This is a genomic window from Vibrio sp. Vb1026 (assembly GCF_033338745.1).
GTDB lineage: Bacteria > Pseudomonadota > Gammaproteobacteria > Enterobacterales > Vibrionaceae > Vibrio > Vibrio alginolyticus.
Genome location: NZ_JAWOTH010000009.1, coordinates 115,344 through 173,014 on the forward strand (window position 1 = coordinate 115,344; position 57,671 = coordinate 173,014).

General features: G+C 42.5%; 56 protein-coding genes and 1 pseudogene (1 of these 57 only partly in view). 28 read left to right on the forward strand and 29 right to left on the reverse strand.

Annotated elements, in window-relative coordinates; genetic code table 11:
• On the reverse strand, positions 1-189 hold the start of the coding sequence (locus R7E47_RS14830) for a sensor domain-containing diguanylate cyclase (RefSeq protein WP_025998618.1). Its footprint begins 1,050 nt before the window's first position; only the first 189 of its 1,239 coding nucleotides appear in the window; the start codon lies at positions 187-189; the stop codon falls past the left edge of the window.
• A 253-nt stretch (positions 190-442) separates the two neighbouring features.
• On the opposite strand from R7E47_RS14830, the gene R7E47_RS14835 reads away from it, so the two are divergent.
• From R7E47_RS14835 to R7E47_RS14880, 10 genes are all read left to right on the forward strand, one after another.
• On the forward strand, positions 443-811 hold the full coding sequence (locus R7E47_RS14835; protein WP_053303639.1) for a late competence development ComFB family protein: 369 nt from the start codon (positions 443-445) through the stop codon (positions 809-811).
• Between the two features lie 41 nt (positions 812-852).
• Entirely contained in the window at positions 853-1,134 is a 282-nt protein-coding gene (locus R7E47_RS14840; RefSeq protein ID WP_005376244.1) for an HlyU family transcriptional regulator, read from the forward strand.
• A 434-nt stretch (positions 1,135-1,568) separates the two neighbouring features.
• Positions 1,569-3,125, forward strand: coding sequence for a Re/Si-specific NAD(P)(+) transhydrogenase subunit alpha (locus R7E47_RS14845; RefSeq protein WP_054575447.1), 1,557 nt, complete (start codon positions 1,569-1,571; stop codon positions 3,123-3,125).
• An 8-nt stretch (positions 3,126-3,133) separates the two neighbouring features.
• Positions 3,134-4,510, forward strand: coding sequence for a Re/Si-specific NAD(P)(+) transhydrogenase subunit beta (gene pntB, locus R7E47_RS14850; RefSeq protein ID WP_005376248.1), 1,377 nt, complete (start codon positions 3,134-3,136; stop codon positions 4,508-4,510).
• A 155-nt stretch (positions 4,511-4,665) separates the two neighbouring features.
• Positions 4,666-6,120 carry a sensor histidine kinase VxrA gene (gene vxrA / locus R7E47_RS14855; RefSeq protein WP_025767766.1) on the forward strand — a complete coding sequence of 485 codons (1,455 nt, stop codon included), beginning with the start codon at positions 4,666-4,668 and terminating at the stop codon, positions 6,118-6,120.
• Positions 6,095-6,757 (forward strand): response regulator transcription factor VxrB, encoded by a 663-nt coding sequence (gene vxrB / locus R7E47_RS14860; protein ID WP_005376251.1) that lies wholly within the window; start codon positions 6,095-6,097, stop codon positions 6,755-6,757. Before vxrA ends, vxrB begins: the two co-directional genes overlap by 26 nt.
• Positions 6,758-6,763: 6 nt before the next feature.
• Positions 6,764-7,645 (forward strand): DUF2861 family protein, encoded by an 882-nt coding sequence (locus tag R7E47_RS14865; RefSeq protein ID WP_005388048.1) that lies wholly within the window; start codon positions 6,764-6,766, stop codon positions 7,643-7,645.
• A gap of 60 nt (positions 7,646-7,705) precedes the next feature.
• Positions 7,706-8,827 (forward strand): conjugal transfer protein TraF, encoded by a 1,122-nt coding sequence (locus tag R7E47_RS14870; protein WP_318084532.1) that lies wholly within the window; start codon positions 7,706-7,708, stop codon positions 8,825-8,827.
• 41 nt (positions 8,828-8,868) lie between these two features.
• Positions 8,869-9,030, forward strand: a complete 162-nt coding sequence (locus R7E47_RS14875; RefSeq protein ID WP_258474718.1) for a YoaH family protein — start codon at positions 8,869-8,871, stop codon at positions 9,028-9,030.
• A gap of 874 nt (positions 9,031-9,904) precedes the next feature.
• The gene (locus R7E47_RS14880; protein WP_172563962.1) at positions 9,905-10,294 is read left to right on the forward strand and encodes a universal stress protein; all 390 of its coding nucleotides are present in this window, start codon (positions 9,905-9,907) and stop codon (positions 10,292-10,294) included.
• 90 nt (positions 10,295-10,384) lie between these two features.
• Here the strand turns inward: R7E47_RS14880 and R7E47_RS14885 are convergent, their stop codons facing one another.
• Positions 10,385-10,597 carry a hypothetical protein gene (locus R7E47_RS14885; protein ID WP_005376260.1) on the reverse strand — a complete coding sequence of 71 codons (213 nt, stop codon included), beginning with the start codon at positions 10,595-10,597 and terminating at the stop codon, positions 10,385-10,387.
• A gap of 296 nt (positions 10,598-10,893) precedes the next feature.
• Positions 10,894-11,723, reverse strand: a pseudogene (locus tag R7E47_RS14890) (LysR family transcriptional regulator).
• An 81-nt stretch (positions 11,724-11,804) separates the two neighbouring features.
• Here R7E47_RS14890 and R7E47_RS14895 point away from each other — a divergent pair.
• The 6 genes from R7E47_RS14895 (at position 11,805) to R7E47_RS14920 (ending at position 15,831) form a co-directional block, all read left to right on the forward strand.
• Complete coding sequence (locus R7E47_RS14895) at positions 11,805-12,155, forward strand: hypothetical protein (protein WP_258670246.1); 351 nt, start codon at positions 11,805-11,807, stop codon at positions 12,153-12,155.
• Between the two features lie 248 nt (positions 12,156-12,403).
• Positions 12,404-12,637, forward strand: coding sequence for a hypothetical protein (locus R7E47_RS14900; RefSeq protein ID WP_318084536.1), 234 nt, complete (start codon positions 12,404-12,406; stop codon positions 12,635-12,637).
• An 87-nt stretch (positions 12,638-12,724) separates the two neighbouring features.
• Positions 12,725-13,093, forward strand: coding sequence for a regulator (locus R7E47_RS14905; protein WP_258483541.1), 369 nt, complete (start codon positions 12,725-12,727; stop codon positions 13,091-13,093).
• 110 nt (positions 13,094-13,203) lie between these two features.
• Positions 13,204-13,992, forward strand: a complete 789-nt coding sequence (locus R7E47_RS14910) for a hypothetical protein (RefSeq protein WP_318084540.1) — start codon at positions 13,204-13,206, stop codon at positions 13,990-13,992.
• A 3-nt stretch (positions 13,993-13,995) separates the two neighbouring features.
• Complete coding sequence (locus R7E47_RS14915) at positions 13,996-15,045, forward strand: hypothetical protein (protein ID WP_318084542.1); 1,050 nt, start codon at positions 13,996-13,998, stop codon at positions 15,043-15,045.
• 126 nt (positions 15,046-15,171) lie between these two features.
• On the forward strand, positions 15,172-15,831 hold the full coding sequence (locus R7E47_RS14920; protein ID WP_318084544.1) for a DUF2726 domain-containing protein: 660 nt from the start codon (positions 15,172-15,174) through the stop codon (positions 15,829-15,831).
• Positions 15,832-15,870: 39 nt separating this feature from the next.
• Here the strand turns inward: R7E47_RS14920 and R7E47_RS14925 are convergent, their stop codons facing one another.
• The 8 genes from R7E47_RS14925 to R7E47_RS14960 all read right to left on the reverse strand — a co-directional run bounded on the left by R7E47_RS14925 (position 15,871) and on the right by R7E47_RS14960 (position 23,631).
• Positions 15,871-17,223, reverse strand: a complete 1,353-nt coding sequence (locus tag R7E47_RS14925) for a secretin N-terminal domain-containing protein (RefSeq protein ID WP_318084546.1) — start codon at positions 17,221-17,223, stop codon at positions 15,871-15,873.
• A gap of 17 nt (positions 17,224-17,240) precedes the next feature.
• Positions 17,241-18,314 carry a zonular occludens toxin domain-containing protein gene (locus R7E47_RS14930; protein ID WP_318084573.1) on the reverse strand — a complete coding sequence of 358 codons (1,074 nt, stop codon included), beginning with the start codon at positions 18,312-18,314 and terminating at the stop codon, positions 17,241-17,243.
• Positions 18,314-18,673 (reverse strand): DUF5455 family protein, encoded by a 360-nt coding sequence (locus tag R7E47_RS14935; RefSeq protein WP_024701224.1) that lies wholly within the window; start codon positions 18,671-18,673, stop codon positions 18,314-18,316. The genes R7E47_RS14930 and R7E47_RS14935 overlap by 1 nt, the downstream gene beginning before the upstream one ends.
• On the reverse strand, positions 18,673-20,298 hold the full coding sequence (locus R7E47_RS14940; RefSeq protein ID WP_318084548.1) for a methyl-accepting chemotaxis protein: 1,626 nt from the start codon (positions 20,296-20,298) through the stop codon (positions 18,673-18,675). The genes R7E47_RS14935 and R7E47_RS14940 overlap by 1 nt, the downstream gene beginning before the upstream one ends.
• 77 nt (positions 20,299-20,375) lie before the next feature.
• On the reverse strand, positions 20,376-20,639 hold the full coding sequence (locus R7E47_RS14945; protein WP_021448020.1) for a major coat protein: 264 nt from the start codon (positions 20,637-20,639) through the stop codon (positions 20,376-20,378).
• 270 nt (positions 20,640-20,909) lie between these two features.
• A complete protein-coding gene (locus R7E47_RS14950; RefSeq protein ID WP_012841822.1) occupies positions 20,910-21,215 on the reverse strand; it encodes a hypothetical protein in 306 nt (101 codons plus the stop codon).
• An 83-nt stretch (positions 21,216-21,298) separates the two neighbouring features.
• The gene (locus R7E47_RS14955) at positions 21,299-23,329 is read right to left on the reverse strand and encodes a replication endonuclease (protein ID WP_318084550.1); all 2,031 of its coding nucleotides are present in this window, start codon (positions 23,327-23,329) and stop codon (positions 21,299-21,301) included.
• On the reverse strand, positions 23,329-23,631 hold the full coding sequence (locus R7E47_RS14960) for a hypothetical protein (RefSeq protein WP_025518896.1): 303 nt from the start codon (positions 23,629-23,631) through the stop codon (positions 23,329-23,331). The genes R7E47_RS14955 and R7E47_RS14960 overlap by 1 nt, the downstream gene beginning before the upstream one ends.
• A gap of 199 nt (positions 23,632-23,830) precedes the next feature.
• Between R7E47_RS14960 and R7E47_RS14965 the strand changes: the two genes are divergently transcribed.
• Complete coding sequence (locus tag R7E47_RS14965; RefSeq protein WP_318084551.1) at positions 23,831-24,199, forward strand: DUF3693 domain-containing protein; 369 nt, start codon at positions 23,831-23,833, stop codon at positions 24,197-24,199.
• 288 nt (positions 24,200-24,487) lie between these two features.
• On the opposite strand, the gene yciH is transcribed toward R7E47_RS14965, so the two are convergent.
• From yciH to R7E47_RS14985, 4 genes are all read right to left on the reverse strand, one after another.
• Positions 24,488-24,799, reverse strand: coding sequence for a stress response translation initiation inhibitor YciH (yciH, locus tag R7E47_RS14970; RefSeq protein WP_005376292.1), 312 nt, complete (start codon positions 24,797-24,799; stop codon positions 24,488-24,490).
• 1 nt (position 24,800) lies between these two features.
• A complete protein-coding gene (locus tag R7E47_RS14975) occupies positions 24,801-25,187 on the reverse strand; it encodes a DUF3319 domain-containing protein (protein WP_005376294.1) in 387 nt (128 codons plus the stop codon).
• Between the two features lie 146 nt (positions 25,188-25,333).
• A complete protein-coding gene (locus tag R7E47_RS14980) occupies positions 25,334-26,323 on the reverse strand; it encodes a D-alanine--D-alanine ligase (protein WP_318084553.1) in 990 nt (329 codons plus the stop codon).
• Between the two features lie 149 nt (positions 26,324-26,472).
• Positions 26,473-27,042, reverse strand: coding sequence for an SPOR domain-containing protein (locus R7E47_RS14985; protein ID WP_005390018.1), 570 nt, complete (start codon positions 27,040-27,042; stop codon positions 26,473-26,475).
• 236 nt (positions 27,043-27,278) lie between these two features.
• Here R7E47_RS14985 and R7E47_RS14990 point away from each other — a divergent pair, with 236 nt between their 5' ends.
• The gene (locus tag R7E47_RS14990) at positions 27,279-29,912 is read left to right on the forward strand and encodes a bifunctional acetate--CoA ligase family protein/GNAT family N-acetyltransferase (protein ID WP_318084555.1); all 2,634 of its coding nucleotides are present in this window, start codon (positions 27,279-27,281) and stop codon (positions 29,910-29,912) included.
• 77 nt (positions 29,913-29,989) lie between these two features.
• On the opposite strand, the gene R7E47_RS14995 is transcribed toward R7E47_RS14990, so the two are convergent.
• On the reverse strand, positions 29,990-30,877 hold the full coding sequence (locus R7E47_RS14995; RefSeq protein WP_017634152.1) for a LysR family transcriptional regulator: 888 nt from the start codon (positions 30,875-30,877) through the stop codon (positions 29,990-29,992).
• A gap of 231 nt (positions 30,878-31,108) precedes the next feature.
• On the opposite strand from R7E47_RS14995, the gene R7E47_RS15000 reads away from it, so the two are divergent.
• Positions 31,109-33,247 (forward strand): TonB-dependent hemoglobin/transferrin/lactoferrin family receptor, encoded by a 2,139-nt coding sequence (locus R7E47_RS15000; RefSeq protein WP_318084557.1) that lies wholly within the window; start codon positions 31,109-31,111, stop codon positions 33,245-33,247.
• 335 nt (positions 33,248-33,582) lie between these two features.
• Here R7E47_RS15000 and galE read toward each other — a convergent pair whose 3' ends face one another.
• Both galE and R7E47_RS15010 read right to left on the reverse strand, forming a co-directional pair.
• Positions 33,583-34,599 (reverse strand): UDP-glucose 4-epimerase GalE, encoded by a 1,017-nt coding sequence (gene galE, locus R7E47_RS15005; RefSeq protein ID WP_005376309.1) that lies wholly within the window; start codon positions 34,597-34,599, stop codon positions 33,583-33,585.
• 54 nt (positions 34,600-34,653) lie between these two features.
• Positions 34,654-36,612, reverse strand: a complete 1,959-nt coding sequence (locus R7E47_RS15010) for a diguanylate cyclase domain-containing protein (RefSeq protein WP_053307690.1) — start codon at positions 36,610-36,612, stop codon at positions 34,654-34,656.
• A gap of 319 nt (positions 36,613-36,931) precedes the next feature.
• On the opposite strand from R7E47_RS15010, the gene R7E47_RS15015 reads away from it, so the two are divergent.
• From R7E47_RS15015 to R7E47_RS15025, 3 genes are read left to right on the forward strand one after another with little or no spacing between them, the layout of a single operon-like run.
• Positions 36,932-37,687: a 5-oxoprolinase subunit PxpA gene (locus R7E47_RS15015; RefSeq protein WP_005386314.1), complete on the forward strand. Its 756-nt coding sequence runs from the start codon at positions 36,932-36,934 to the stop codon at positions 37,685-37,687.
• On the forward strand, positions 37,687-38,370 hold the full coding sequence (locus R7E47_RS15020; RefSeq protein ID WP_064354778.1) for a 5-oxoprolinase subunit B family protein: 684 nt from the start codon (positions 37,687-37,689) through the stop codon (positions 38,368-38,370). The genes R7E47_RS15015 and R7E47_RS15020 overlap by 1 nt, the downstream gene beginning before the upstream one ends.
• Entirely contained in the window at positions 38,367-39,302 is a 936-nt protein-coding gene (locus R7E47_RS15025) for a biotin-dependent carboxyltransferase family protein (RefSeq protein WP_005376316.1), read from the forward strand. Before R7E47_RS15020 ends, R7E47_RS15025 begins: the two co-directional genes overlap by 4 nt.
• A gap of 28 nt (positions 39,303-39,330) precedes the next feature.
• On the opposite strand, the gene R7E47_RS15030 is transcribed toward R7E47_RS15025, so the two are convergent.
• The 3 genes from R7E47_RS15030 to R7E47_RS15040 all read right to left on the reverse strand — a co-directional run bounded on the left by R7E47_RS15030 (position 39,331) and on the right by R7E47_RS15040 (position 44,271).
• Positions 39,331-40,770, reverse strand: a complete 1,440-nt coding sequence (locus tag R7E47_RS15030) for an FAD-dependent oxidoreductase (protein ID WP_033907074.1) — start codon at positions 40,768-40,770, stop codon at positions 39,331-39,333.
• A 352-nt stretch (positions 40,771-41,122) separates the two neighbouring features.
• The gene (locus tag R7E47_RS15035) at positions 41,123-43,579 is read right to left on the reverse strand and encodes an ABC transporter permease (RefSeq protein WP_171344614.1); all 2,457 of its coding nucleotides are present in this window, start codon (positions 43,577-43,579) and stop codon (positions 41,123-41,125) included.
• Positions 43,579-44,271: an ABC transporter ATP-binding protein gene (locus R7E47_RS15040; protein ID WP_047101137.1), complete on the reverse strand. Its 693-nt coding sequence runs from the start codon at positions 44,269-44,271 to the stop codon at positions 43,579-43,581. The genes R7E47_RS15035 and R7E47_RS15040 overlap by 1 nt, the downstream gene beginning before the upstream one ends.
• On the opposite strand from R7E47_RS15040, the gene tesA reads away from it, so the two are divergent.
• From tesA to R7E47_RS15060, 4 genes are all read left to right on the forward strand, one after another.
• Positions 44,270-44,872, forward strand: a complete 603-nt coding sequence (gene tesA, locus R7E47_RS15045) for a multifunctional acyl-CoA thioesterase I/protease I/lysophospholipase L1 (protein WP_021707539.1) — start codon at positions 44,270-44,272, stop codon at positions 44,870-44,872. The genes R7E47_RS15040 and tesA overlap by 2 nt on opposite strands.
• An 82-nt stretch (positions 44,873-44,954) precedes the next feature.
• Positions 44,955-46,154, forward strand: coding sequence for an enoyl-ACP reductase FabV (gene fabV / locus R7E47_RS15050; protein WP_021035980.1), 1,200 nt, complete (start codon positions 44,955-44,957; stop codon positions 46,152-46,154).
• Positions 46,155-46,335: 181 nt separating this feature from the next.
• Positions 46,336-48,249, forward strand: a complete 1,914-nt coding sequence (locus tag R7E47_RS15055) for a sensor domain-containing phosphodiesterase (RefSeq protein WP_017821934.1) — start codon at positions 46,336-46,338, stop codon at positions 48,247-48,249.
• Positions 48,250-48,320: 71 nt separating this feature from the next.
• Complete coding sequence (locus R7E47_RS15060; protein WP_017821933.1) at positions 48,321-49,976, forward strand: ABC-ATPase domain-containing protein; 1,656 nt, start codon at positions 48,321-48,323, stop codon at positions 49,974-49,976.
• Between the two features lie 79 nt (positions 49,977-50,055).
• Here R7E47_RS15060 and R7E47_RS15065 read toward each other — a convergent pair whose 3' ends face one another.
• Together R7E47_RS15065 and R7E47_RS15070 are read right to left on the reverse strand one after the other, a co-directional pair.
• Complete coding sequence (locus tag R7E47_RS15065; protein ID WP_005376328.1) at positions 50,056-50,676, reverse strand: DNA-J related domain-containing protein; 621 nt, start codon at positions 50,674-50,676, stop codon at positions 50,056-50,058.
• A 128-nt stretch (positions 50,677-50,804) separates the two neighbouring features.
• Positions 50,805-51,644: an isopenicillin N synthase family dioxygenase gene (locus R7E47_RS15070; protein WP_005386285.1), complete on the reverse strand. Its 840-nt coding sequence runs from the start codon at positions 51,642-51,644 to the stop codon at positions 50,805-50,807.
• A gap of 242 nt (positions 51,645-51,886) precedes the next feature.
• Between R7E47_RS15070 and R7E47_RS15075 the strand changes: the two genes are divergently transcribed.
• On the forward strand, positions 51,887-52,483 hold the full coding sequence (locus R7E47_RS15075) for a DUF2238 domain-containing protein (protein WP_017821932.1): 597 nt from the start codon (positions 51,887-51,889) through the stop codon (positions 52,481-52,483).
• Here R7E47_RS15075 and cutA read toward each other — a convergent pair.
• From cutA to R7E47_RS15100, 5 genes are all read right to left on the reverse strand, one after another.
• The gene (cutA, locus tag R7E47_RS15080) at positions 52,445-52,777 is read right to left on the reverse strand and encodes a divalent-cation tolerance protein CutA (RefSeq protein WP_017634166.1); all 333 of its coding nucleotides are present in this window, start codon (positions 52,775-52,777) and stop codon (positions 52,445-52,447) included. The two genes, R7E47_RS15075 and cutA, sit on opposite strands and share 39 nt — an antisense overlap.
• A gap of 14 nt (positions 52,778-52,791) precedes the next feature.
• A complete protein-coding gene (locus R7E47_RS15085; RefSeq protein ID WP_005376334.1) occupies positions 52,792-53,043 on the reverse strand; it encodes a hypothetical protein in 252 nt (83 codons plus the stop codon).
• Positions 53,027-54,736: an SgrR family transcriptional regulator gene (locus R7E47_RS15090; protein ID WP_017821931.1), complete on the reverse strand. Its 1,710-nt coding sequence runs from the start codon at positions 54,734-54,736 to the stop codon at positions 53,027-53,029. Before R7E47_RS15090 ends, R7E47_RS15085 begins: the two co-directional genes overlap by 17 nt.
• A gap of 79 nt (positions 54,737-54,815) precedes the next feature.
• A complete protein-coding gene (locus tag R7E47_RS15095; RefSeq protein ID WP_005376338.1) occupies positions 54,816-55,049 on the reverse strand; it encodes a DUF3389 domain-containing protein in 234 nt (77 codons plus the stop codon).
• A gap of 6 nt (positions 55,050-55,055) precedes the next feature.
• Positions 55,056-55,490 (reverse strand): hotdog fold thioesterase, encoded by a 435-nt coding sequence (locus R7E47_RS15100; RefSeq protein ID WP_005376340.1) that lies wholly within the window; start codon positions 55,488-55,490, stop codon positions 55,056-55,058.
• A gap of 201 nt (positions 55,491-55,691) precedes the next feature.
• On the opposite strand from R7E47_RS15100, the gene R7E47_RS15105 reads away from it, so the two are divergent.
• On the forward strand, positions 55,692-56,480 hold the full coding sequence (locus R7E47_RS15105) for a M48 family metallopeptidase (protein ID WP_017634168.1): 789 nt from the start codon (positions 55,692-55,694) through the stop codon (positions 56,478-56,480).
• Between the two features lie 75 nt (positions 56,481-56,555).
• Here R7E47_RS15105 and R7E47_RS15110 read toward each other — a convergent pair whose 3' ends face one another.
• Positions 56,556-57,584 carry a site-2 protease family protein gene (locus R7E47_RS15110; protein ID WP_318084575.1) on the reverse strand — a complete coding sequence of 343 codons (1,029 nt, stop codon included), beginning with the start codon at positions 57,582-57,584 and terminating at the stop codon, positions 56,556-56,558.
• Between the last annotated feature and the right edge of the window lie 87 nt (positions 57,585-57,671).

Here is a 57,671-nt window from a genome sequence, read left to right on the forward strand (position 1 = left end):
TCTGCCTTGCTTAAATGAATAACAAAGGAGTAGCGCACAACCTAATAGTATGTACGGCAAGTTTGCGGCAATGCCCCAGTTTGCCTGAGTCATCTGAATAATGCTGTCCATGCCCGAACTCACTATGCCCAGTAGCAAAAAAGGGAATAAGAATCTGAAGCCTGATGAAGTCATTGACGATGAGGACATCTATTACAAACTGCCTGAAAATAGTTGACTATATAATTGGTTAGGTAAATCGTTTTATCAATATGGATATTTATCCGTTATTGAATTTCGAACTTTGAGAACTAGCAAGAATACGTCTATTTGTTCCTTTTCCCAAGTATTTTGGAAGACATTACGGCAAAAAGAGAGAGATTGATTAAATTAAGAGCAATCAATAAGTTGTTATAAACAAGTCGTTGCTATACTCATTTCATAGGAAAAAGGAGATTTACAGATGCAGATAAGCTCAGATGTGCACAATTACATGGAAACCTTAGTAGGCCAGGTTCTCAGTTTGCCCGAATTTTTAGAACAGTATGACAACGAACAGTTAGCCGATATTGCTTGCCTTGCGCTTATCCAGCTCAAGCCTGTCTATATCCGTCATGATATTGATTTTTTGTCTTCACTTCCTGAACAAAAATTAGGCCAGTTTAAGCAAAGCGCGGATATAGCGGTGAAAAACGCCGCAGAAATGGTGAAAGAAGACAGGCGTAAGAACCGAGAGTATGATGTGCCTGTAATTTTTTCCCATACTAGTTATGATGATGACAAAGAGTTGGATTGGTATGAAAAACCGATCCTTAACGTTAATATTAAGTAAGAGTCGCTCAGTTGACTAGTGAGCTGACCCAAGGAGGAATCGTGGGATTTTTTTCGCGTTTGTTTGGTGGTAGTGAGAAAACGGTTGAAGCCAAAAATATCGAACCAGTTGAATATAAAGGTTTCCTTATTTACCCAGAGAGCCTTTCAGAGGGCGGACAATATCGCATCGCTGGTCGAATAGAAAAGCATGACAATGATGAAGTGAAAACACATCGGTTTATTCGCTCCGATTTGCTTGGCTCAGAGCAAGATGCCAATGACCTTATGTTGAAGAAATCTCAAATGTTTATTGATCAAATGGGCGATAAAATCTTCGACTAGCAATTTACTGCAATTTGATTCCAGTCATCTTAAAAAGAGCCGTTAGTGTATATGCTAGTGGCTCTTTCTTTTTAACGCTTAAATCTCTGTTAAGTCAGTATTTAATCGTTACCTGGTTAGACCTCAGTCTAGTACGGTGTTGCGTTGTTATTTTTCGTGCACAGAGCAACAATCATTCATTACTTAGCGTTATATGTAATGAAATTTAGTATTTAAATTACAAAACACTTGAAGTAATGAGACGCGTTCGATACAAACAGAATAATAACAGGGCTGTTAGTCAAGGTGTTATTGTGCAAATGGGTGTCCCCAAACATCATCTTTCGTTTGCAATTGTCTTGCGTGGTAAACAGATAGAAATAAAAAAGAATTAGAGTAGAGCGACGCTCTGTTTTGGGACTAATTTATTGATATGTATACAAGGAGTATGCGTTTTGCAAATCGGTGTACCTAAAGAGATACTCGCGGGTGAATCGCGAGTGGCTGCATCGCCGAAGTCGGTTGAGCAGTTAATAAAATTGGGATTCGATGTCGCGATTGAATCCCAAGCGGGGGTGCTAGCGAGTTTCGATGATGCCGCTTATGAAGCAGCTGGTGCGAAAATCGTTTCTAGTGAAGAAGTTTGGGCATCTGGCCTTATTTTAAAAGTTAATGCGCCAATTGTGGATGATGAGCAAGGCATTGACGAAATTGCGTTACTGCAAGATGGAGCAACACTGGTTAGCTTTATTTGGCCGGCTCAAAATGCTGAGTTGATGGAACAACTTTCAAGTAAGAACATTAACGTTCTTGCCATGGATTCCGTTCCTCGTATCTCACGTGCACAAGCCTTAGACGCGCTATCTTCGATGGCTAATATCGCTGGTTATCGTGCAGTGGTTGAGGCAGCTCATGAGTTTGGTCGTTTCTTTACAGGTCAAATTACGGCTGCCGGTAAAGTACCTCCAGCGAAAGTATTGGTTGCGGGTGCTGGCGTCGCTGGCTTGGCGGCTATCGGTGCTGCAGGTAGCTTAGGTGCCATTGTCCGTGCGTTTGACGTCCGCCCAGAAGTAAAAGAGCAAGTTGAATCGATGGGCGCTGAGTTCCTGACCGTTGACTTTCAAGAAGAGTCAGGCTCTGGGGATGGCTACGCAAAAGAAATGTCTGATGACTTCAACAAAAAAGCGGCAGAGTTATACGCAGAGCAAGCTAAAGATGTTGATATCATTATTACGACCGCGCTCATCCCTGGTAAACCTGCGCCGAAGTTGATCACCAAAGAAATGGTCGACAGCATGAAAGCGGGCAGTGTAATTGTCGACTTGGCAGCTGCTAATGGCGGTAACTGTGAATATACAGTGAAAGACCAAGTTATCATGACGGATAACGGGGTAAAAATTGTTGGTTACACTGACATGGTTGGTCGTTTGCCTACACAATCTTCTCAGCTTTACGCGACAAACCTTGTTAACCTTCTAAAACTGCTGTGTAAAGAGAAAGATGGCAACATCAATATTGATTTTGAAGATGTTGTTATCCGAGGCGTTACCGTGGTGAAAGAAGGTGAAGTTACTTGGCCAGCGCCACCAATTCAGGTTTCAGCTCAGCCGCAAGTGAAACAAGAACAGCCTGTGAAGCCAGAGCCTAAAGTAGAAGAACCTACGTCTCCAACGAAGAAAATTATTGGTGTGGCAGCGGCTGTTGGAGCCTTTGCATGGGTAGCATCGGTTGCTCCAGCAGCGTTTCTTTCTCACTTTACTGTATTTGTTCTAGCGTGTGTTGTCGGATACTACGTAGTATGGAATGTTACCCATGCACTTCATACTCCACTAATGTCAGTAACGAATGCCATCTCTGGCATTATTGTCGTTGGTGCATTACTGCAAATTGGACAAGGTAATGGCGTCGTTTCATTCCTATCTTTTATTGCCGTATTGATCGCGAGTATCAATATCTTCGGTGGTTTCACCGTCACCAAGCGTATGCTTGAAATGTTCCGCAAAGATAAATAGGAGTCACAATGTCTGCAGGATTAGTACAAGCAGCTTACATTGTTGCTGCATTATTTTTCATCATGAGTTTGGCGGGGCTTTCAAAGCAAGAGTCTGCTCGTAATGGTAACTACTACGGTATCGCTGGTATGACGATCGCGCTGATAGCGACGATCTTTAGCCCAGATGCGCAAGGTTTTGGTTGGATCATTATCGCGATGGCGATAGGTGGTGCGATCGGTATTTTCTATGCGAAGAAAGTAGAAATGACCGAGATGCCAGAACTGGTTGCGATTCTACACAGCTTTGTAGGTTTAGCTGCGGTTTTAGTTGGCTACAACAGCTACCTAGATGCGCCAGAAGCAGCAACACATGCTGAGCATGTTATCCACCTTGTAGAAGTATTCTTGGGTGTGTTCATCGGTGCCGTAACTTTCACCGGTTCAATTGTCGCATTTGGTAAGCTGCGTGGTGTGATTTCTTCGTCGCCACTTAACCTGCCTCATAAGCACAAAATGAACCTCGCAGCGGTTGTTATTTCTACGCTTCTTATGATCTACTTCGTAAAAGCAGATGGCAGCATGTTCGCTCTTATTGTGATGACTTTGATCGCGTTCGCATTCGGCTACCATTTAGTCGCTTCAATCGGTGGTGCTGATATGCCAGTTGTTGTCTCTATGTTGAACTCATACTCAGGTTGGGCAGCAGCGGCAGCAGGTTTCATGCTAGCAAATGATCTATTGATTGTAACAGGTGCTTTGGTAGGTTCATCAGGTGCGATTCTTTCTTACATCATGTGTAAAGCAATGAACCGTTCGTTTATCAGTGTTATTGCCGGTGGTTTTGGTCAAGAGATAGTGATTTCAGGTGACGAAGAGCAGGGCGAATATCGTGAAACAACGGCTGAAGAAGTTGCAGAGATGTTGAAGAACTCAAAATCAGTAATCATCACTCCAGGATATGGCATGGCAGTAGCTCAGGCACAATACCCTGTTCATGAAATTACTGATGTACTTCGTTCACAAGGTATTGAAGTTCGCTTTGGGATTCACCCAGTAGCGGGTCGTCTACCGGGGCATATGAATGTGTTACTCGCTGAAGCAAAAGTACCGTATGATATCGTTCTTGAAATGGATGAAATCAATGATGACTTTGCAGAAACCGATACCGTATTGGTTATCGGTGCTAACGATACGGTCAACCCAGCCGCACTGGAAGATCCGAACAGCCCAATCGCTGGTATGCCCGTATTGGAGGTATGGAACGCGAAAAACGTAGTGGTATTCAAGCGCTCAATGAATACTGGTTACGCAGGAGTACAGAACCCACTGTTCTTCAAAGAAAATACATCAATGCTATTTGGTGATGCGAAAGAAAGTGTTGAGTCTATTTTTAAAGCACTTTAACCATTCTTGATTTAAAACTATACAGGGTCAGCAATCGCTGGCCCTTTTTTGTTCCGTTTCAATGTTATAGTAATGCAAATCCTTCTGTTAGCAGATGTCAATTGCTTGTAGATTGATGTATAGTTTTGGCTAATGTAACAAGTGACGGTAACAGTTTGATTAAAAAGTTTTTGCTCGGTTTTGCAACTGTATTGCCGCTTTTTTCGGCACCTGCATTTTCCGATTCACTACCAGAAAGAATAGATACGTTTACAGAGCTATTTAACTATGAAGTAGCTCTTAAGTCGTACGATATTCGTATTCTGCAATCAAATTATCCTACCAAGTTACTTGCGCCAGATTCGCTTCTGCCGCAAACGTCTGACTATCCGTTAAAAGATATCCAACAGCTTTACAGCTTGGCGAATACTTGTCGTGGCAAATTACCATTAAGTCCTTTAATTACTGAGCCTTTAGTATTTACAAGGGCGATTTGTAAAGGGACGCAGCTGACACCTCGTTGGTTCTCGCGTAGTGGTCTCATTCACCCTGGTGGTGGGACGTATGCGGCACGTTATGTGGATAAGTATCCAGAACTCAAACCCAAACTATCTCAGTACATGCATATAAAAGAGCGTGATAACGAGGAAGGGGATGAGTTGCTAGAAAGCTTGAAAAACATGGATGACGACGCCATTAATGCTTTGATTGCAGGCGCGAGCATGTTTATTGAAGGTAACGAACTTTGGTTAAGACGTGGTGACCGTTACTTTGTTTTCGAGAAAGATATCTGGCAAGAGAACGTAGCGAATGCGGGTCTGTCATACGCTCTAGCGTCTCAAAGCAAAAGTTGCTTTGTTAAACGAGGTAATATTTGTTGGGATGTAGAAGATCACTCGCAAGTTTTGCGGATCAGTATGATCATACTGGTAATCGCCAATATTCTTTTGGTGATTGGTTGGGCGGTGTACCGTTGGAATAGCAAGCGAGAAGAACTACGTAGTAGAATGCTCGTGTTGCAAATTTTAACGCATGAGCTCAGAACACCGATTGCATCTCTGTCACTAACGGTTGAGGGCTTTCGTCGAGAGTTCGAGCATTTGCCTGAAAGTGTGTATGACGAATTCCGCAGATTGTGTGAAGATACGCGCCGCCTGCGTCAATTGGCAGAAGCGAGTAAAGATTATTTGCAATCTGATAACCAAATGCTTGCAACAGACTGGGTACCATCCGTTGCAGATTGGTTAGAATTTAAGATCGAAGAAGAATTTGATAGTGCCGTGCTTTTTAACATCAATGAAGATGTGGCTGCTAAAGTTAATGTGTACTGGTTAGGAACTTGTATCGATAACTTGCTTCGTAATGCGCTTAAGTACGGTGTCGCACCGGTTGAATTGGATGTCTCAACTAGTGAAGAAAAAATAGTATTCCAAGTCCGAGATGCAGGAGGCCTAACGGCTAAAGATTGGGCAAATTTGAAGAAACCGTTCGTAAGTAAGAGCGGGTTAGGACTTGGATTAACAATCGTTGAATCTATGGTAGGCCGCATGGGCGGAAAAATGTCCTTAATGGGACCACCTACAACTTTTATATTGGAGATACCTTGTGAAACAGACACTGCTTCTCGTTGAGGACGATAAAAACTTGGCTGACGGCCTGTTAGTAAGCCTGGAACAAGCAGGATATGAGTGTTTACATGTGGAGCGTATTGCAGACGTAGAGCCACAATGGAAAAAAGCTGACTTGGTAATTCTCGATCGCCAACTCCCAGATGGTGACTCTGTACAATGTCTCCCAGAATGGAAACAGATTAAAGACGTACCAGTTATCTTGTTAACGGCACTTGTTACCGTAAAAGATAAAGTTGCAGGTCTTGATTCCGGCGCGAACGACTACTTAACAAAGCCTTTTGCTGAGGCGGAGCTTTTTGCGAGAATCCGTGCACAGCTACGAGCACCGGATTCAGCAGAACAAAGCAACGCTGATAAAGTGATTACAAAAGACTTAGAGATTGACCGCTCGACTCGTGAAGTGACTTATAAAGACGAGCTAATTACGCTTACTCGAACAGAGTTTGATTTGCTGCTATTTTTGGCGTCAAACTTAGGTCGCGTGTTTACTCGTGATGAGCTACTTGACCACGTTTGGGGTTACAATCATTTCCCGACAACACGTACGGTTGATACACATGTACTACAGCTTCGTCAAAAACTGCCAGGACTGGAAATTGAAACACTTCGTGGTGTTGGCTACAAGATGAAAGCATAAGTCGTAATGAAAATACTACTCCCTGTAGTTGTCTCATTAGCGTTAGTGAAACCAGTCCATGCGATGGACTGGTTTCAAACTAACACGCCTTTAACACAGGCACATCAACACTTACTTGAAGATGATCTTGCGGGTATGTTCAACTCTCTTGTTGAACTCTGGCAAACGGAACCAAGTAAAGATTTGACTCCTCACCTCAATGATCTTCTTGGTCAGTCACTATCTAAAAACTGTGGCAAGGCTCTCACTGGTGTAACGCTGCCTGATTGGATAAGTGGTGTGAACGTTATTCGTCAGACTATTCAAAGCCCTGGGCGAGATACATTTAGATTGGTGATCAAGCTAAGAGCTACAACTGACATCGAAAATATTTCATTTAATCGATGGGTGGATGATTCTATATCCGCGGACAGTTCATTCAGCTATGAACAACAGCCGAACGGGACAGAACTTGCCAACGAGCGTAGTTACTCGAAACGCTATAACTTAACCGGTAAGCTTGAAGCTGGTTTATATCACTTAACCGTTGTTTCTACTGATAAACAAGAGTATCGAACTTGGGTAATACTTGGAGATTCAAACTCTTCTCAATATGTTCGTTGGACATCTAAAGAGAATTGGAAAGTAGAAAAGAGCGCACTTCGTAATCCCCATTGTCCATTACCGCAACTTGAAGTCGGTTTGTATGACTACATTGATGGCCAGTACGAGCAAATGTGGAAAAAGACTTACGAGTCTAACTATCCAAATTCATTGGAGCTAGCGGGTGTCCCAAACGATAGATACGTATTGGCGGTAAGTATCAATAGTCGCCGTTGGCAGGGCGATATAATTGTTGAGCAGGCTCAAACTATTAGCCGAACTTATGATCTTTCCCAGGAAGAATAGTTAAAGAAATACTACTTGTGCCGATAAAGGTTCAGGACGAACTAAAATCACAAGTGTAGTATGAAAAACAAATATAAAATTCTTGCCACTTCTGTTGCTACTATTCTTTTCGCTAATGCTGCCTCTGCTGCTACTTATGCGATAGAGGCTCGTAGTGATGCAATGGGTGGCGTTGGTACCGTATCAGCAACTTATCTAACTGCGCCTTTTTTCAACCCCGCTCTTACTGCGATTTATCGTCGAAATGACGATGCAGGCATGATCGTGCCAAGTTTTGGTGGCAGCTACGATGATCAATATGATCTAGTTGATGAGATCGAACGCATCAGCAAATTAACAGACGTCGATGAAATCAAAAAATCGATGGATGCTATCGATGGGAAAAAGACAGACTTTGATCTTGGTGGTGTCGTTGCCATTGGTATCCCCAACAAATTCTTATCTGCAACTGCATACGGTAAGCTATACACTGAATCATTCGTACAACCAAATGTTGATACCTCAGGTACTAATCCATTAGATGATAGCTATGTACAAGGTGTTTCTATTGGCGTGGCTGAAGCAGGTATTTCACTTGCTAAATACACTAATTTCATGAACCAACACCTTTCTTTTGGTGTTACTCCTAAACTTCAGCGTATATACACATACTCATACGCCACGAGTTTTCAGAATTTTGATACTAAAGACTTACGTGAAAATGAGACCGCGGAAACGATGTTTAACTTAGACGCCGGCGCACTTTGGTTCTTTGGCCCATATCGTCTCGGTATTTCAGCGAAAAATTTGATCGGAAGAGACGTTAAAACAAAATCATTCCAATATGGCAGCGATACGATAAAATCATACGAATATAGCATGCGTCCTGTATACACCGTTGGGGCAGGGATTGTTGCCGATTACTTTACGATGAGTGTTGACTACGATCTTAACGAAGAAAAACGTTTTTCATCCTTTGATGATAATACGCAAATGATTCGAGCCGGTATTGAATTTGATATTTTGCGTCAAATGGCATTACGAGCAGGGTATATGAAGAACTTAGCTCGAAGTTATGACGAAGGAACCATTACTGCTGGTATCGGGTTGTCTCCACTTAAGTTGTTCGAATTGGATATCGCAGCTCAGTACACAAACGAGAACGCTATGGGTGCATCCATTAATTTCCTTGCTACCTATTAATCGAATCGTTATAGTCAGCTCCTCAAAATGAGGAGCTTTTTATGTTTGACGATTTACCCTCTCTATCTCACCAAGAGCAACAACAAGCTGTAGAGAGAATTCAAGAATTGATGGCGAAGGGCACAAGTACTGCAGAAGCTATCAAAATTGTTGCCGAACGGATTCGATCTGAGTACGCAGAAAAACAACAGCAACAAAACTAATCAATTCATGGACAGGGCATACGCCCTGTTTTTTTTGCCTTTCTATTTTCTATTCCTCTACATTCCCAAATACCACCTGGTTACGCTGTAACTACAATTTACTATACCTATATGATTTTAATCTTGTTCAATTACCTTTAAGACTAAATAGTGAGTTGGTAAAATTTTACCTCATTATGTTAACCTTGGTTTGCATAGTACAGGTAATTAGGCGTTTTTTAAAGAACTTACAAGTTAAACTCAATTATATCAATTGTTTACCTCGGTCTTTTAATCTGCCAACCATATTGGTCGCGATTGATCTTGTAATTTAATTACAAAGCCCAAGATAGTCTCGTTCTCAGGTAGAAGATTATGCTAAAAAAATAAAAAAGAGACACCGTAACTTATAACGATAATTCAACTAGAGTTATTAAATAAGCGATATAAGAACAGTAAGCACTCGCAGACATATGTAATAGATGAAGCGAAATTCATCTTATTGAGCTGCTTTTTTTAGCCGAAATACGTCTCCTGGATTTGAGCGGAGCGTTACATATTGAGCATGCTTAATCTAAAGTAGTTTTACTAAACTAGGCGACGTTGAAGTGGGTAATATGAAACCTCAAGAGTAGTAGAAATCAAGAGTAGTAACGCGTGTTACAACGTAATGTTTTCTGGCATCCTTCCTGTTAAATAGTCCGATAATTAGAGAAGAAATTGGAAAAACATCGTTGATCTTTGGATGAGAGGAAGCAACAAGGTTGCAATGAAAACTATTTGCCTGTTTTACACTAAACTCCTTTAACTATCATGTAGCAGTAGTTTTGATGTTGTGTTCGCTCTATGTGGACTAGACTTAATATGAGAACAAAAACTAACCAAGGGAGGAATGATGGGTTACAAGCACGTTTTGGTTGCTGTCGACTTATCTAAATCTAGCCAAGCCGTTATCGAAAAAGCAATAATGCAAGCAGATAACTCAAGCAGCAAACTCTCATTTGTTTACGTAGATGTTGATCGGATAGTCATGGAAGCGAAGGAAGAGCAAGAATTGGAAAGAAGGCTGCGAGAGCTCGCTGATAAATGCTTATACCCAGTAAACGAGACCATGGTAGTAATCGGCGATCTTCATATAAAACTATCGGGAATCGTCAAAAAAGAGGGGATAGATTTAGTTGTCTGTGGTCATCATCACAACTTATTGAGTCGCTTTTTTTCATCGATACCAAAGGTTGTGAACGAAGTTGAAGCTGATTTATTAATCGTCTATTTAGACGAGTGATCGACAACTCTTGTTCGCACTCATCATTTTTTGTCACTAAAAAGCCGAACGTTTATGTTCGGCTTGGTGTATCGGTGATAATAAAAGTTTTTAGCCAGGAATGATTGATGCCTCATGAGATAAAACAGATGCAGACTCCGCGTTTGACTGCAGATCAAAATGTACGTTAACTTGCACGCCTTCTCGCTCAAAAGTGACATCATCAAAATCGGTCATAGCGATTTTGAATCCATTTCTAGCAAAAAAGCCAGTCACCATAGTTCGCTGCTTAATTTCTAATGCAGACGCGAGTAGCTTATCCATGGCATTCTCCTTGGTTATTGTGGGGATATGGGTAGAAGATACACATCGATTGGTATGAAATCAATTTTATATAAAGTTGCTTTTGATGAAAATTTTAATGTAAGTCAATCTATCGTTTACCCCACGTGATTTATTCCACGCAAAACCTTGATAACAAGACGGCAGAGCATTTCACATTGTGATAGCAAGCATAAAGATGGGGGTGTTAATAAATACCGCTGAAACAATATGTTACAAAGATTAGCGTTAGGCCTAGTTGAGTAGACAACGCAAAATTCTAAATCTGAACAACCGCCCTAAAATGACTCACTCTTCAATACTTGTGATAACTCAGACCTAATAAAAGTAGATATCTCAGCTAGCTTTCTTGGCAAAGGGTTTTGATAAGGGTAGGCAATATACATGGAACGTTCTATATCAAAAGTTTGCGATATTCGGATGTTTTTGTCTATATAGTTACTTTTAATAAGATAGTTTGGAATGACACCAACCCCAACTCCCTCAGAAACAAAGTTTATTAAAATAGAGGTGTTATCAACTTCGATAACATCAGTATATTGATTTTTAATTGATTCCTTATTCGAATGATGTTTGTAGATCAATAGTGTTTTGTTGTTGGCATTACTTACCCTAGATATCAAAACATCACTATAATCACCAATTTTATGTGCAATAAGAGTGTCATCAATAACATTATTAAGCCTAATCGCTAAATCTACGTTGCTTTCTAATAAATTTTCTACATTGTTACTTGACGATATTTCAAAATCAACTTTTGGATATCGTTCTTTTAAGTCTTTAAGAACAGAACCAAAAATAGAAGAGGCTATAGAGTTGGGCATTGTGATTTTAAACTTTCCATCAATGCATTCACTCAACGAGCTAGCTCTGTAATTTAACTCGTGCAAACTCTCTAACGTCTTGATAGCAAGCTCTCTAATGCTTTAGTTAAAACGAGTTTCCTTGTTGTTCTGTGGACGAGTGTTACGCCAAGTTGTTTTTCTAATGCTGCTAGCTGCCTGCTGACTTGAGCTTTAGACTTTCCAAGTTCTTTTGATGCCGATGTAAGAGAGAGGTGTTTACAAATGGCTGCAAAGCAGATCAGCTCATTGTTCATCAATTCCATGATTGTTACCTTTTTGCAACTCTGAGTCACGTTGTCTTTTAACTGGTGGGAAAGTATAACTTGCATCATCGGAGGGGGACAATGATATTTAAAAGCCGCCATGAAATAATGGCAGACTACTATCTTAATAAAACCATATTGGATATTAAGTTAAACCAATATCCTGAAGAAATTAACTCAATCGGATTAAATATAGAAAATAAAGATTTAAAAATAAAAAATTTGTCTCGTGAAATTACTAAGTTGGATTCGGGTGATTTAATTCTTGATTGTGCATCATTGATAATGACTCATTCTATATCGGAAAAAGTAATAATAAAAGTTGAAATTGACTCTTTAAATTATAAAGTTAAACGTATGAGGATATTTAAATATGAAGACTGCAATACAAAATTCGAAAAGATCTGTTTATCAGAAAGATACATTGTATAGAATAATAAATAATATTTGTGCTTTGTATACCAAATCACTAGTAAAATTATTTGGTGAAGAGTTGAGAATCCATCATTGCAAACATAAGATTAATGTAAGAACCACTAACGAGTTGAGTGAACATATGAAGAAAGATCTAGGTATAGATTGAAAAGTAGAGAGTTTACATCTGTTAGATTCCTTGTTCCTATAAAACTAACGTAGTACTTACACGTTTGGGTTAAGCAAATGCGTGTCCATGTTGACTCATGTTGAATGAGCAAGATGCAGAACCAACGTGTACAGTGTTGAACGTAACCCAAGATACAATGAAGGAACTTAATCAGCCACACGGTTTTAAAGTTGATGACTGGTTATTATCAAGTTGTCGCTGTTGTGAAATCGAAGTTCACGGTCCATACAAGACAGTTGATGATTCTTGCAAAGCAGCAACAGCCAAATACGGTGTAACTAAACTGACTTCACCAATGCTAATCTTCTAACTCTTAAGTTCGCATTATATCTGCTTATGTTGAATACGATTGCATATGCTAGTCCTATAAAATGTCTCTCTTTTGAGGGACTATTCAATGAAGTATCACGAAATGACTAAAAACTATATTTTTCGTGAATTTGAATGTGGTTTATCCGTCGAACAAGCTGCTGAACTTTGTTTAAAAACTGTGAGAACGGTCAAAGAATGGGATAAAGGTAAAACCATTCCTCCGGAGTGTAAGAGGCTCATGAGAATGGCAAAGGGAAGGGAACTGAGCCCATCTGAACAATGGGAGCACTTTAAAATGCATTATGACAGATTGGAGCTGCCGACGGGGCAATTGGTTACAGCCCAACAAATTTTGACAGGTATAGCTCTAATAGAAATAAGCTCAGAGTTAGAACTGAAAACCACAAGAAAACTACTTAAACTAGCCAGAGTGATTGCAAAACTTTTAGACTAATTTAAATACCGCAGAATTGCGGTATTTTTTGACCTTTACAATAGAGCACATGTTTTGAGTGAAATCTGTTACGATATAGCAACGTTATTTTGTTAAACAGGTCGTTGAAAGTGAAAGAGTTTCTCGATGTGATTTTGTCTAGGATAAGAAGTCCTTTTTTGGGGATTGCATCTCTAGTTTATATAGTTGCTAGCTTTCCCCTAATCGCTAAGTTCATAATTGTTGGCTCTGATGAAAAATTAGCGATGCTAGATGCATATCATTTTAATTATGTACTCATGGCAAAATGTATAGGTATAGCTATTTTATATATTATTGTAGCTGACTGGTTACAAGTTGTAGTAGATCAGCTAGTAATATCTGCAAGGGAAAAAAGGAAAACAATAGCTTATAAGTCACAATCAAAAATTTTAGCTTTAGAGTATAAATCGACTAAGGAATATCAAGAAAAGTTATTCGACAAAGAATTAGAGGGATGGGATGAAGAAAAAGAAAAAATGAAAAAATTAATTCATAATAGTGAAGTGACAATAAATGAACTTCGATTTAATGAAAAAAAAGCAAATGAGAGAATTTCTGATTTAAATATTAAACTTGATAATATTAGCAACGAATTTCGAACCTACAAGGATAAACAAATTATAAAAGACAAGTGCCTTATAGAGAGTTTGTCTAAGCTTAACTTAATAAAGGAAGAGCTTGGGGTGAAAGAATTAAATGATGGGACGTCTTACATATCCACACTTGACAATATAGGGCGTGACGCACTAAAAAAAGACAACATAATAAAAATTGGCGATCACATTTCAGATGTATTAAATAATATAGAAAATATCGCCTTAAAGGATAGCATGATGTATTCAATGACAAAAGGCAAAACAACTAAGCTAGGTTTATGATATATGTTTAAAGAAAACTCAGATATTTTAAAAGATTTCATTACTCAGGCTAAAAACTCTTCATCAAAGCATGAATTTTTACAACAAAGAATCAAAGATTGCTGCACCATTGCTGAATATATTGTAGCCCAACCTCAAGAATGGGACGATAGGTGTGCTTACTCTATAGGACAAATAGGTGTTGGCTTTATCGAGAATATCAGCAACTTTGACAAGGATAATATAGATCAAGTCAATATTATTTACGTTGATATGTATCGTTTTCTTTGTGAGTTTGACTTTTTAACCGGTGAAGGTAAAGAGATAAACAGAATTTTAAGAAACATGAAAAAAGAGATTTGTGGAAGGCTGTCTGAAATTGATGACCAAGCACTAAAATCTGAACTTACTTATGTCTCTTATTTATTGCCAGCACAAATTATTAAAAACTTCCTTAGTGATAGTAGAATCAATATAAAAGAGGATTTTATAAATAAGGTTAATCAAGCCGACAAACTTCGAGGAGAATGGAATGATGAATTAATAGAAAAGACTGAAAAGGTAGAAAACCTAAAAAGAACACTAGATAAACTTCAAAATGAATACAACTTTGTTGGTCTAAATCAAGGGTTTGAAAAACTAGAAAAGAAAAAAAAGAAAGAAAAAAATATATCATTATCAATTTTAATATTAATGGGCTTGCTACTTCTAGCGCCATTGGTTTATGAATTTCTTGCAATTCAAAACAAAGAGGTGAATTTTAAGGATCTCATTGCTTTTATCCCTTTGGTTTCAATTGAAATAATACTAATTTATTTTTTCAGAGTGATTTTAATTCATTACAAGGAGGTCAAAACACAAATAATGCAAATTGAATTGAGAATGACACTTTGTCAGTTCATTGAAAGCTACACAAGCTACTCTAAAGAGATAAAAGAGCAAGATTCTAATGCACTAGAGAAGTTTGAAAATATTATTTTTAGTGGAATATTGTCAGATACAGAAAAGTTGCCCTCGACTTTTGATGGATTTGAACAATTGGGCAGCTTAGTAAAGTCTCTTAAGCAGGCTTGATGTAACATAGAGTCACGTTTCCATAGTTTAGTTCGAATATGTTAGGACTGGCATTGAATTGGTACACCCCTGAGTACACCTCGGGGATGTACCAAAAAGCCAATTTTAAACACCTGATATGCTACCATGCACTCATGTTTTATGAGTGAGAAACAGAAAGTGCCTGAATTACTGATATTTATATCCTTAGCGTGTATGGTGTATCTATTCACAAAGAAGGGTAAGAAACCGAAACGTAGGCTTAACGAATGGGAGCAAGGTGCAACGGTTAGAAGACCGAGCAGCATACATTCTTTTGAACCAAAAGCTGTAGAAAAGAACCCAAAGATAGTCGAAGTACCTTCGCCGAACCCTTGCAATAAGGCCAATTCTGTACCTCACAAGAAAAGTACATACTTGGCTACCAAGACAGAGCGCAGATTCTACAAAGTGTTGCAGGAGCTCATACCTGATGAATACGTAATTCATAGCCAAGTTTCATTGATGGCATTGGTTCAACCGACCAACTTTAAAGATAACTCTCGAACTTGGGCTAAAAGAATGGACTACGTGATAACGGATAGAGATACAAAAGTCTTGGCGGTCATCGAGCTAGATGATTCATCCCATAGGCAGAAGAAGAGACAAGAACGAGACATATACGTAAACAATGCACTTAACGGACACCATCCGTTACTTAGGTTTGAAGCTAGAAGTTCTTATGACAAAACACATATCGCAACCGTATTAGAGCGTGACACGATAATAAAGTGTAGAGAATTAGAGAGCGTATTACAGTACAGCTAAAGCAGAGCCGAACAGCAATTGTTCGGCTTTTCTTTTAACTCAAAGTATCGTGGTTCTTATCGTTACTTTAAGTTCTTTATCTACCGTATTGGTTTTTTCTGACCGGAATAACGCACCAAGTAACGGAACATCCATCAAGACCGGCACACCGCTTACCGAGTCGCGCTGCTCTTGGGAAATCAAACCACCTAAAGAGATCGTTTGGCGATCTTTGACCTTAACAACGGTTTGCAGTGTTCGCGTATTGGTGATGATGTCGGATGCGATAGAAGAGTCCGTTACCGAGTCAGATTTTTGCATTATCTGCAACACAACATGATCACCAATCACATGCGGTACTACCTCAAGTGACACGCCCACATCCTTACGCTCAATTTGCTGGACTCGATTACCGCCGTCAGTTACCTCAGATGAAGTGAGGAACGGCACGTTCTGACCAACCGTGATATAACCGCGCTCCCTGTCCATAATGAACATGTTTGGGCGTGATAAGAGCTTGGTATTCTGATTCTTTGATACAGCTTTGATAAGTGCATTGAAATCACCGCCCTCATAGAACAACAGGTTATCAACGGCTTTCTTAATTGCGGTAGGCTGCGAAACAAAGCCAGCCTCACTCAGTGCCAAGTCCATATTCACGCCGATTTCTTGAGAATCACCGAGCTCAGTTTCGGTAATCACCGCCTCGATAAAGACTTGCTTTTGGGGTCTATCAATCCCTTTGATGAGCACATCAATGTGCTTCAATTGATTCTCAGAGCCAGTCACGATAATGCTGTTTGTGGTTGGTAGCACTTCAACCTTGTAGTTCTTAATTGCTTTGTTGTTCAGTGTTTGATTCTGAGTTGCAGCAAGCATCGAGGAAATCAAATCAACGACCTTGGTATTTCGAACATTCTCAAAGAAGTACAGCTTCACTTGAGAGGGTTCGAACGTCTCCACCTTGTTAGCATCGGCAATGATGGTAAAAACGCCGTGGTCATGCGTAAGCTCGTAACCATGCGCACGAAGTACCGAAAGGAAAAAGGCAGGATAGTCCTCATCTTTCAAATCCGGTGCGGTAAAGCTGACCTCGCCAGTGACACCATGACCGAGCACAACTGTGTTTCCAGTGTGAACCGAGAACCACGATGCAAAGTCTCCAATCGGTGTGTTCTTTGCCTCAAAAGGCGCAGAGCTTGCGGCAAAAGAAAGCGAGCTGAGCAGGGCGCACGTAAGCAGTAAAGTGGTAATGCTTGATGTGGAAAAGTTGGAACAAGCCGTTGTTTGTTTCTCAACTTTACCACAGCGCATGATAAGTAATGAGCGCGCAAACAGTGAGCCTCCGGCGCAATAAAGTTCTTTTTGTATTTCTGAAAGAAAAGCTGTGAGTTTTGCGATTATCCATGACATAAAGCGCACCTTTTTCCCTAGCACATGACTTTGAATGATTGACCGTTGCCACTCACCGTAATGGAGCAAGAGCCGTTAGATTGAGCCGTAAAGCCTTTTGCGTATAGTTGCGACGACGACAGACGCACATCGTCCTTAACCAGCACAAAAGACGGGGCAACGTTTGGGGGATTCATTGAAGATTCGATTCGATAGCCGTCGAGCAAGTCACTCAATGACTCGCGAGGCACCACGGCTTGAGCCGTTTCGGGTTCCGTCGACATGTTCGGCGTGCCAACTAAGGTGAACACCGCAAACGAGACGGCGACACCTGCCGCAAACACACTGAATCGAGAGTATTTGCGGAGATAGATTTTCGTAATGCGCATGATATTTCTCAACGTATACGGGACAGTGTAACGTCCGTGGGTATAGTAGGGCGGCAATACTGAATAAACGCCGTCCTCATAGTTGTTTCTAAACATCTGCTTAGTGTCGTAAGAGCTGTATAAGTCCGTGCCCCAGAGCATCCATTTATCAACAGTGAGTGAGTTCGCATTGTCACCATACTTCACAATGCCAACGTGCAACTTGGGCATTTTCAACTTGAGTTGACCGAGCGTCAGAACGGATACCGCAGTCGAAATGATAGGGACTTGAAGACGGTCTAAACGACGACAAAACACGGTGTGTTCAGCCAGTGCGAGACGCGCTTGCTTATCAACAATCGAAATGTCTTGAACGATGAAAATGACATCCCATCCGAGCTTTCGAATATGCAAAAGGTGATCAATTAACTTTTGTCGATTCTTGTCGTTCCATGTGCGCGAGTTGAACCACGTTCCGCACTCATCGAGGACAATCAAGCCGTCTTTTTTGGTGTCATAGCTTTTGTTTGCCGAACCAATCACCATCAAATCTTCCACTTGAGGCTTGTCCGGTAAGCGATAAAGGCGAGTGTTGCGCTTATCGCGTCCAAGCATTTCTTTCAAGTTGATATCGAGGTTTGTCGCCACAGGCACACCGCGCATAAATGCCTCGCGAATCTTACCGACTGCCGTTAGTGTTTTACCTGAGCCGAGCTTACCCGTGACAAAGTATACCGATGCCATTACGCCGCCCTCACAATCGCGTAGAACTTCCACTCCCACACCCAACGCAGCAGACGCGCAGAGTAAATCGCACTCACACAAGGCACGGCGTTATTAGGGATGAACATACCCGCTGCTTGTGACCACATTGGAGGAGCAACATAAGACAGACCCGTTGCAAGGGTATAAATTGCCAAGGTGAGGGTGACGGTTAAACCGATTAGCAGCGTTAAAATGACCAAGTTAATCGTGACGTTTCGTGCTTTCGCAATGAAGAACCAACCAAATAACGTGGTCGCTATCTGAGAGATAAAGGCAACCAGAGCAGGGAGGCGCAGCGCCGTCCCAATGGTACTGACAATTGGTAATAGCTGAATCATTAGTAATATCTCCCCGAACCTGGCTTGTTACTTGGTACAGGCGTGACCTCAGTCAGCAGGATTTCAACAAGCGTCTTAATCGTGTAGATGTAAATCAGAATTGAGATGATCATTTTGAGTTTCTGCGAAAACTCACAAGAGATAGAAGCGCGACCACCGCCAAGCGTAGGCAAGGATAGATTCATGCAGGGCGTAGGCTTAGGTAACACACTCAAAAACGAATCCGATATAGCATTAATATGCCCCTCAGATTCCGCCGTCAGATTCTTCTCAATCAAATCGTTAGCCGCATCGGTCACGGTCTTTTCATAGGCATTCATCGCACCAGACACGGCTTTATCCGCTTGAGTCAGCACATCACCGACATAATCCGAACCTAAACCATGAGGGTTTTCACAATAGTTGTTTTCCTCGGTAGGCTCACAAGGCTTGAGGTCGTCGAGCTTATCCGATAGCTCTGCAAATCCATCAGCGTTAGTGGTTTGCAAATCATCGAGTACCTTAACAACCTCACCGACAGAATTGGTGTTTCGATTGACCGCCGTCGTGATGTCACCGTTAGCTTGCTGAATCAGCGCCTTAGTGTTTTCGTAAATCTTGTTGTCGTTGATTTGCTGCTTTTGAATCGCTTGGGTGTTAGTCACCATCGACGCATTAAGCGCAATGATTTGGTTTTGAATATCAGCGCTCGATTGATTGAGGTCGACATTTAGCGCGTTGAGTGCTTTGTTCACATCCGAATTAAGCCCTTTGATCGCACCAACTACTGCCGTGTCAGTGTTTTCATCTGTGTCAGGGTCTTCAACTTCTGGCTCATCTTCGGTATCCGGTGGATTCACTGTATTGGTTGAATCGTCAGGGAGCACGCTAGGGTCTTCGATATCACCCGTTGGGTCGTCAGGGTCGTGAATCGGGTCATCGGGAATAATAGGGGTGTCAGGACCATCTTTACCCCAAAATAACGTACCACCATCACACTGATTACCAGTGAATTGAAACTTACCGTGACAGCGAGTGTTTTGGGTAAATTCGCCCGAATCTACATCGGTACAAAGCGTAGTGTCATTTGGAATACGCTCAAGCTCACAACGGGTTGCACCAAAGTCGCCATAACACGCCCCCGTGACTTGCTCACCATAAACATAAGCCGACCAATGAAGTGATTGAGTGTCATTGATGGACTGCTTGAACTGGCAAGCATCCATACAAGTGCCGTCAGGGTTTTCACCAAACTCACATGCAGGAACGATAGGTTCGCAGGTGTAACCATCACCGTCTTTTACTTTTTCATGGTCTGCTGGACACTTAGCAGTATCATGACGGAACCATACAGTTTGAATTTTCGGGAAAGAAGAGCTGTCGGTATTACACATTATACGTAAGCCGAACTCATCGCTATCCATGTAACATGACTTAGTGGAGAAGTCTTTGTATCGAACAAACTTATTTTCATAACAAGAGACATAAGAATAAGGGTTAACTCTCATCCCCCTAGACAGTTTGCAGTCTGGATAAGCTATAACATCCCTCACAGCGTAAGTAGGTTGAGCTGCACTTACACTAAAAGCACTAAACAAAACACCCAATAAAATAATCAGTGACGCTATGCTTTGTTTAATGTTCATTTGTAAATCTTCCTCGTGAAAAATAACGCCCCCATTCGGAGGCGTTGACCAATGGGTGTATAAAGCAGTCGTTAGAATTACGTTGCTTTGTTTGCACCTTTCTTGAATAGCTTGATGCCGATGAAACCAACCGTCATTGGCACGGCGATGCCCCATGTCGAGGTGAGCATTTCAGTGACGTAACTTGCCAGTGTGCTAAAGGCTTGTGTTGCCACTTCTGGCAGTGCTGCATTCGCAGAAGATGCCGCCATGAGAAGTGCACCACCAAATGCCGCACGTTTTGCTGTTACTACTGCGCCAGCCTTAGCCATTGCTGCGCGTACTTTGCTTTGCTTTTCCATAGTCTTATTTCCTATGTTATGGTTTATGAAGAAGTTGAAACCTCAGCCGCTTTCTTGAATCCGAGAATGTGGAAGCCAATCGAGAAGCCAAGGATAAAGGCTGTCGCGAAACAGCCGAGCATGAACTCTGATGACAGCATTTATCTTTGTCCTCCGACCATCCAACCGAGCGCAACTAGCAAGAAGCAAATGCCTAAGAACACCATCAACTGAAAGTTATCGAGTCGAGCCATTAGCTCTGCAAATTGCGTCTCGGTCATGATTTAGCCCTTACTTTTCATTAAGTTGAGGTAGGGCGTAGAGGTGGAAACCGTCGATAGATACGTGTTTACCCTCATCGTTACCAAAGCTGAATTTCTTGTGTTCCACATCAAACATCATGCGATTGCCCACACAGCGCTTGAGCAGTTCGCCAGCCTTGCCGTTTTCCCAAAGCTCAGGAGAGACACGCACTTCAATGGTGTCTGTTGGGTTGGTTGTGATTAGACGCAGTTTGCCGTTTTGCTTTTGTTCGCCGTTACGGTCTGTTTTGGTTTCTTGAACGATGTCTGAAGCATCTAGAATTAAACCTTCCATTCTCATAGTGTTTTGCCTTTATTTTTACGTTGTTGGTTAGTTGAAAATTGAAATGACAGTTATTGACACAAGTCCAAGGGAAATTAATGCATCATGTCGGGCGGGGCTGCGCCCACCCAACACGACGCATTAATTTCCTGAGGGTCAGTGAGCAACAGCGCTTCCATTTCGTCATAGAGCGCTAGGTGTTTTTCGTATTGCTCGTAAAGGTCGTCATACATACGCTCGTATTCTTTTTCACGTTCTAGCGCGTCGAAGTAATCGACCACGTTAGACATGATGCCTTGTTGAGCACGGATGAATTGCTCTTTGTTCTCGGTCTTCCAAGTACGGAAGCGAGTTGCGATAAAAATCTTATGGAACATCAAGCCATTCAAACGCGCTTGAGCCATATCACCGTAGCGAGTCGATGAGTATTCACCGCCCGAAGCAATCAGTTTTTCGATAGAGGTTGAAACGGAATATTCCGCTTTTACTGGTTGGTCTTTGCGCTTAACGAACACGCCGCCCATTGCGTAACAAAACGCTTTCCAGTCGCCCTCATCAGCAGAGCGGCGAACCTTTTCTAATAGAAAGTGTTCGTCTTGAGATAAATCTGTAAACAAAGCATCGTCCTCTTTGAATTCATCACGAAGACGACGAAGCTCACGCCATACCGTGACAGATGGACCACCAATAAATTGAAATTGACGAATTTGATTCACACGCGCCCAAGTTACGACACGTTCCGCCGCATCTGAGCCTGACAAAGACGAGCCTTTGTCAGAGTCAATGTGCTGACCGTCGATGTTTTTGCTCAGGTACTTAGCGACATAACCAACGGCTGAACCTTGCGACCAGTCGATAACTTCGGCTTTGAAACGGGCTTTCTTTGCACCTTTTTCGTCAGGAGAGTCAGCCATAGCAAGACGACGAAACTCAGACGTCACAAATTTTCGTGCGGATTTCTCCATGAACAGCAACAAGTGGTGATGCGGTGTGCCGTCTTGGTGAGGCTCGACAATGCGCATCCCGTAAACCTTGATTTTGCTCTTATCAATCGACTTACGAAGATTTGCCCAAACGCCCATTAGATAAGCGTGAGCCGCTTTCGCATCAGGCTTGCCAGCCTCAAGCCATTTCGGGTTGATGTCGCCTTTAGAAACAGAGTGAAAACGAGACGGAGCCGTCACAGTGAAGAACACCGCATCGTGATTCGATTCTTGAGCGATTTCCTCAAAGCCACGCAGACGAACAAACATTTCAGCGCGGCGAATCTCAGCGTTAGAAACCGACTTAGCCGATAACTCACTGAGTGTGAAGTAGTTAGACGGGTCAGCCTCATCGTAAGCAATCGTGTTTTCTAGCGCGATGCGGTTAGACGTATTGCGGTCACGTTGACGGCTTAGAGAAAAATCCGAGCAGTAAACTTGCTTACGGCGTTGAACAAGCGCTAAATCACGCGCAACACATTCAACCTCGTAAGCACATTTACGGCGCAGCTGACGAACAAGCCAATGCTCATCAAGCGCACGGTTCACCAATGCGAAAAGTTCACAGTTGTTTTCTGCGTATTGAACTTGCTCAGGTGAAAATGCCAAGCCTAATGAATCGAGAAGCTGACACGCTTTATCAAAACGTGCTTGTGATTCTTCAAGCGGAATTGCACTTAACACACGAGAAAAGTCGCGTGATTTGCGCTTAGCTAGATTGGTAATTTGCTCATCCGACATCGCGTAGCTGTAGCCGTGCTCAGTCAAACGAGTATGAGCCTCGTTAACCGCGCGAGCCGCTTCCAAAACGTTGCGTGTTTTCAGAATGTCGGTGTAAGCGCGTGTCATGTGTCGAGCGAAGTCGCCGTTACGGTGTAATGATTTCGGCAAGTCCAAACAAGGGTTAGAAGTAGGGCGCTCAATAAAATCTGACAGGTCGTGTGAGTAGATTGACGCACTCATTGCCGATTTCACAGCCGACGGAATGAAATCCTCAGGCGTTGTGAATCTGTGGTCGACGTACTCAAAACGATGGTCGAATAAGTTATCAGGAATGTGCTCACAAGAAGCCCAAGAATGGACAGGAACAAAATCAATCCATTCTTGTTTGCCTGATGCCAAATCAATAACAAGTTCACGCATTATTGAGCCTCAAGCTCTGAGTAGAATTTACGCTTTTCATCTTTGCCAGAGCAATGTGAAACAACCAGATACTCATAAACAGTGACGCGACCGTCAGAGGCATAGTCGCGAGCCAAATCACCACAAAACTCATGGTCAAGATAAAACGAAAAAGTTTCGTAATCGTCGTATGGGATTTCAAACGAGTCGTAGATAAGGGAACCAAAAAAATAAATACCCGCCGCAATAACCGAGACAAGGAACAAACTCCAAGCGCGATTCAGATATATTTCTAGTTTTTTTGTATTGGAGACTTCTGACATAACAACCACCTTGACTAGTTGTGAGAGCGACCGCCAAAGCCAAGCGCGAAAGCGTCAAGGGCAAACGCCCAGAGCTAAGGCGGTCTGATACTGATTGAATAACCAAATTTGGTTAGTAGCGTAATCACCAAAATTGGTTAGCGCAAGACACCAAAAATGGTGATTGATCAGCTAAACTGACGGAAACGGAGGAAGCGGTATGTATCAGAACAAACTATTAGATGCCTACAAAAAGGCTCAAAGTTACGTACAAGACAAACAAATTGCAGCGGATATGAATGTGCCGCCGCAGAGAATCAGTGATTTCCGCAAAGGAAAGCGTTATATGACTGATACACAAGCAATTTTTCTTGCAGAGCAATCAGGTTTAGACCCTGAGATTGCATTGCTGGGTTGTCACGCTGATCGCAATGATAATCCGCAGATAAAAGCAGTATGGGAAGGAATTGCAAAAAAGTTTAATGGGCTTGGATTGTCAGGAATCTCAATGGCTTGCACTGGATTAGCCTTAGTGATTACAAGTCCACAGGAACCACTATTACAGTGCGCATTATATGTGTTATGTTAAATATGTAGGGTTTTTAGTTAAGTTCATAAGCAGGTCTGTTTCAATCACTTACCCTGCTTTCCAATCACTTGCCTATTGTGAGTTATAGGTCTACGCTAACTTCATGTGTTGGTTTTTCTAGGTTCTTGTTAGGTTCATAAGAGTATGCATATTTAACAGTATTCTGATTTACCATAAAATAGCTAATATCGATCTATCAATCTACGATTGCTTGCTCTTCAATTAGCAACTTATAAAAAATGGCGTCTATTTCTTTAGACGCCATTTTTGTTCACTGGAAATATTAAATTAGCCACCGGCTAATTTGACTGTCATGCCTTTCTTTTCAAGATGTGCCTTGATCTTGTCTCTAGCATCACCTTGAATCTCGATATTGCCATCTTTTACAGAGCCACCACAGCCACAGACTTTTTTGAGTTCTGCCGCTAATAACTTTAAAGGTGCATCATCCAAGTCTAAACCTGTAACAATGCATACGCCTTTACCTTTACGGCCTTTCGTTTGGCGCTGAATCCGAACAACACCATCGCCTTTAGGGCGAGATACTTTTTCTTCTTCCGGTTTAATTCGACCGGTTTCTGTTGAATATACCAGAGTCATTCTATTGTTTCTTTTGTTGTTGAGCTTGCATCGCTTTTTGCTTTGCAACCAAATAAGCTTCGATATGGCGTTGAATAGCGGCTTTACTGCCCTTAATCAGTTTACCATTAAACATACAGTACCAAGAGTTAGGTTGGCCTGTATCGTTTTGAATAGTATAGCCGTTAAAGACCTCTGATTTTGCAACACCAGTTTGCTGCACTCTTTGTCCGAGTGAAGCAAACTCTTTGGGATCAATAATCGATGCGGTGTCACACCACCAATCAATGCTTTTCTTTACCGCCGTCAAACTGCCCTGTAAAACGTGGTTCTTGATTTTAACCTTCCAAACACTGCCATCTGATCCGACTGACTGCAGGTTAAAACCTCTATAATTTGAAATCGCCATACCACTGAGTCATCTGTTTAATGCGTTGATATAATCATAAGCGTTGATATAATCATAATTGCTACTGAGCAATATTCAAATACGGCTTGAATAAACCTTGCTCTAGAAAACAACTTGTATCATAAAACGCGTCTCGATAACGTTAATCACTTTGCACTGTTTATACAATCTTCCAAGAACTCATGAAATTTGTGCCCGTTGTTTTGAAGCATTTTAGGGAACATTGAGATCGGAGTCATTCCTGGAAATGTGTTTACTTCGTTTAAGTAAATCTCATCATCTTCCGTTAGGAAAAAGTCGATACGAGATAAATGACGAAGATTCATTTGTTTAAATACCGTCTCTGACGCGTGTTGGATGGAATCTAATTGTATTTGAGTTAGATTCTTCGCCTCAACTTCTGTGAGCGAGTGACTTGAACTGCTGTACTTTTCATCGTAAGAGTAAAAAGCACCATCAGGCGCGATGACCTCGCCTGGCTTAGTGATATGTAGTTGGCCATTCATCTCATATACAGCAACTTCAAGTTCTCGAGGTTTTACTGCTTTCTCAACCAACACTTGGTCAGAAAACCCAAAAGCATCATTTACTGCATTAGAAAGCTTGTCTTTTTCTGTGACACTGTAACAGCCAACGGAAGAGCCTTGGCGAGCGGCTTTAACAAAAACTTTTCCCCACTTTTCAAAGGCTTTATGAGCTTGAACGTGAGCTTCTTCATCGTTTCGCGTTAAGAATAAGTATGGCGTATTGGGTATGCCGATAGCGTCGTACCAAAGCTTAGATGTGATTTTATTGAAACTATTGCTACTCGCTTCTGGCCCGCAGCCAAGATAAGGAATACCTGCGATTTCAAACAGAGATTGAATGTCGCCTGTTTCGCCAGGAAAACCATGTATACAAGGCACGATGAAATCAATGGTTTGATTAGATTCACTTGAGCACAACTGCTTGGTATTGAGATCCAAGTAAACCAACTCACCTTGGTTGGTCATCCAACCTTCGTTTTTTATTTCTACGCGTGTAACGTGAACGTCTTCAATAAGATTTAGTTGTTGTTCGACAAAGTTTGCAGACAATAATGAAATCTCGTGCTCAGAAGAGCCACCGCCGCATAGTAAAAGAATATTTTTAATCATGAATCCATCTTTCCGTGACCTACAAAAGATACTATTTATTATGATAAACCTTTGAAGTGTGACGTACAGTAATTTTAATGTGAGGAATGTTGTTCGAATAGGATTTGAGCAAATAAATAAGGGAGCTATTCGCTCCCTTATTTGATGTGTTAATTTAATTTGTTAAGCGTTGGGTAAGCTGAGTTTTTGATTGCATCAATGCTTTTAACAAATGGTCTTAACTGCTGAAATTGAGCTGGCAAAGTCGAAATCGCTTGCTTGGCTTCTGCGCTTGTTGCGTAGTCTCCGTATAAAACTGAGAACCACTTAGTACCGTTTACAACTTTGTAGTTTTCCCAAATTGGCTGACCGTTCTGTGGCAGCTTATTTGCAAACTGATCGACTTTCGCTTGGCTACCCACAGCTGCGACTTGAATGGTATAGCCGAATCGTTGAATGCCAGCTTGCTTTTTACTTGGTGGTACGATCTTAACTGGCTTCGCCTGCTCTTTTGGCGTTAGCTTGACTACTTTCTTCTCTTCAGGCTTTGCCGTCATTTTCACAACAGTTGGTTGTACGTCTTTTTCTACTACAGCGTTTTCAGACGCCATAATTGGTTTAGAGATACGATCTGATTTGTAGTCCTCTCGGTAACTTTCTGAGGTCACATCCGTGATGTAAGTTTCAGATGCACAAGCAGAAAGCAGAACTGACAAGCCGATGATTGCGATTTTTTTCATGAAGTAACAAATGCTCTGGATAAATATTACGATAAATCATGCCGATAGCAGGGCCGTTTATCAAGCATCAAATACAATAATCTGTGATTTTGATGTGATGAATAACACAAACTCCATAAGCATCGTACACATTTTCTGCAATGTCTGGTCTGAAGATGTTTTATCAGTAAATTATTCGTTTATGATTGATATGAAACCGAGAAGCCAACGTGACTTACAAACGGCCAGGAGTCAGCATGAATAAACTACATAAACTCTTTAAACCCAACTCTGTGGCCGTTATTGGGGCATCTCAAAAAGCATTGCGAGCAGGACATGTTGTGATGCGCAACCTTCTACAAAGTGGATTTGGTGGCGCGATTATGCCAGTAACGCCGCGATATAAAGCCGTATCTGGCGTGATCGCTTACCCTGATGTAGCTTCCCTGCCCTATACGCCAGATATTGCAATTTTGTGTACGAACGTTTCACGTAACGAGCAATTGCTTAAAGAGCTAGATGAGAGAGGCACACCGTTTGCGATTGTTATCTCTGATGACCCTAATCCTTTAGATATCTCATCATTGAACATTCGACTTTTAGGCCCAAACAGCTTAGGTATCATCCTTCCTTGGCACAATTTTAACTGCACGTTTTCCCCTGTTGCAGCTAAACCCGGAAAAATTGCTTTCATCTCACAATCCGCGGCGGTTTGTACCACGGTTTTAGACTGGGCAAATGATAAGAACATTGGTTTTTCTTCGTTCATTTCGATTGGGCGTGGACAGGATATCGATTTTGCAGATTTGCTCGACTATTTGAGTATGGATGGAAACACAGAAGCTATTCTGCTTTATGTTGATAATATCCAAGACGCTCGCCGATTTATGTCTGCTGCGCGAGCCGCTTCACGTAACCGACGTATATTGGTGCTAAAAGCGGGCCGCTCTAAAGAGATGAATACTTTTGAGCAGCAAGACGGAGATACACTTGACGTAATTTACGATTCTGCTATTCGCAGAACTGGTATGTTACGAGTCAGCAATACGCATGAGCTTTTTGCCGCGGTTGAAACACTCACGCACTCTGTGCCACTTCGTGGAGAGCGTTTAGCGATCATCACCAATGGCGGTGGCCCTGCTGTTATGTCCGTTGATACTTTGATTGAACGTGGTGGCCAACTCGCAACGCTTGATGACGCTTCCATTGAGCAATTACAAGCAGTACTTCCATCCAACTGGCGTGCTCGAAATCCAATTGATCTGTCTGGTGACGCAACCCAAAAACGCTATATTGATACCATTAACGCACTGATGAATAACGACTGTGCAGATGCGATATTGATTATGCATAGTCCTTCTGCTGTTTCTGATCCTCTTGAAACTGCTCAAGCCGTTATTAATGCAATCAAATCTCACCCTCGGCATAAGCATTTTAATATCTTGACCAACTGGTCAGGAGAACAAACGTCGAGAGAGGCACGACTGGCATTTACTCAAGCAGGCATTCCAACCTATAGAACACCTGAAAGTGCGGTTGTAGCATACATGCACTTGGTCGAATACAGACGAAACCAGAAACAACTAATGGAAACGCCAACGACGGCAGAGCCATTACATTCTGGAAGTGTGAGTTCAGCAAAAGAGTGGGTAAACGAACGACTACTGGATAAAAATACAGTTACCTTGGATACGCATCAAACCAGCCCATTATTTAAGCTGTTCGGGTTTAACGTTTTGCCTACGTGGATTGCATCTGACGACATTGAAGCTGTTCATATGGCAGAAAATATTGGATATCCTGTTGCGGTAAAATTGCGTTCTCCAGACATTCCTCATAAATCGGATGTTCACGGTGTCGCTCTAAATTTAAGAAACAGTCGAGAAGTTTCCAACGCAGCGCTATCCATTTTAGATACCGTAAAGCTCAGCTACCCTTCCGCCAATGTACATGGGCTGTTGGTACAAGGGATGGCAAAGCTCGGCAGCGCTGAAGAGCTACGGATTAGTATTGCAGTAGATAAAGTCTTTGGACCAGTGATCTTGCTTGGTCAAGGCGGCTCTGAGTGGAATATCGCCCAAGATGCCGTCGCTGCACTTCCTCCTTTGAACATGACGCTTGCGCGCTACCTTGTCGTTGTTGCCCTAAAGTCGGGAAAGATTCGCCTGCAGAAACACAAAGATGCGCTCGATATTACTGAGTTGTCGAAGTTCTTGGTTCGTATCTCCCAAATGGCAGTTGAGTTACCAGAAATACAAAGGCTGGATATCCATCCAGTGCTGGTATCCGGAAGCGATTTAACTATCCTTGATGCAGATGTCACACTGTGTAAATACGAAGGAGACGCCCAAAAACGGCTAGCGATTCGCCCTTTCCCGGCAGAGTTTGTCGAAACTGTAACGCTTCGAGATGGCCAACCTATCCTGCTTCGTCCTATCTTGCCTGAGGATGAGCCGCTACATGCTCAATTCATTAATAGCGTATCGAAAGAAGATCTCTATAAACGTTTCTTTTCTGAAGTTGGAGAGTTCAACCATGAGGCTTTGGCAAACTTTACTCAAATCGACTACGACCGCGAAATGGCGTTTGTTGCGGTAGCGTTTAATACTGACGGACCGTCTATCATAGGGGTAGCCCGCGCATTGATAACACCAGACAATAGTGACGCTGAGTTTGCTATTTTGGTTCGTTCAGATTTGAAAGGAAAAGGTTTAGGCAAAGTGCTGATGCAGAAAATAATCAGCTATTGCAAAGTTAAAGGCACAAAGCAAATGTCTGGAATGACCATGCCAACAAACAGAGGGATGTTGATGTTGGCTCAGAACTTGGGGTTTGAGATCGATGTCCAGTTTGCAGACGGTACGGCAGATATGGTGCTCCCTTTAAATTGAAAAGCGCAGCATTAGCGATGACTTTTACTTCTTACATTCGGTAATCAATGGGAATCTAAGAAGTAAAAGTTACGTTGTTACTTTAGTTTCCAATTCTTTTTTAAGTACTGAATACACCAGGATTTTGCCTCACCCATAGTGTTCCGGCGCCATGCCAAAATAATATCCATCGGCTGTTCTTCAGTGCCTTCGATTCGTTTCAATACACCACTATCAATAAGAGGTTGTGCAATTTGGCTTGGTAATGTACCAATACCTAAACCTGCAGTGAGCGCTTCTACTTTTGCCGTAAAGTTGGTGACGGTCAAGCGAGGCTGTTTTTGAATGATATTAATTGAGAGCGCTGGTTGCTCACGTGCGGTATCTGCAATAGCAATAATCCGATACTTTTCTCGCGCTGCTTCATCAAACTTACCACTACGCTTGTGAACATAGTGATCAGCGGAAGCTACCCAATACATACTCATTTTACCAATTTTTTCTGACTTAACTTCTTGAGGAAGCGTATCCAGTGATGGGCAAATCAGTAAATCAGCTCTCCCCGTATTCAACGACTCCCAGCTACCAGCCAGAATCTCCTCTTGCAGCCTGACTCGAGTTGAGCTGACCTCGGCCAGCGCATCAACCATCGGGAAAAAATTGGATATAGGAATAATGCCATCAAAGGCAATGGTAATATCCAGTTCCCAACCATTCGCCAATAACGTTGCATCGTTCACTAACTTTTCACTGGCTTGTAAAATGGCTCTTCCTCTTTCAAGAATAAGCTTACCTGCTTCAGTAAAATGGGCTTTGTGACCAGAGCGATCGAAGATAATAATGTCTAAATCTTGCTCGAGTTTCTGGATTTGATAGCTCAGCGATGACGGGGCTCTGTCTAACTCATTCGCAGCAGCAGCAAAACTCCCTCTTCGATCAATAGCATCTAGAATATGGAGTGCTTCTAACGTAATTGGACTCTGCACATGGCCTCTCTTAATGTGATATTTATCACATTCGTTGTATTTGGATGAACTTATCAAGAACTAACGACAAATTATATAACATATTGATAACTAAAGACTAGGAATGCTAATAGCCTAAGAAGAAGATTCAATACAAATCAATAAATGACAATGGTAATGATAGTAATTACCATTTAGATCCATTAATATCCGCGTGTTGTTACCTATTATGGATCTAAGGTATTGAAGCCAATGTATAAAAAATCAATTTTGTCAGCCTCCATTTTAGTTGCCCTTTCCCATACTGCTTATGCGGAAGAAGCTTCTAAGTTTGAAGAAGTCGTTGTGTCGGCCACCCGTACCAACCAAACCATAAACACTGTTGCTGCTTCTGTTGCTGTTGTATCAGAGAAAGACATCGAAGAAAACATGGTAAAGGACTTGAATGATCTATTCGAGTATACGCCAGGTGTTACTGTTAATGGCACTCAACGCCAAGGCGTCCAAAGTATTAACATTCGCGGGATGGAAGGTAAACGAGTTAAAATCTTAGTAGACGGTGCATCTCAACCAGGTGTATTCAGCGGTGGACCATATTCGTTTATCAATTCTAGTGCCGTTACTGTCGACCCCGATATGCTAAAGAGTGTCGAAATTGTTAAAGGAGCAGCTTCTAGCCTACATGGTAGTGATGCAATTGGCGGTGTTGTCGCATTCGAAACAAAAGATCCGAAGGATTTCCTCAAAGATGGCAAAGACTTTGGTGGTCAAGCTAAACTCTCTTATTCATCGGAAGATAACTCTTTTAGTGAGCATGTAGCTTTAGCAAAGCGTTTCGGTAGTACAGAAGCACTTGTAGCCTTTACACGCCGTGATGGTGCAGAGCTACAAAATTTCTCTAAGGCGCCTTACGATAACTATTCTGTGGACAACCAAGATTATTACAAAAACGATCTATTGGTAAAACTTCAATCTCAATTGAATGACGCTCATCGCTTGGAGTTTTTGGGAGAAGTTATTTACAACGAGACTGACTCAGAGATCGCACATAAAAGTTACAAAAACTTCAACGCTGAAGACACAACCAAGCAAAATCGCATTGGGCTCAAGCACATTTGGTTTGCAGATGCAGCTATCTCGGATACGATCACGTCCAAGCTTACATGGATTGGTAAAGAAGAAAACGGCGTCTCTAATCGCTTTATCGAAGCTAGCCCTGGTTACCCACCTTACGTACCGCCTAGTGGTGACAACCAACAGAAAAAAGATTACGAATATACTGAAGACAAATTTGAATTCGAAACTCAGTTAGATAAAGAGATTCAAAATCACTATATTGTTTACGGAATATCGTACAAACATAGTGACATCAGTAATACCAATCGCGAGTTTAATTCCGATCCTGGCACGCCAGATACTGTTTACGTTTACACACCGGATGCAAAAGAAGAAAGCTTTGGTTTATTCTTGCAAGATGAAATTTCGCTTCTTAATGACAAGCTAATTCTGACTCCAGGTGTGCGTTACGATTACTTCTCTACTAATCCTTCAAATACTTCTGAAGAGTCATTCGAGAAGTTTAGCGACTCTGCATTAACTGGTCGTTTAGGAGCAACTTACTCTATATCGCAACCAGGCACGATCTTCGCGCAAGTGAGCCAAGGGTTCCGAGCGCCATCGTTCGACGAGCTTTACTACACCTACGATAATCCGGCTCATGGCTATACCAACCGCCCTAACCCAAATTTGGGATCTGAAAAGAGTTTGTCTTATGAGCTTGGTTACCGTCATAACACTGCAGCGTCGGCAACTGAAGTAGCGTTCTACTACAGTGATTACAGTGACTTTATTGAGCAAACGTCATCAAACAATGGTGGTTTAACTGAATTCACAAATATCAATATTAGTGAAGCAAACATTAAAGGGGTTGAGCTCTCTAACCGTCTTGATTGGCATGCCATTGCTGGTCTTCCATCAGGCGTGACAACTCGCTTTGTTGCAGCATACACAGAAGGTGAAGATGGTGATGGTAATCCTTTGAACAGTGTAAACCCATGGAATGCCGTAGCTGCTGTAAATTACGATTCACCAAATGCACTTTGGGGGACAAGCCTAAAAGTAAACTACACGGCTAAGAAATCGAACAGTGATATCAACTCTGATGGTGATAAAGGCGGAATCAAAGACCAAGTTGCTTTGCCGTCTGCGACAGTCGTTGACTTAACGGCGTACTACAAACCAATGAAAGATATAACCATTCGTGCTGGTGTTATGAATCTAACGAATGAAGTATACTATCTTTGGAACGATGTTCGCGGTAAGACTGAGTTAAGTCGAGACAAAACGCAAGCTGAGCGTAATTATAACATTAGTGTTAAATACGAGTTCTAAACCTTAAAAACACAAAAGCCAGCGTAATGCTGGCTTTTTTTATGGCTTTCATTTCAAAAATGTAAAGAAAAGTATGAAAAATGAAAGTTTACTGTTTTGCCATCTCTTTTTTCACCATTACTGCTGCTGCAATGATGAAAGTGATGATCAGACCGAGTTCCATGAACTACCCCAATAGCTATGAGAAAATTTATAACCCAAATTAAGAGTCGGGCATAGTTTAACAGCTCTATATATACTTGCTACCTTTTAACCAGTAATTTACGATTTTTTCCGATTTGGATCAAAAAAGACGCAATCACGCGCCTTTTTGTTACTATTATGTAAATTAAAGATTAGGCATCTGGATAACCTTGAGGGTTAGTAGACTGCCAGCGCCATGTATCGCCAGTCATTTCTTCTAGAGTGCGAGTTGCTTTCCAACCTAACTCATTCATCGCTTTTGATGGATCCGCCCAACACTCTGCAATATCACCTGGACGACGCTCAACAAGTTGGTATGGGACATCTTTACCACTTGCGGCTTCAAATGCTTTCACCATGTCCAGTACACTGTAGCCGTTACCAGTACCGAGGTTATAGATATGAAGGCCAGCTTTGCTACCTACTTTTTCTAATGCAGCAACGTGACCATCAGATAAGTCCATTACATGAATATAATCACGTACGCCTGTGCCATCTTTGGTCGGATAATCACTACCAAACACAGAAAGGAACTCTCTGCGCCCTACCGCAACTTGAGAAACAAACGGCATTAAGTTGTTTGGAATACCTTGAGGATCTTCACCTAGCTCGCCTGTTGGATGTGAACCTACCGGGTTAAAGTAACGAAGAAGTGTAATGCTCCAGTCAGGGTTCGCATTTTGGAAGTCGGTTAAACACTCTTCCACCATTAACTTGCTGCGACCATATGGGTTAGTTGCGCTAGTTGGAAAGTCCTCAGTGATGGGTACAGATGCAGGATCACCGTATACAGTCGCTGATGAACTAAATACCAACGATTTAACTCCGGCTTCGCGCATTGCATCAACCAATACTAAAGTGCCATTAACGTTGTTGTCGTAATACTCTAGAGGTTTTGCTACAGACTCACCGACGGCCTTTAAACCTGCAAAATGGATAACAGCTTCAATATTGTGCGACTTTAGTGCTTCTACCATCGCCAATTTATCTCTGATATCGGCTTTAATGAAGGTTGGCTTTACACCACATACCTTTTCAATTCGATCTAATACCGTAGATTTACTGTTGTACAGGTTGTCGAGAATCACTGGCGTCATGCCAGCTTCGATCATTTGAATACACGTATGACTACCGATATAGCCCATACCACCCGTAACGAGTACTTTCATTTTATTATTCCTTCTGACGCGAATCGTGTTAGTTTAAAGCTTTGACGTTACGATTTAAACTGTCTCTTGTAATTCGCATCCCATTAATATTGCTTGGCCTTTCCCGGCTTTCTTTGCTTGATACATTGCCGTATCCGCACTTTTTAAAACTCGAGTAGCATCGCGCTCATTTACGCCGACTAATTTTACGCCGATACTAACGCCAACTTTGAGTAAGTGACCTTTGTACTCAATTGGAGCACATATGCTCTCGAGCAACTGTTCTGCTATTCGGGTGACCACTTTTTGATTGGCGGGATTAACCAACATGACAAATTCATCACCAGAAAGTCTTGCGATTAAATCACTATGTCTCGTCGCAGATGTTAGACGCTCGGAAACTTTTTTCAAAACTTCATCACCTGCATCATGACCGTAGGTATCGTTAACTTCTTTAAATCCATCCAGATCGAGGTACAAAACTGCAAATTCGTCACGCAAGTATCCAGAGCGTTGTACTAGTTGTTCCAACTCTAAATGGAACTTAGATCGATTGGCTAACCCCGTTAAAGCATCGTGATGAGCTAAATGCTCCAATCGTTCCATCTCTTTTGCGCCGGAAAGGTCGGTAAGAACAATAACCAGATCATAGAAACCATAGTCTTCACACTTAACGATACGATTGACTCGAGCAAACATCGGTACAAACTGACCAATATGGTTCTTCTCGATAACTTCACCTTGCCAAACGCCATAATTTTCTATCGACTCGATGATACTAGGCATCATTTCCTGTAACTTGCGCCACTTTAGCGTTTGGATGAATGACTTCCCAATAAGCTGATCCACCTCTAAGCCGACTAACTTAGTGACGGCAGGGTTTGCCATCGTAATGACACCGCGATGATTAAGAACAATGAGACCATCTTGGCTGCTTTCAAAAACGCGTCCCGCAACACGTTGCCGGTTTATGGCTTCTTCAATTTCGGTGATATCTTGAATCGAAAACAGTAAGTATTCATGTGTCGAGAGGCGACGACTGGTTAGGCTCAACTGCTGTTCGTTATCTGCATTTTTGAGGTGAATATCATCGCACTCTAGGCCTCGACTCAGGATCTGACTCAGCTCATTCGGTGTTTTGGTTTTAATTAGATCACGAATATTGGCATATTTAAGTTCATCTAATTTTTTTTGAAATATTTGCTGGGTCGCCGTATTACAATGAATAACACGTCCGGAATTGTCTGTAATAACTAATGCATGCTGAACAGATTCGATAACCTCTTCTGAAAATGCGCGCTTTTGTTCTAGTGTGTCTAGCGAATGTTGCCGCTGCTTCTCACGTACTGTTAACCTATTCATCATTTGATTGAAAGAGCTCGCGAGGTCTCCAATTTCATCCTTGGCGTAATAGCGAGCTTGATTTTCCGTGTTTCGTCCGTGTGTCACATTCTCTATTACGCGGTTGAGTTCCATCACGGGCCTGAGAACAAGCCTCTCGATACTTATGTAAAAAACAGTGCCACCAGCGATTAGAAACAGAAGAAGTAAAGCGCCATCTCGAAGTAAAGATTGTATGGCTTCTACAATTGGGCGATGAGAAAGCGTAACTCTCATGCTACCAATGACATAGCCATCATGGATAATCGGCTCTAGAACATAAAGAAATTTGGTTGATAAGGCATAGCCTAGAGCGTGCAACCTACTTCTTTCGGTTTGACTTGGAACGGGTGCCAGTGCCCCACTTATCTCCATAACAGCGAATGGTTGGTCATCTTGGTCATAAAGTTTGACCCGCGTTACATTTGGCTGGTTTAAAAAGTTGGCGAGAATAGTTTGAGCTTTTTGCTTGTCCTTTGTCGTCAGCGCATCTTTAATTGAGAAAGAAACGTTGTTAATCAACTTTCTTGTCTGCTCGACCAGTTCATGCTTAGACGATTGGTATACAGTATACGAGGTGTAACCTTTTGAGATAACAAAGATAGCCGTTAAAAAGACCAGAAGAGGCCAAATAAGCTTCGCTCGTAATGACATATATATTCCTGTCGCAGACAACCACAAAAATGACAGAAGAACCATTATGCAATCTATCACCCATGAAGGGCGACAAGATTAACACGATGCTAATGCAAAATAACCTTAAATTCTCAAAAATTGGATGGAAAAGAAACGAAATACCTCAAAATTCGGATCAACTCAAATAACGGCAACATCTTTATGGACTAACGTGATCTTTTTCGTCACCTATCTGCTCAAAAAGCCTCGTTTTCATGATAGAAGAATGAAGTGAGTCACTGAACCTAGATGCATTTTCCTGCATCGTAAACCCATTGCTTGTGTAGAAATAAAACGTATGACATTGAATAAACAGCAACTTACATTGAACTGTGATATGGGCGAGAGCTTTGGCTCTTGGAGTATGGGCGCAGATGAAGACGTGATGCCCCATGTTGATATGGCGAACATCGCGTGTGGTTTTCATGCCTCCGACCCTAATGTCATGCACGACACCATCACCCTAGCGAATGACAACGATGTTGATATTGGCGCACACCCAGGTTACGCCGACCTACAAGGCTTTGGCAGACGAAGCATAAGCATGACGGGTGATGAAATTACGAACATGGTTATATATCAGGTTGGTGCTTTACAAGCATTATGCCGGGCGCAATACACAGACATCAGTTACATAAAGCCTCATGGTGCTCTATACAACGACATGATGAAAAGTGATGCGATATTTAGAGCGGTAGTAAAGGCGGCAGCACTGTTCAAAGTACCGTTAATGATCCTAGCTTCACAGGAAAACGAAAAATACTTAGAAATCGCAGACGATTATGATGTTCCCTTGCTATTTGAAGCATTTGCAGATCGTTTATACCAAGATGACGGCTTACTGACTCCTAGAACACAGCCCAATGCCGTGTTAAAAAGCGAGCACGCGATACTTGAGCAAGTCCGGACCTTAGCTGACTCTGGGCGTGTCAAAACCGCTTCAGGCGGTTACATATTATTGGAAGCCGATACAATTTGTGTTCATGGTGACAATGAAGAGTCGATCGCGCTGATCCAAAAGATCCGCCAAAGCCTATACGCTGGAGGAAATTAATGCATAAAGAGAAATTTAATATCTCTTTGATCTCCGAGTGCAGTATTTTCATTAAGTTTGATGAGAGTATTTCTGAAAATGCAGTCGGAGAGCTTGCTCGCAGCATAAGAGAAACTTTCGCTTCAATTGTTATGAACGTTGTCCCCTCCTATCAAACTATTCTCATTGATTACTTACCTTTTCGAATCAACGAAAAGAACTTAGTCAATGAGCTGCAACAAATCGTGAGCCAGTTTGATACTCAATCACTTAAGCTTTCCCAGCCGAATCACATTACTATCCCTGTATATTACTCTGAAGAAACCGCGTTAGATCTATCTCGTTTTAAAAAGCGAGGTCTGTCATTAGACGATCTTATTACCCTGCATACGAAAACCGAGTACGCGGTTTCTGCAATTGGCTTTGCTCCAGGCTTTGCATTTCTCTCTGACGTTGATACTCAATTGCACATGGCAAGGCTTGCCACACCAAGAACTCACGTGCCGGCCGGAAGTGTCGGAATCGCAGACTCTAAAACGGCCGTCTATCCATCAGATAGTCCTGGCGGATGGAACATTATTGGTAAAAGCCCGCTTGCGCTCTTCTCCGACTCTCCTCCTTTTATACCGTTTGAAGTGGGTGACAAGGTCACCTTTAATGCTATTTCAAAACAAGAGTTTATCGATTTAGGAGGCGTACTATGAGTTACGGTGGATTACTGGTGGAAAAGCCAGGACCGCTCTCTTTAGTTCAAGACTTTGGTCGTTTTGGCTTAGCGCATGTCGGTGTGACTCAAGGTGGCCCGGTCGACGACTATGCTTACAGTTGGGCCAACCATTTGCTTGGTAACGTAGTAAATTGCGTTGCGATTGAAATTACTCTGGGTAACGCTTGTTTTATTGCATTGCATAACTGCCACCTTGCTATATGTGGCGGTGACTTAAATGCGAAAATAGATGGTGAACCTATTTCAAATTGGTCTGACTTTACGTTGAAAAAAGGACAGAAGCTTCAGTTCGGAGTCGCAAGGAATGGACTTCGCTCCTACCTAGCGGTTAAAGGTGGATTCAATGTTGCTCAGCACTTAGGAAGCGCATCGACCGTCTTGCGAGAATCTCTAGGTGGTTATGATTCAAATGGTGGCGCTTTGAAAGCTGGTGATATTCTTCCCTTTGTCCCTCATAACTTACCGAAACGTAAACCAAGGCAAATGACGTTTCGCTTTAAGCCAGATTACAACTTACCCATTAAGCTGAGAGTGATTGAAGGCTATCAGAACGAGGACTTTGATGAAGACGCTCGCCAAGCATTTTATAACAAAGCATTCATCATCTCCCCAAATTCGAATCGCATGGGCTACCGTCTTGAGGGCAATAACATTCGTCCACCTTACGAAGGCGTCCTATCAGAGGGAATTGCATTAGGTTCAATTCAAGTACCTAGCGATGGTAACCCTATTGTGCTGCTCAACGATCACCAGACTATTGGCGGGTATCCTAAATTTGGCTGCGTAGCTCGTATTGACTTACCTAGACTGGCACAGGCGAAACCCGGACAAAAAGTCAATTTTGTGAAAGGAGATAGACTAGGCTTGCAAGAAGTATGGTGCCAATGGGCTCAGTTTTTTGGGTATTAATACAACCACTGAGCCCAAACACAGCCGATTATGCAGGCATACCATAACGCACTGCTAAAGCTTGTGGATAGCCTCGCTCTTGAGTGAGTTTAATCGCGTACTGCTCGACCTCTTGTTCAGACCACTTCACAGCGACCGGATGCTGTGTTTCCACATTTTGGTTAGGATCGATGTCAAACCAGAATTGAAGCATTTTTTGCGCTGCGAGTAGTGTCGATGACGCTTTTACCACCTCTATTCTCGCGTAGTGGTTATCTTCAAAAGTCACATCTGCCGCTCTGAGTACTGGATCTGTTCCGGGAATTTGCTGAGCGCCAAATAATGCTTTTCCTCCTTTTACAGCAGAGTGATAGTCGGGAATAAACTGCGCCATGTGTTTGATGGCGTTGTTCGTTCGCTCTTCTAACACTTCTTCTCTCCAGCCGTAACGGATCTTCGAGAGTAAAGGCATAGGCAGTTCAGGTTGAGCAGATGAGTTCGTGCTCTCCACTAAACCATCTTCAAACAGCGTGATTCCTTTTGTCATACCATGAAGTTGAAAGTAACCATCGCCATAAGGCGTCAATTGAGCCATTCCTTTATCGGTTCCACGCGGGCCATGAAAAATAACTTCTGGCCATTGTTGTTGACAGTCTGCCCACCTCGTAACGTAAGCGGCTTTAAACTCCACCAACCTGTCTCGCTTGGCACCAACTGTGTTGTCAATTGAGCCTGTTTCAAAGCCACACGCGTTAACCAAGTAGTCGCATGTCATCAGGTAATCGATACCTTCACGTTCATAGCCAAGTTGCCAGTGTTCCCCCATCCAATCGGCTTGCTTAAACGTTGCTTGTGTGAAGACCGAAGCATTAGGAAGCGTATCTAGTGTTAAGTTGGCAATTGCGGCGAGGCGAAAAACACTCCAACCATATTCTTGAACTGCGACAACAGGATACTTTAGCGCTTCAAGATCAGCATGTTGAGCAAAAGGAATGCACCACTCATCGAAGTTTGTAGGATGACTTGGTTGAGTACGTTGCGCGAGAGCTTCTAGCTCCGCTTTTGAATACAGTTTGTAGTATTCGCTTGGCTCGCCGAGCACTTTATTACTCTCATCTTTATCAACGAGCGTCTGATAAGCACTTTTCACAACCTCTAATCGCGGAATTAGTGTGGATGGGTCTCCACCATCGGAATGAGGAACCGCGATGATTGTCGGACGAATATTCAGTGAAAGCGGATACAGGCGAACAGTATCAATAGATTGTGCTAACAAGTCTAAGCACTGTTGCTCGGAAATCTCTCGATATAAATTACCACCAGCATGCAAATGACAAATGGGTGGACCATTTACTAGTGATACGCCCTTCTCTATTACGGAAACTTTAAAACCCAGCTCCGCAAAATGAATTGCTGCTGTTGCACCTGCTACACCGCCACCAACAACAGCGATATGCTTATCTTTATAACTTGGAAACTCAGACTTCATTGCTTCACTAAAAATTTTATAAGGAAAATTCTTTACTAACGGTGAATTCTACTCGTGTTTGGACTTGATTAAAATCACAAAAAGTTCATGGGTTTGCGAAATATCCAACAGCGCCTGTAAAGTGCATTAAAGTGGAAAAAATTTGCGAAAAAGTACTTGACTACATGGTTAAGAAGACACTTTTTTGTGTCTATGTGAATAAGAATTTCACTGTAAGACCCATGGCGCAAAGCCTGCAGAAACACCCCACTTTTTACCCCATTTAGTTATCCCAAAAGTTATCCACTGTTTTTGTGGATAACTAAAATAAAAGTGTCATGGAGTGTTCCAAACTTGATAACACTCGCTGCGATTAAGTGTTTACTGGCGTTAATAATCTTTTCAACAAACTCATCACTACAAGTGCCAACGTAACAAATGTTGCAAGCGGTAAAGCTATCCACAATTCGGGGTGAATTTGTACATTGAGATCGAATCCATATGTCATGACTGCGGCCACACAAACTTCCGCAGCGAATACCGCAACACCACTAGCAATCAACGCCATAATTCCGTACTCGGCCCACAGGGTTGTGTTGATCCGTTTCTTACTTGAACCTAATGTGCGGTACAAACGAATCTCTTGTTGACGTTGGGACAAGCTTAACCTCAGTAGAGTAAAGATGAGCAGCAGACCAGCAACAACGCCTAAAAGAGCAAGGATGGTGATTGCTGATACGATTTGCTGAATCAAAGCCTGAATTTTCTCGCCCATAGTTCGGATATCTAAAACAGAGACCGTTGGGTGAGCACGTGACATTGACGTCAACAACGCTTCATTTCCTTCTTCAATCCTATAACTGATGAGGTAAGAACCAGGTAAATTAGCCATCACGTCAGATGAGAAAATAAAATAAAAGTTAGGCTTCATGTCACGCCATTCGACATAACGGATGGTATCTACTACTGCATCGTAATTCTGGCTGTTTATTACAAAGCGCAGCGTATCACCGAGTTTTATGCCTAAGTCATTTGCTACATCCGCTTCTACAGATACACTCCCTTTGTTTGTCCATTCACCCGAAAGCACATCATTATATTCTGGTAGGGTATCTCCCCATGTCAGGTTTAGCTCTCGACGTATCGCGTCAGAACCTTCTCCTTCGTACTCAACCTCTTTGACGTTTTGACCGTTAATCTCTGTTAGTCGTCCACGAATTATTGGATAAGCTTGTGACCGCGTAACTCCATTTTTATCTAGGGTTTCTAGGTAGTTATCGAGCTCATAATCACCAATGTTCAAAGCGAACACATTTGGCGCGTCTGCAGGTAAGGTTCTCTCCCAATCCGCGAGAATATCGCTGCGCACAAGCCAAATGATAGACAGCAACATCAAAGATAATGCCAAAGCACCAAACTGTAGGCCGCTGGTTACTGGCGTCCGGTTGATACGACTCAACGCAAGCTTCATTGCAGGATGGGTTGACACACGTGCAAACAGCTTTGTGAGTGTGACGCTAACTGCTGCGAGTACCACAAACTGTACCGCTATACCAGTGAGCACGATCCAAACTAAGGTGTTATCTGCATACAGTAAAAGCAGTGGAACAACGGGAACTAGAACAAGTAACATTCGCTTCCAAGAACGTTGCGCTTTACCCTGCTGTAGCACTTCTAACGCGGGAGTTTTAATCAAGCCTAACAATGGTATACCGAGAGCAGGCACCGTAATCAAGACTGCTGAGATAAATGCCACCAAAAATGGTGTGACGCCGTAACTAGGGAGTGGCTCGGGTAATAAGTCTTTGAGTGGAATGCGTAATAAATATTCCAGCCCGCTCCCTAACAATAGACCGACGACACTGGCACTAATGAGAAGGATTGTGACTTGAATAAATAACCACTTTTCAATCCATCGGCGGCTCGCACCAAGACTTTTCAACATCGCGATAGTTTGTGTCCGGCTGTTCACGTAATTTTGACAAGTAAGAACCAATGTTGTCGCCGCCATAATGATGACAATTGCTACTGTCAACGACAGATACTGCGTCGTGCGTTCAAAAACCTCATTACTACGACTGGCAGTATCTTGCGTGCGCCAGCGATCGCTCGGAGAAAGCTGCGTATCATCTTGTAAGCTCTTTAGTGTTTTATCATCGGCTTGTAAAAATAGACGGTATTGAACTCGACTCCCAACTTGAATTGCTCCTGTTTTATCTACGTCACTTTGATGAATGTATGCAGAAGGCATTTGCTGAAATGGATTAAAGCTCAAGCCTGGTTCCATCAATACTGCGCCTGATACAGTAAACTCGGCATCGCCTATCGTGACACTGTCACCTGGCTTTACGCTTAGTTGAGTCATAATCCGCTCATCAAGCCAGAGTTGGTTCTCTTTAACGCGACCGGCTGGATTATTTTCAAGAACGAGCTCTCCCATTAAAGGGTAATTATCATCCACCGCCCTTACAGAAATAAGCTGCATACCATTATCGCTAAATGCCATAGTGGCAAAGCGTGTCATCGTCGAACGTTCAAGGCTTTCAGTCGAGGCTAACAACGTGTCCGGAATGGGATTAGCAGACACAAACACCGCATCTGCCGTTAATGCGTCCTTCCCCTGCTTGACGATCACCTGCTCCATTCGTTCTGCTAATGCAGAAAGCGCAAAGATACTCGCAATCACGAGAATAAGAGCAACGCTAATAGGCCAAAGATTCCCCTGCCTTATTTCGCCGAAACTCCAGCGTATCAAGCTTTTATTCGACGAGTGCTGTGTTGTACTGTTTTGCTCTGTGGATGTTGCTTCACTTGATGATACTGCAGACATTACATCTCCTCCTTAAGCTCACCCGCCTCCATACGATAAATACGGTCACATCGGCTTGCTAGATGACCATCGTGTGTTACTAAAATCAGAGTTGTCCCGTGCTGTTCATTAAGATCGAATAGCAGCTCAATCACTTTGTCTGCGGTTTGATGGTCAAGATTGCCGGTAGGCTCGTCTGCGAACAACAGCTCAGGCTGTGTCATAAATGCACGCGCTAGCGCAACTCGCTGTTGTTCACCACCAGATAACTGGCTTGGTAAATGGTCGACACGTTTTTCCAATCCAACAGCAGCTAATAATTCCGCTGCTCTTGCTTCATCTTCGGCTTCACCACGTAAAAGACAAGGAAGCGTGACATTACGTAATGCACTCAAACTCGGGATTAACAAGAAACTTTGGAAAACGAAACCTAAAGAGTCAGCCCGAATTTTCGCACGTGCTTCATCGTCCAGTTTTGATAATTCATGACCTAATAAAGTAATTTCGCCTGATGTCGGCGTATCAAGACCAGCTAGCAACGTCATCAATGTTGACTTACCTGCACCGGAAGTTCCGACGATGGCGATTTTTTCTCCTTTTCGGATGTCAACATTTACGTCTTTGAGGATTGTTAATTGTTCTTGATTAGTAGAGACTTGTTTAGAAACCAAATTGGCTTGAACAATAGGTGCATTAAGTACAGGTGTTTGCATGATTCGTATACTTTCCTTAGTTCTATTTTTTTGTTTTTCCGCTACTGCACATGCGAGCGAAAAGCTACTTGTCTTGGGTGATAGCTTGAGTGCAGGCTATCAGATGCCGATCGAAGAGAGTTGGCCTAGCTTACTCCCTGATGCGTTGTCAGAACATGGTCAAGATGTAACAGTTATTAATGCCAGCATTTCTGGCGATACAACCGGCAATGGCTTAGCACGGTTACCTCAGTTGCTAACTCAGCATAGCCCTGACATGGTACTTATTGAGTTAGGTGCCAACGATGGCCTAAGAGGTTTCCCTCCTAAACTTATTACGTCGAATCTTTCAAAAATGATTACCATGGTAAAAGATTCTGGTGCGGACGTTGTCATGATGCAAATTCGGGTTCCACCTAATTATGGTAAGCGCTATAGCGATATGTTTTACGATATCTACCCTAAGCTTGCACAGCATCAACAAGTTGCCTTGATGCCATTCTTCTTAGAGCATGTTGTCACCAAACCAGAATGGATGATGGATGATGGCCTTCACCCAAAACCAGATGCACAACCTTGGATCGCTGATTTCGTTGCTCAAGAATTAATTAAACATCTCTAATTTTAATGGTCTAGCTCAATAAGTTTTACGTAACTTTACGTTAATCTATTTTCAATTCCACTCATCGAGGATAGATAACAACATGCGAATAGAACCGTTAATTCAAGGTGTTGTTGCTCGCTCTGCGCACCCCAAAGGGTGTCATGCATCTATTAAAGAGCAAATTGAATACGTAAAACGCGCCCCACAGATCAAAAAAGGCCCAAAACGGGTTTTGATTATTGGTGCCTCCTCTGGTTTCGGCCTAGCGGCCCGAATAGCCCTAACGTTCGGTGGCGCTAACGCCGATACCATTGGCGTCTCATTTGAGCGTGGCCCTTCAGAGAAAGGGGTTGGGAGTGCGGGTTGGTATAACAACGTCTTTTTTAAGAAGGAAGCAAATCAAGCCGGGCGTACCGCAATAAATATTGTTGGCGATGCATTCTCTGGTTCGGTGCGCAATCAAGTGATTGAAGCCATTGAAACGTACTTTGAGGGTGAAGTTGACTTAGTCATCTATAGCTTGGCAACCGGTGTTCGACCTAAACCTGAATCTGATGAGTTTTGGCGCAGTGTCATTAAACCGATTGGTGAACCTGTCACTGGCGCTTCTATCATGCTGGAGAACGATAAGTGGATAGAAACCACCTTAACGCCTGCAACAGAAGAGGAAGCCAATGCCACCATTAAAGTAATGGGCGGCGAAGACTGGGAAAGCTGGATTGACACACTCATCAATAACGACTCTATTTCAAACGGCTGCAAAACCATCGCCTTTTCTTACATGGGCCCTGACATTACGCACCCAATTTATCTCGATGGTACGTTAGGTCGAGCGAAAATCGATTTACACCAAACCAGTCATTCATTAAACCTCAAACTCGCCAACTTTGACGGCGGTGCTTACGCAACCGTGTGTAAGGCGTTGGTGACGAAAGCCAGTGTATTCATCCCTGCGCTAAGTCCCTACCTGTTAGCGCTTTATAGAGTGATGAAGGAAAAAGGTACTCACGAACGCTGTATTGAACAAATGCAGCGACTGTTTACTACGAAGTTATACGATCAAGAGAAAGTGCCAGTTGACGGTGAACGCTTGATTCGAATAGATGACTTGGAACTTGAACCGCAAGTTCAACAAGAAGTCCACGCTCTTTTAGAACAGATGAATGCTGATAACTTTAAAGAGATTGGTGATTACCAAGGTTTTAAAGATGAGTTTATGAAGCTCAATGGCTTTAACTTTGAAGATGTCGACTATTCGCAAGACATTTCTATTGAATCGTTAATGTCGCTTAAGCCTTGATGCTTGTTACCTGTTTCAAGGATGAGATATGTGACAACTATTCCTAGTCCTGAACTCTTTTCAGGACTTTTTTTTGTTTCGAGCCCTAGCCACCCTATACTTAATTAAAAAGCGAGAACAAAATAGAGCAGTCTGCATTTTTAAATTCACAGGAAGTGAAACCACGTAAAGGATGACCTATATGGGGAGATTGCAAACATTAGACTACGAAATCCCTGAGTCTATGCGAAGAAGTTGGCAAGAAATCGTCAACTTACTGGCTCAAATAACACACGTACCCACCACATTAATTATGCGTATCCATCCGGATCGCATAGAAGTAAATACATCTAGCGAAACTCTAGGTAATCCTTATCGTACTGGCGATGCAGAGCAGCTTGGTAACGGTTTGTATTGCGAGCAAGTTATAGAACAGAAAGGCGAGCTTGTAATCCCCAATGCGCTTGAAGATGAAGAATGGCAAAATAACCCAGACATCAAACTAGGCATGATTTCTTATTGCGGCTTACCGCTATTCTGGCCAAATGGGGAGTCATTTGGAACAATCTGTATGCTTGACTCTGAGAGAAACGAGTACAACGATAGTTACCGTCAGTTGCTTGAAACTTTCAAAGATTCAATCGAAGCACAGCTTTCAGTTGTGTACCAACAACATAAACTTCAGCGACTTAACACCGAGCTAAAGAGTCGAATTGAAAATCGTACCACGGATTTAGCCCAGTTAAGTTACTCCTTAACACAAGAAATTGATCGCCGTAAAGCCGCGGAAAAACAAGTGAGCTACCAAAAAACACATGATCAGGGAACTGGATTTCTAAATCGTTCTGCACTTGAGAACATTGTCCAATACACCTTACAGTCCCTTGATAGTGATCAGCAATCGCTTGTGGTCATCAACATTGGTTTTAGTAACGCTCGCAGTATTCAGACCAGGCACGGGTTCGAGGTCTTTGACAACATTTTAAAAGAATTTCACTCCAGATTAACCAGACACGGTGCTAGCGGATTTATCACTGGTAGACCAAGTTCGAATGACATGGTTTTATTGATTTGGGGAGAGGATATTGAAGCTCGGTTAAATCAACTATTAGATGATATCACTAAAATTAGCGTAGATGGATTTGTCTTCAACAAAACAGAAATACATTTGCACACGTATATCGGTATAGTTCAAGCTTACAAAGATTGCAGCAATGCTAAGCGTATCCTTCAACATGCATGTTACGCGATGCTTCTATGTAAAGAATCCGGCGAACCTTTTAGTTATTTTAGAGAAAATCATTCGGCGGATCTCAATAGTCACAATGAACTGGAAAGTTACCTTTTACAAGCAGTGCGTAACGACGATTTAGTGTTGTACTTTCAACCTCAAGTAGACTCCAAAACACGTAAATGGATTGGCGCAGAAGCCTTGCTTCGTTGGAGACATCCAATACTTGGCGACGTTTCCAACGAAGCATTGATACATATGGCCGAACAAAACGGGCTTATCTTTGAAGTTGGCTCTTTTGTTCTGCGTACCGCGATAGACAAAGCGAAACAATGGTCTGAGTTAATCGATAACTTCAAAATTGCCGTCAACGTTTCTCCCATTCAATTACAAAACGTAAATTTTGCAGAACAAGTGCAACACCTACTCGACACTTTCCATTTGCCAGCACACTTTCTCGAACTCGAAGTAACCGAGAGCGCTCTAATTGCTGATGAAATAGTAGCACGCACAACGTTAAATAAGTTGCATAAACTAGGTGTGACATTGTCACTTGATGATTTTGGTACAGGATATGCTTCGTTCAGCTATTTAAAGAAATATCCGTTTGATGCCATCAAAATTGATAAAAGCTTCGTCCAGCAAATGGAAAAGTCAGATGATGATCGCGAGATCATTTGTTCAATCATACACATTGCAAAAAAACTGGAACTCCAAGTAGTGATCGAGGGCATTGAATCCCACCAACAAGAGCAGTTTCTTATTGGTGAGGGTTGTGATATCGGACAAGGTTTTCTTTATGGTAAACCTATGCCTTGTAATGAATTTGAGCAAAGTTTGTTTAATCAACGCCTTTCTGGCGGGCAATACGCCTACTCTTCCTAAGCATTCTCTTTACTATGAGGGCGGTGGTTTCTATAATCGCCGCCCGCTTCTATTAAAAGGCCAATATCTTCATGGATCAGTTGACTGCCACGCTTAAGAAAATTGAAAAGCAGAACTACCGAGCTTATCAGCAAATCAAAGGTCAATACGACTTCACTGATTTCACTTTGTTTATCGATCATGTACAGGGTGACCCTTATGCATCGGCGTCACGTTTTCGTGCGACTCGCGCATGGTCTTTGACTGGTCTTGAGTGGCTAAGAGACGAGTCTCCTGCATTTCAAAGAGCTGCACGTGATTTTATTGCGCGTAGTTTTGAACAGTTTGCTAAACAAGAAAACTCAGTATCAATTTCACTGACAGGCCAAACTGTACTGGATAGCACCGCGGTGTTGTTTACTGAAGAAGGTATTGAACTGCGTTTTCGAGTTAACTTACCAGCCGAAGGTCGTTCAGTATTGGGGAAAAAAGCCAACAACATACTGACTTTCCACCTGCCTAAGTTTATCCGTCGAGCAACTTTAGAGCGTGAACTCGACAAAGCCGCTTTAATTAAGCACTGCCAAGTTGTTGAAGACCAAGATGCCCTACGAGAACAGTTAGAGGCCAATAACTTAGTCGCGTTTGTCGCAAACGGCAGTATTCTTCCTCGAATTGCAGGTAATTGCGACCTTCCAATGAAAGAAGCCGTTGAGTTTAAAGCCCCTGAATCTCTACAAGTCACTTTACATGCGCCAAACAAGGGCCATGTCACAGGATTAGGAATTCCAAAAGGTATCACACTGATTGTAGGTGGTGGCTTCCACGGTAAATCTACCTTATTAAATGCAATAGAGCGTTCAATTTACGATCATATTCCAGGAGATGGTCGCGAATACATTGTTGCCGATAACAAGGCTATGAAGATTCGTGCCGAAGATGGCCGATGCGTACACCACTTGAACCTGTCAAACTACATTAACCATTTACCGATGGGTAAAGATACGGCGGACTTTTCTACTCAAGACGCATCAGGCTCAACGTCGCAAGCCGCTTGGCTTCAAGAGTCTATTGAAGCGGGTGCAAGCACATTATTGATTGATGAAGATACTTCTGCTACCAACTTCATGATTAGAGATGAGCGTATGCAGGCATTGGTGGCAAAAGGTGATGAGCCAATTACTCCTCTCGTCGACCGCATTGGTCAATTACGAGATGATCTTGATATCTCTACCATTATCGTTATGGGTGGGTCGGGCGACTACTTAGACGTTGCCGATACCGTCATTCAAATGCACGACTACCAAGCCGTTGATGTGACTGAAAAAGCGAAAGAAGTTATCGCTCAGCACCCTACTCAACGCCATAACGAGTCAGAAGAACGTTTACAGACCTTCCCACCTCGAGCACTGAACCGCGTTGCGTTGATGAATATTCTTACTGACGGCAAGTTCCGTGTGAATGCGAAAGGCAAAGAGTCACTTCGATTTGGTAAAGAGTTTACTGATCTTAGCGCTTTGGAACAGATAGAGTCAGCCGATGAAGTCAACACAATTGGCTGGTTATGGTTCCAAATTGCTCAACTTCCAGGTTGGTGTAATCATCCGGCGAAGGAGATTGAAGAAATGCTGTCTGGTGAGTGGCATGCCGCTCTTCCTAAGCAAGGCGACTTAGCCAAACCACGCACACTAGACGTTATGGCTGCCCTCAACCGCATGCGAAAATCTCAGTTTAAGTCATCATGCTAGTTTTGATACGCTGACAGAGACAGTTCAATCAAAAGGCAGCTATAGTTAGCTGCCTTCCTTTATCTTTATTCTTAGCGAATCATTCGTTTCTCAGTACATTCCACGCTTCACAAAGAACTCTAAATCTTTCTGCATCGCCATTTTCTCGATCAGGATGCCAACGAAGCGCGAGTTTTCGCCATTGTTTTCTAATTTCCGCAGGCGTAGCGTCAGTGTTAAGTTCAAATAGTGACAGTGCCTTTGTCTTATCTACGCTGGCTACTGACGAACCACCGATGAACTTTTGATAAGTTGTCCAAAATTCATTCAACAGTCGACGCACTTCATCTTCGTCCGCTTCGTAATTGCGCCAATCTAAGTAATACTCACGCAAAGGATCATGAATATCGATCTTATGCCTCAAAGCTTCCATCGAAGACATGAGCTGAATATCCATGGCTTCGACTTGAAGCCAGCTATCCGGATACAGAGTGTCTTGCAGTTGATATAATGCATTCATGATCAGGAAATTTCTTTTGAATAAATCCTTATCGGGAGAGTCGTCCAGCTTTGAAATATAACCTTGTTCACCCAACGAGCTTGCCAAGGTGTGCACTTTCCAATTAGAGGGCTGTTTTCTCAGAATTTCTAACATTGGCCAAAGCAGCGGATTTTCTATTGCATGAGGCTCAATACTATTGACAGTACGTTGTCCTTCCATTCATCCTCTCTGACACGAGTTTAGGGCCCCATTCACGGCACAAAAAACATAATTTCCACTTTGTAGCATAAATGCAAAAAGGCCGATAGTCATTCACCATCGGCCTTTGTAAGGAGATCACGTAAAGGTTAAATAACCCCTAGCTCACGTAAACGTTCCATAAGGTAGCTATGTGCAGTGTAGCGTTCAGATAACACCACTTCCGGCTTTGGATGCAGGAACAACGGTAATGAAATACGTGACTTTTCTTGACGGCCACCCGTAGGGTTGATTACACGGTGAGTCGTTGAAGGGAAATAACCACCTGACGCTTCTTGAAGCATATCACCAATATTGATGATTAAGTTTCCGAAGTCACATGGTACATCGATCCAATCACCCTCTTTACTCTTTACTTGCAGTCCAGGCTCATTAGCAGCAGGCAAAACCGTTAACAGGTTAATGTCTTCATGCGCAGCAGCACGAATAGCGCCTGGCTCTTCTTCGCCTGTCATCGGTGGATAGTGAAGCACGCGTAGTAATGTTTTGTCACTGTTATTGATCATTTCTGACAACGCGATAGAGAACTTCTCTTGAACGTCCTTAGGTGCGTACGCTTCAACCCAACCTAATAGCTCTTGAGCAAATGCATTGGCACGCTCGTAGTACTCTAAGATTTCAGCTTTAAGCTGCTCTGGGATCTGACCCCAAGGGTAAACATGAAAGTACTCTTTGATGTCTTTCACTTTGTGCCCTTTCGCCACTTCAGACACAGAAGGTGGGAAGTAGCCATCTTGGGTGTCTACGTTAAAGTGAAAATCATTCTTTTGTTCTGAACAGAAAAACTCATGCCAGTTTTTGTAAATTGACTCTACAAGCTCTTGTGGAATCGGGTGGTTTTTCAACACACCGAACCCCGTTTCGCGTAGAGAGGTAACGAACTGTTGAGCAGCATCGTCAGCAAGATAATCGACAGTTTCCAGTTTCATGGCTTTACTTCTTTTTTATTAGACTGAATCATGGATTCTATGGATGGGCATGTTGTAAATCAAACTTTAATGAAAAGTGCACGCGCAAACGTTTTAATGTTGAGCAGTTTGCCAATAAATCAACATTTTCAGTGATCAAAAAACCCATTAAAATATCAATTGCACACCGTTCAATTAAGTGCAATCATTAACACAATCTATGGAGTCCCACTGTAAGATAAATTGAAGGATCAAATAACTCTATGAAAAGCACCTCGACACTCTTAGGATTAACGATTTTTTATGCCATCGTGTTTTTATTTTCTGCGTTGGAACCTAACTCACGTGCAGTTTGGTTTGCGGAGATTATCCCGGCGATTGGTATTCTTGTTGCTATTTGGGCGATTTCGATTCGCTATCAGTTCAGTAATACGGCTTACTTTTTAATGTTCATCTGGCTCTGTTTGCACACTATCGGTGCGAAATATACGTTCTCCGAAGTGCCGTTTGACTGGTTTAACGACATGATTGGTTCAGAGCGAAATAATTTTGACCGCATTGCGCACTTTTCAATTGGCCTTTACGCATATCCGATCGCTGAATACTTGATAAACAAAAAACGGTTCAACAAAGCGTTCTCTTGCTGGTTTGCTTTGTTTGCTATCATGTCACTTGCTGCTGGCTATGAGATTATCGAATGGTGGTATGCGGAATTGGCTGGTGGCGATGAGGGAATTGCCTTTCTGGGCTCGCAAGGTGACATATGGGATGCCCAGAAAGATATGTTGTGCGATACCGTTGGTGCAGTGTTGTCGTTATTCTTAATGTCGGCTCAACGTCGATTCTCTCAACCATTCTAAATAAGGGTTAAACCCATCAACAATTGGAACCTGTACGATTTGAGCGACCTCGTATTCGTGCAGGTTTTCTATTTTCTCTTCCACCAATTCATAGAGCTCTCGACGAGTTTTGATCACCAGCAACCATTCGTTGTCAGTACAAACCTCCCCTTTCCAAACGTAGTGGCTTTCAATAGGCATTGTTTGAATACACGCGGCTAATTGTGCATCTAGCAAACCTTTAATGATCTGATCTCGATTTTTTTCATTACTGGTTGTACTTAAAACCATGCAATAGTCATGTTTCATACTCATTTTCTAGCCCTTTATTATTTCATCGTCACTTTGCCGCCAATCATTTTGTAAGCGGGGGTTCCTCTTACTAAAGTATCTCTTGCAAACTCTTGTCCGCAAGCGGGGCAAATACATGGGGTTTGTGTGAAATCGTCAACAATGCGCTCTTTGAAGCATTTAACCAGTGCGCCTTTCCCGCCTTTACGGTACTTAAATAGTTGAGTTTTACATTTAGAGCAAAAGATATCGACGGTTTTCGTCGGTTGTTTTTTATTCGGTTTCGCCATGGTTACTTTCTATATCCGGTTTGACCCATACATTATTAAAATCAAACCAACCTAAGGCATTACACTTTGCATTTTGTAACGCACCGCTGTGGTCTTTATTCACGCCTAGCCAGCAGTGAAACATAGGAATCACCTGACAGCTTTTTACTAACTGTCGTCCTAGCTCACGCGCAGGAAAGTCTGTGTGCATGCCGGCACGCCATTGATCGACAAGTTTAGCCCATTCACTAAAATCGTAACCTGAACTGAACTTCTCAATATCACTGTAATCCAGGAGCCAGCCCGCCAACGCGTCATTTCGGTTCGTTGCAATGCCCATAGCTTTCACCCAGATATCCACTTCCTCCGGTGCGGGCGGTTGAGAATCATAACGAATAAACTCAACCTCTATACCGTGCGGTTTTAAGAGTGTCTTGATGGCCTTGGCAACTACTGGAAACATCGGATGCTTTTTCTGATACGCTACGGAAATTACCTTATTAGCCTGTGGTACGCTGCCCGCTTCTGCTGGCCTAAGATCAATCCAACCAGGCTTAAGGCCAAAGGCTTGCAATACTCCCAGTTCCATCACTTTATCTTGTGGAACATGCGAGTAAATCTGGTGACTGTTGAGGGTTTGCGAGAGGAACTCTGCCCAACGTGGATCTTTTGCAATCCCGGTGTTTTTGTTTAGTAATAGGAATGTACAGCCAGGGTCCAGCTCGACTTCATCGGATGAACCTTGTTTATCCATCTTCGGCTTTGACAGGCTTGGATAAACCATTGAAGAATAGGCTTCATCGATTACCCACACCTCCACTTGGTCAAGTAAAGGGCGAAAACCAAAGTAGCCATCAAAAGCAGTCAAAATAAGACGCTTATCATCATTCATTTTAACTTGGAACGGCCCTGTCCCTATCGGTTGTCTATCGAAGCTTTCAGAACGCAAAGCACTCGGTAGCAAAATTTTTGCTTGCGACTCACTCAGAGCCAGAGGAAGGTAGCGATCAGGACGGACGAGCTCAATATCAACGGTCCACTCTTGTGGTGAAGACACCCGCTTTATGTGAGAAAACAAGTTCAAGCCATTTAACGCAAGCACACTCTCAAGAACACAACTGGTTGTTAACGGTTCACCATTATGAAAGCGTACTCCACGACGAAGATAAAAACGCCAATGTGTATCAGAAATTGCTTCCCACGTGTGGGCTAAATCTGGTTGAAGTTGTTCATTTTCATCAAGGCGAGTGAGTCCGCTAAAAATTTGTCTGGCGATGTGCTGTTCAGAACGCCGCATCGGTTTCTGCGGGTTTAACATCGACAATGGTCGATAATAAGGCAAACGCACGACCTGCTCGCCCTGCCGATGTTGAAGCCCTAAATAACCTTGGATAACCTGCGTCAATCGTGCCGCATCGTTATCAAGCGCATCTAGAGCCTGACCGATTTTCCCTTCATCGAGATAACGCCTGGCGAGGTTTTCGCTGACATCGCTTCGATTACGTTTAAAAACGAGTTTCGAAAGTTTTCCTCGACCCGCTGCCGGATGCCACTCAATCCAGCCCTCTTCTTCAAGTTTATTTAGAACAATACGAGCATTACGACGTGTACAAAACAACGCTTCGGTGATGTCTTCGAGCTGAACGTCCGTATCGTGACCGGAAAATTTTTCAAACAGTGTTTCGAACTGAACACGTAAACGAGGGCTACTCATAAAGAGGAAATTCTTATCTTGTTGTCGATAAGCTAAGTTTCCTCATTTTTACCAAAAAGTGCAAACATCACACTATAAATTATTGAATATCGATACCAATTTCTCGCGAAAGTTCGGCCAGTTGTTCCTCGTTGTCCAGCTTGATAGACCATTTGCACTCTGCTCCATGAGATAAAACAACGTTCGCTCCTCTACCCAGCAACTGAATTGCATCGGTTTGCGCTTGCAAGGTTACCATTGCACTACCGGAGAGCTTAATCACTATTTCACGCTGGGTTGCAATGATTTTTCCTAATGAAAACTCAATCACCATCTTAGTTTATACCGACTTTGTTTTGTGTTGTTTCACAGCGATGGTCAAGCGACTGGTACACACTAAACGGCCTCGCTCATCAGTGATATCGATTTGCCACACTTGCGTTGAAATACCCAGATGAAGCGGTTTTGCCGTACCAATCACATGACCACTTCGCATGGCTCGCACATGGTTCGCGTTAATATCTAAACCGACGCAGTAGCTGCCCTCATCGACAGAGAAGTTTGCAGCTAATGAGCCTAATGTTTCTGCGAGCACGACTGATGCACCACCGTGAAGCATTCCTAAAGGTTGATGAGTAAAGCTGCATACGGGCATGGTTGCTGTAAGGGAGTCGTCAGTGAAATCTGTATATTTAATTTGTAGGTGCTCGATCAGGGTATTTTTTGACGTGGCATTCAGAATCTCTATGCTTACGGGCTTTTTCCATATACTCATTGTTTTACTCTTAGTTTCACAAACTGGTTTGTTAGGTTGTAACGATGTGCTAGGAAGCTAGCATAGACGCTACTTGGGCATAACTTCAAGACGTAACATCTCACCTTCTTTATTAATCAGATGAATAACTTGATCCATGCATCATGTTACTATTTGGGTATATACTATTGCTTCAAAACAAAAAATTAAATGGAGCCTGTTATGAAGGTATGGATGAAAGCCTCTGCTCTTTTAACTATCGCGGGTTTAACAGCGTGTAGCGCATCACCGACGGGTCGCAACCAGATCCTGATGTTTTCAGATCAGGAAATGTCATCGCTTGGCGCTAAATCTTTCGAACAAATGAAGAAAGATATCCCAATCAGCAAAGACCGCAAAACGAATGCCTACGTTCAATGCGTTGCCAAACACATCACTGACACCATTCCCGCTCAATCTGGATTTAAAGACTGGGAAGTCGTTGTTTTTGATAGTGAACAAGTCAATGCGTTTGCTCTACCAGGTGGGAAGATCGGCGTGTATACCGGGCTTTTAGATGTCGCGAAAAACCAAGATCAGTTGGCAACAGTCATTGGTCACGAAGTCGCTCACGTCCTCGCTGACCACAGTAATGAACGTCTCTCACAAAGTCAGTTAGCAAATGCCGGGTTGTCTCTAGCAAACGTTGCCATTGGCGCTTCCGAGTACAAACAGTATCAACAAATGACGATGGCGGCACTTGGTGTCGGTGTTCAATACGGTGTTATCTTGCCATACGGTCGTACTCAGGAATCCGAGGCTGATATTGTCGGGCTGGAATTCATGGCAAAAGCAGGTTTCGACCCACGTCAAAGTGTCGATTTATGGAAAAATATGAGTGCTGCATCAGGTGGTTCTCAACCACCTGAATTCTTCTCAACCCACCCATCGCACAGTACGCGCATTAAAGATTTACAAGCAACCATAAATAAGCTGCCTGCGTATAACGCGAAAGCACCAAGATGTGGCTAATTCATTGCTACTATCGTCTACTACTTAAGCTTGCCAAATAAAAAAGCTCCCTAGGGAGCTTTTTTATGATTCTAATCAAGTGCCCAATATCTGTAGCGGCAAACTTAACAAACTATCTCCGAGAGTGGCAAAATACCAGATGATAGAAACAAAACCTCCGACAGAGACCAAGTACCAAGCAAGTGAAAATAGTTGCCCATAACGGGTTAATGGCAATAAATGGCTTTGATGTCGAGCTCTCCATTCCATCACCACTTCCAACATTCCCATTAACAATAAAAACCCTAGCAACGTCAGACCGAAATAGTAACTGATAAAAATGCCTAATAAAGCGGTCGCAATACTGCCAGCTAACCCGACCCAAGTATTCATTGAGAAGGTAATACTTTTGAGCACATGGCCACCATCTAATGGTAAAATAGGCAGCAGATTAAATAGGTTTAGCAAGGCGTTAAACACAGCAAGCCCAGCGAAGATCACCTCACCAGTCATCCAATAAAGCAAAGTAAAAACTATACTAAGTACTAAACCGAAAAATGGTCCCATGATTGAGATAACCACGTCCTGCCAGCGCGTGTTTATCTTTTCGTCACTTAGCGCCAAACCACCTAGGAATGGAATCAAATAGATCCCTTTGGTCTTCATTCCAAAATACTTCATCGCTCTAATGTGACCATATTCATGAAAAACCAAGCAAGCGATCAACGCTAGCGCGAACTCGATGGAAAATAGCCAAGAATATGCAGCGAGACTTGCAGACGCTAACGCCACTTTAATAACTTTCGCACTTTTAAGTGCTTTCATCCCAAGAGATACGAGGCCTATTACACTTAAACGCTTTTCGGATGGTGGCGTAACTTCTGGCACTTGGCGCTCGATGTCTTTTTCATTTCGACAACCTTCGTTGACGAGCTCACCGTTAATTGTGACCTTGTAACTCAATTCAAACGGTTGCCATGTTAAAGAACACTCTAAATGACAGTTCAGGATTTCCTCACCCGCAGAGAGCTTAAACTGGTGTAGACAAGTCTCTGCGGTATTGTCACTGGCATCGATTTGAGACACCAACGTATTATCCCAATATAACTGCTGCCACCCAGCCATCGATCCTTCGAGCCTTAGCGAACGACCTAAAAATTCAACATTCAGTAATTCCAATGCGGTTCCTATTGCGTCTATTGAATAACTACA

Excerpts from the sequence above, each read along its gene's own strand:
- R7E47_RS14835 (WP_053303639.1), top strand. The coding sequence starts at position 443 with ATGCAGATAAGCTCAGATGTGCACAATTACATGGAAACCTTAGTAGGC.
- pntB (WP_005376248.1), top strand. The coding sequence starts at position 3,134 with ATGTCTGCAGGATTAGTACAAGCAGCTTACATTGTTGCTGCATTATTT.
- R7E47_RS14865 (WP_005388048.1), top strand. The coding sequence starts at position 6,764 with ATGAAAATACTACTCCCTGTAGTTGTCTCATTAGCGTTAGTGAAACCA.
- R7E47_RS14870 (WP_318084532.1), top strand. The coding sequence starts at position 7,706 with ATGAAAAACAAATATAAAATTCTTGCCACTTCTGTTGCTACTATTCTT.
- R7E47_RS14875 (WP_258474718.1), top strand. The coding sequence starts at position 8,869 with ATGTTTGACGATTTACCCTCTCTATCTCACCAAGAGCAACAACAAGCT.
- R7E47_RS14880 (WP_172563962.1), top strand. The coding sequence starts at position 9,905 with ATGGGTTACAAGCACGTTTTGGTTGCTGTCGACTTATCTAAATCTAGC.
- R7E47_RS14885 (WP_005376260.1), bottom strand. The coding sequence starts at position 10,597 with ATGGATAAGCTACTCGCGTCTGCATTAGAAATTAAGCAGCGAACTATG.
- R7E47_RS14895 (WP_258670246.1), top strand. The coding sequence starts at position 11,805 with ATGATATTTAAAAGCCGCCATGAAATAATGGCAGACTACTATCTTAAT.
- R7E47_RS14900 (WP_318084536.1), top strand. The coding sequence starts at position 12,404 with ATGTTGAATGAGCAAGATGCAGAACCAACGTGTACAGTGTTGAACGTA.
- R7E47_RS14905 (WP_258483541.1), top strand. The coding sequence starts at position 12,725 with ATGAAGTATCACGAAATGACTAAAAACTATATTTTTCGTGAATTTGAA.
- R7E47_RS14915 (WP_318084542.1), top strand. The coding sequence starts at position 13,996 with ATGTTTAAAGAAAACTCAGATATTTTAAAAGATTTCATTACTCAGGCT.
- R7E47_RS14920 (WP_318084544.1), top strand. The coding sequence starts at position 15,172 with ATGCACTCATGTTTTATGAGTGAGAAACAGAAAGTGCCTGAATTACTG.
- R7E47_RS14925 (WP_318084546.1), bottom strand. The coding sequence starts at position 17,223 with ATGTCATGGATAATCGCAAAACTCACAGCTTTTCTTTCAGAAATACAA.
- R7E47_RS14930 (WP_318084573.1), bottom strand. The coding sequence starts at position 18,314 with ATGGCATCGGTATACTTTGTCACGGGTAAGCTCGGCTCAGGTAAAACA.
- R7E47_RS14935 (WP_024701224.1), bottom strand. The coding sequence starts at position 18,673 with ATGATTCAGCTATTACCAATTGTCAGTACCATTGGGACGGCGCTGCGC.
- R7E47_RS14940 (WP_318084548.1), bottom strand. The coding sequence starts at position 20,298 with ATGAACATTAAACAAAGCATAGCGTCACTGATTATTTTATTGGGTGTT.
- R7E47_RS14945 (WP_021448020.1), bottom strand. The coding sequence starts at position 20,639 with ATGGAAAAGCAAAGCAAAGTACGCGCAGCAATGGCTAAGGCTGGCGCA.
- R7E47_RS14950 (WP_012841822.1), bottom strand. The coding sequence starts at position 21,215 with ATGGAAGGTTTAATTCTAGATGCTTCAGACATCGTTCAAGAAACCAAA.
- R7E47_RS14955 (WP_318084550.1), bottom strand. The coding sequence starts at position 23,329 with ATGCGTGAACTTGTTATTGATTTGGCATCAGGCAAACAAGAATGGATT.
- R7E47_RS14960 (WP_025518896.1), bottom strand. The coding sequence starts at position 23,631 with ATGTCAGAAGTCTCCAATACAAAAAAACTAGAAATATATCTGAATCGC.
- R7E47_RS14965 (WP_318084551.1), top strand. The coding sequence starts at position 23,831 with ATGTATCAGAACAAACTATTAGATGCCTACAAAAAGGCTCAAAGTTAC.
- yciH (WP_005376292.1), bottom strand. The coding sequence starts at position 24,799 with ATGACTCTGGTATATTCAACAGAAACCGGTCGAATTAAACCGGAAGAA.
- R7E47_RS14975 (WP_005376294.1), bottom strand. The coding sequence starts at position 25,187 with ATGGCGATTTCAAATTATAGAGGTTTTAACCTGCAGTCAGTCGGATCA.
- R7E47_RS14980 (WP_318084553.1), bottom strand. The coding sequence starts at position 26,323 with ATGATTAAAAATATTCTTTTACTATGCGGCGGTGGCTCTTCTGAGCAC.
- R7E47_RS14985 (WP_005390018.1), bottom strand. The coding sequence starts at position 27,042 with ATGAAAAAAATCGCAATCATCGGCTTGTCAGTTCTGCTTTCTGCTTGT.
- R7E47_RS14990 (WP_318084555.1), top strand. The coding sequence starts at position 27,279 with ATGAATAAACTACATAAACTCTTTAAACCCAACTCTGTGGCCGTTATT.
- R7E47_RS15000 (WP_318084557.1), top strand. The coding sequence starts at position 31,109 with ATGTATAAAAAATCAATTTTGTCAGCCTCCATTTTAGTTGCCCTTTCC.
- galE (WP_005376309.1), bottom strand. The coding sequence starts at position 34,599 with ATGAAAGTACTCGTTACGGGTGGTATGGGCTATATCGGTAGTCATACG.
- R7E47_RS15010 (WP_053307690.1), bottom strand. The coding sequence starts at position 36,612 with ATGTCATTACGAGCGAAGCTTATTTGGCCTCTTCTGGTCTTTTTAACG.
- R7E47_RS15015 (WP_005386314.1), top strand. The coding sequence starts at position 36,932 with ATGACATTGAATAAACAGCAACTTACATTGAACTGTGATATGGGCGAG.
- R7E47_RS15020 (WP_064354778.1), top strand. The coding sequence starts at position 37,687 with ATGCATAAAGAGAAATTTAATATCTCTTTGATCTCCGAGTGCAGTATT.
- R7E47_RS15025 (WP_005376316.1), top strand. The coding sequence starts at position 38,367 with ATGAGTTACGGTGGATTACTGGTGGAAAAGCCAGGACCGCTCTCTTTA.
- R7E47_RS15030 (WP_033907074.1), bottom strand. The coding sequence starts at position 40,770 with ATGAAGTCTGAGTTTCCAAGTTATAAAGATAAGCATATCGCTGTTGTT.
- R7E47_RS15035 (WP_171344614.1), bottom strand. The coding sequence starts at position 43,579 with ATGTCTGCAGTATCATCAAGTGAAGCAACATCCACAGAGCAAAACAGT.
- tesA (WP_021707539.1), top strand. The coding sequence starts at position 44,270 with ATGATTCGTATACTTTCCTTAGTTCTATTTTTTTGTTTTTCCGCTACT.
- R7E47_RS15040 (WP_047101137.1), bottom strand. The coding sequence starts at position 44,271 with ATGCAAACACCTGTACTTAATGCACCTATTGTTCAAGCCAATTTGGTT.
- fabV (WP_021035980.1), top strand. The coding sequence starts at position 44,955 with ATGCGAATAGAACCGTTAATTCAAGGTGTTGTTGCTCGCTCTGCGCAC.
- R7E47_RS15055 (WP_017821934.1), top strand. The coding sequence starts at position 46,336 with ATGGGGAGATTGCAAACATTAGACTACGAAATCCCTGAGTCTATGCGA.
- R7E47_RS15060 (WP_017821933.1), top strand. The coding sequence starts at position 48,321 with ATGGATCAGTTGACTGCCACGCTTAAGAAAATTGAAAAGCAGAACTAC.
- R7E47_RS15065 (WP_005376328.1), bottom strand. The coding sequence starts at position 50,676 with ATGGAAGGACAACGTACTGTCAATAGTATTGAGCCTCATGCAATAGAA.
- R7E47_RS15070 (WP_005386285.1), bottom strand. The coding sequence starts at position 51,644 with ATGAAACTGGAAACTGTCGATTATCTTGCTGACGATGCTGCTCAACAG.
- R7E47_RS15075 (WP_017821932.1), top strand. The coding sequence starts at position 51,887 with ATGAAAAGCACCTCGACACTCTTAGGATTAACGATTTTTTATGCCATC.
- cutA (WP_017634166.1), bottom strand. The coding sequence starts at position 52,777 with ATGAGTATGAAACATGACTATTGCATGGTTTTAAGTACAACCAGTAAT.
- R7E47_RS15085 (WP_005376334.1), bottom strand. The coding sequence starts at position 53,043 with ATGGCGAAACCGAATAAAAAACAACCGACGAAAACCGTCGATATCTTT.
- R7E47_RS15090 (WP_017821931.1), bottom strand. The coding sequence starts at position 54,736 with ATGAGTAGCCCTCGTTTACGTGTTCAGTTCGAAACACTGTTTGAAAAA.
- R7E47_RS15095 (WP_005376338.1), bottom strand. The coding sequence starts at position 55,049 with ATGGTGATTGAGTTTTCATTAGGAAAAATCATTGCAACCCAGCGTGAA.
- R7E47_RS15100 (WP_005376340.1), bottom strand. The coding sequence starts at position 55,490 with ATGAGTATATGGAAAAAGCCCGTAAGCATAGAGATTCTGAATGCCACG.
- R7E47_RS15105 (WP_017634168.1), top strand. The coding sequence starts at position 55,692 with ATGAAGGTATGGATGAAAGCCTCTGCTCTTTTAACTATCGCGGGTTTA.
- R7E47_RS15110 (WP_318084575.1), bottom strand. The coding sequence starts at position 57,584 with ATGGCTGGGTGGCAGCAGTTATATTGGGATAATACGTTGGTGTCTCAA.